The organism is Paenibacillus sp. 1_12 (assembly GCF_900114475.1).
Taxonomy (GTDB): domain Bacteria; phylum Bacillota; class Bacilli; order Paenibacillales; family NBRC-103111; genus Paenibacillus_S.
In genome coordinates, this window is the sequence record NZ_FOTE01000029.1 from 1 (window position 1) to 53,042 (window position 53,042).

Annotated in this window: 51 protein-coding genes, 1 rRNA gene and 1 pseudogene; 13 read left to right on the top strand and 40 right to left on the bottom strand. The window is 43.7% G+C overall.

Features of this window, described 5'->3' with window-relative positions; genetic code table 11:
* Positions 1-211: ribosomal RNA gene (locus BM210_RS31135) — 16S ribosomal RNA — on the bottom strand; the annotation flags it as partial.
* Between the two features lie 747 nt (positions 212-958).
* Between BM210_RS31135 and BM210_RS36360 the strand changes: the two genes are divergently transcribed.
* The 4 genes from BM210_RS36360 to BM210_RS31155 all read left to right on the top strand — a co-directional run bounded on the left by BM210_RS36360 (position 959) and on the right by BM210_RS31155 (position 3,700).
* The gene (locus BM210_RS36360) at positions 959-1,441 is read left to right on the top strand and encodes a phage lytic cycle repressor MrpR family protein (RefSeq protein ID WP_371263571.1); all 483 of its coding nucleotides are present in this window, start codon (positions 959-961) and stop codon (positions 1,439-1,441) included.
* A 104-nt stretch (positions 1,442-1,545) separates the two neighbouring features.
* Positions 1,546-2,136, top strand: coding sequence for a DUF1989 domain-containing protein (locus BM210_RS31145; RefSeq protein ID WP_091176566.1), 591 nt, complete (start codon positions 1,546-1,548; stop codon positions 2,134-2,136).
* 73 nt (positions 2,137-2,209) lie between these two features.
* Positions 2,210-2,836, top strand: coding sequence for a LysE family transporter (locus tag BM210_RS31150; protein WP_091176568.1), 627 nt, complete (start codon positions 2,210-2,212; stop codon positions 2,834-2,836).
* A gap of 90 nt (positions 2,837-2,926) precedes the next feature.
* Positions 2,927-3,700 (top strand): YqcI/YcgG family protein, encoded by a 774-nt coding sequence (locus BM210_RS31155; protein WP_091176570.1) that lies wholly within the window; start codon positions 2,927-2,929, stop codon positions 3,698-3,700.
* Positions 3,701-3,711: 11 nt separating this feature from the next.
* Here BM210_RS31155 and BM210_RS31160 read toward each other — a convergent pair whose 3' ends face one another.
* The 4 genes from BM210_RS31160 to BM210_RS31170 form a co-directional block, all read right to left on the bottom strand.
* Positions 3,712-5,028 carry an amino acid permease gene (locus BM210_RS31160; RefSeq protein ID WP_091176572.1) on the bottom strand — a complete coding sequence of 439 codons (1,317 nt, stop codon included), beginning with the start codon at positions 5,026-5,028 and terminating at the stop codon, positions 3,712-3,714.
* A gap of 89 nt (positions 5,029-5,117) precedes the next feature.
* The gene (locus BM210_RS31165) at positions 5,118-5,750 is read right to left on the bottom strand and encodes a spore coat protein (protein WP_091176573.1); all 633 of its coding nucleotides are present in this window, start codon (positions 5,748-5,750) and stop codon (positions 5,118-5,120) included.
* 176 nt (positions 5,751-5,926) lie between these two features.
* Complete coding sequence (locus BM210_RS35145) at positions 5,927-6,073, bottom strand: hypothetical protein (RefSeq protein ID WP_177238104.1); 147 nt, start codon at positions 6,071-6,073, stop codon at positions 5,927-5,929.
* Between the two features lie 97 nt (positions 6,074-6,170).
* Entirely contained in the window at positions 6,171-7,247 is a 1,077-nt protein-coding gene (locus tag BM210_RS31170) for a rod shape-determining protein (protein ID WP_091176574.1), read from the bottom strand.
* 387 nt (positions 7,248-7,634) lie between these two features.
* Here BM210_RS31170 and BM210_RS36365 point away from each other — a divergent pair, with 387 nt between their 5' ends.
* Together BM210_RS36365 and BM210_RS31180 are read left to right on the top strand one after the other, a co-directional pair.
* The gene (locus BM210_RS36365; protein WP_371263572.1) at positions 7,635-7,757 is read left to right on the top strand and encodes a hypothetical protein; all 123 of its coding nucleotides are present in this window, start codon (positions 7,635-7,637) and stop codon (positions 7,755-7,757) included.
* A 53-nt stretch (positions 7,758-7,810) separates the two neighbouring features.
* The gene (locus BM210_RS31180; protein ID WP_091176578.1) at positions 7,811-8,374 is read left to right on the top strand and encodes a hypothetical protein; all 564 of its coding nucleotides are present in this window, start codon (positions 7,811-7,813) and stop codon (positions 8,372-8,374) included.
* A 69-nt stretch (positions 8,375-8,443) separates the two neighbouring features.
* Here BM210_RS31180 and BM210_RS35925 read toward each other — a convergent pair whose 3' ends face one another.
* The 5 genes from BM210_RS35925 to BM210_RS31200 all read right to left on the bottom strand — a co-directional run bounded on the left by BM210_RS35925 (position 8,444) and on the right by BM210_RS31200 (position 11,256).
* Complete coding sequence (locus BM210_RS35925; RefSeq protein ID WP_256224165.1) at positions 8,444-8,779, bottom strand: metallophosphoesterase family protein; 336 nt, start codon at positions 8,777-8,779, stop codon at positions 8,444-8,446.
* Positions 8,764-9,678 (bottom strand): purple acid phosphatase family protein, encoded by a 915-nt coding sequence (locus tag BM210_RS31185; protein ID WP_256224166.1) that lies wholly within the window; start codon positions 9,676-9,678, stop codon positions 8,764-8,766. Before BM210_RS31185 ends, BM210_RS35925 begins: the two co-directional genes overlap by 16 nt.
* 88 nt (positions 9,679-9,766) lie before the next feature.
* Positions 9,767-10,210: a HEAT repeat domain-containing protein gene (locus BM210_RS31190; RefSeq protein WP_091176579.1), complete on the bottom strand. Its 444-nt coding sequence runs from the start codon at positions 10,208-10,210 to the stop codon at positions 9,767-9,769.
* Between the two features lie 18 nt (positions 10,211-10,228).
* Positions 10,229-10,411 carry a DUF3934 family protein gene (locus BM210_RS31195; RefSeq protein ID WP_091176581.1) on the bottom strand — a complete coding sequence of 61 codons (183 nt, stop codon included), beginning with the start codon at positions 10,409-10,411 and terminating at the stop codon, positions 10,229-10,231.
* A 113-nt stretch (positions 10,412-10,524) separates the two neighbouring features.
* Positions 10,525-11,256, bottom strand: a complete 732-nt coding sequence (locus BM210_RS31200) for a DL-endopeptidase inhibitor IseA family protein (protein ID WP_091176582.1) — start codon at positions 11,254-11,256, stop codon at positions 10,525-10,527.
* A 223-nt stretch (positions 11,257-11,479) separates the two neighbouring features.
* On the opposite strand from BM210_RS31200, the gene BM210_RS31205 reads away from it, so the two are divergent.
* The gene (locus BM210_RS31205; protein ID WP_091176584.1) at positions 11,480-12,028 is read left to right on the top strand and encodes a D-lyxose/D-mannose family sugar isomerase; all 549 of its coding nucleotides are present in this window, start codon (positions 11,480-11,482) and stop codon (positions 12,026-12,028) included.
* A 106-nt stretch (positions 12,029-12,134) separates the two neighbouring features.
* On the opposite strand, the gene BM210_RS31210 is transcribed toward BM210_RS31205, so the two are convergent.
* From BM210_RS31210 to BM210_RS31240, 7 genes are all read right to left on the bottom strand, one after another.
* Positions 12,135-14,288: a bifunctional diguanylate cyclase/phosphodiesterase gene (locus tag BM210_RS31210; protein WP_091176585.1), complete on the bottom strand. Its 2,154-nt coding sequence runs from the start codon at positions 14,286-14,288 to the stop codon at positions 12,135-12,137.
* 412 nt (positions 14,289-14,700) lie between these two features.
* Positions 14,701-15,891, bottom strand: coding sequence for a sugar ABC transporter permease (locus BM210_RS31215; RefSeq protein ID WP_091176587.1), 1,191 nt, complete (start codon positions 15,889-15,891; stop codon positions 14,701-14,703).
* The gene (locus BM210_RS31220; protein WP_091176588.1) at positions 15,884-17,413 is read right to left on the bottom strand and encodes a xylose ABC transporter ATP-binding protein; all 1,530 of its coding nucleotides are present in this window, start codon (positions 17,411-17,413) and stop codon (positions 15,884-15,886) included. The genes BM210_RS31215 and BM210_RS31220 overlap by 8 nt, the downstream gene beginning before the upstream one ends.
* 72 nt (positions 17,414-17,485) lie before the next feature.
* A complete protein-coding gene (xylF, locus tag BM210_RS31225; protein ID WP_091176589.1) occupies positions 17,486-18,580 on the bottom strand; it encodes a D-xylose ABC transporter substrate-binding protein in 1,095 nt (364 codons plus the stop codon).
* A gap of 105 nt (positions 18,581-18,685) precedes the next feature.
* Positions 18,686-20,287: a response regulator gene (locus BM210_RS31230; protein WP_091176591.1), complete on the bottom strand. Its 1,602-nt coding sequence runs from the start codon at positions 20,285-20,287 to the stop codon at positions 18,686-18,688.
* On the bottom strand, positions 20,284-21,741 hold the full coding sequence (locus BM210_RS31235) for a sensor histidine kinase (RefSeq protein ID WP_091176594.1): 1,458 nt from the start codon (positions 21,739-21,741) through the stop codon (positions 20,284-20,286). The genes BM210_RS31230 and BM210_RS31235 overlap by 4 nt, the downstream gene beginning before the upstream one ends.
* Complete coding sequence (locus BM210_RS31240; protein WP_177238105.1) at positions 21,722-22,714, bottom strand: sugar ABC transporter substrate-binding protein; 993 nt, start codon at positions 22,712-22,714, stop codon at positions 21,722-21,724. Before BM210_RS31240 ends, BM210_RS31235 begins: the two co-directional genes overlap by 20 nt.
* A 195-nt stretch (positions 22,715-22,909) precedes the next feature.
* On the opposite strand from BM210_RS31240, the gene BM210_RS31245 reads away from it, so the two are divergent.
* Positions 22,910-23,638, top strand: a complete 729-nt coding sequence (locus tag BM210_RS31245; RefSeq protein WP_091176597.1) for an aminoglycoside 3'-phosphotransferase — start codon at positions 22,910-22,912, stop codon at positions 23,636-23,638.
* Positions 23,639-23,677: 39 nt separating this feature from the next.
* Here BM210_RS31245 and BM210_RS31250 read toward each other — a convergent pair whose 3' ends face one another.
* The 8 genes from BM210_RS31250 to BM210_RS31285 all read right to left on the bottom strand — a co-directional run bounded on the left by BM210_RS31250 (position 23,678) and on the right by BM210_RS31285 (position 32,308).
* On the bottom strand, positions 23,678-24,283 hold the full coding sequence (locus BM210_RS31250; protein ID WP_091176599.1) for a DUF2087 domain-containing protein: 606 nt from the start codon (positions 24,281-24,283) through the stop codon (positions 23,678-23,680).
* Positions 24,284-24,483: 200 nt separating this feature from the next.
* Positions 24,484-24,831: a hypothetical protein gene (locus BM210_RS31255; RefSeq protein ID WP_091176600.1), complete on the bottom strand. Its 348-nt coding sequence runs from the start codon at positions 24,829-24,831 to the stop codon at positions 24,484-24,486.
* A gap of 88 nt (positions 24,832-24,919) precedes the next feature.
* Positions 24,920-25,084 carry a hypothetical protein gene (locus BM210_RS35465; protein ID WP_218184995.1) on the bottom strand — a complete coding sequence of 55 codons (165 nt, stop codon included), beginning with the start codon at positions 25,082-25,084 and terminating at the stop codon, positions 24,920-24,922.
* Between the two features lie 200 nt (positions 25,085-25,284).
* The gene (locus BM210_RS31265) at positions 25,285-25,581 is read right to left on the bottom strand and encodes a hypothetical protein (protein ID WP_091176604.1); all 297 of its coding nucleotides are present in this window, start codon (positions 25,579-25,581) and stop codon (positions 25,285-25,287) included.
* 230 nt (positions 25,582-25,811) lie between these two features.
* The gene (locus BM210_RS31270; RefSeq protein ID WP_091176606.1) at positions 25,812-27,287 is read right to left on the bottom strand and encodes an oligosaccharide flippase family protein; all 1,476 of its coding nucleotides are present in this window, start codon (positions 27,285-27,287) and stop codon (positions 25,812-25,814) included.
* 195 nt (positions 27,288-27,482) lie between these two features.
* Entirely contained in the window at positions 27,483-28,751 is a 1,269-nt protein-coding gene (locus BM210_RS31275) for a DEAD/DEAH box helicase (protein WP_091176608.1), read from the bottom strand.
* 214 nt (positions 28,752-28,965) lie between these two features.
* The gene (locus BM210_RS36120) at positions 28,966-30,591 is read right to left on the bottom strand and encodes an ankyrin repeat domain-containing protein (RefSeq protein ID WP_177238106.1); all 1,626 of its coding nucleotides are present in this window, start codon (positions 30,589-30,591) and stop codon (positions 28,966-28,968) included.
* 220 nt (positions 30,592-30,811) lie between these two features.
* Positions 30,812-32,308: a L,D-transpeptidase family protein gene (locus tag BM210_RS31285; protein ID WP_091176611.1), complete on the bottom strand. Its 1,497-nt coding sequence runs from the start codon at positions 32,306-32,308 to the stop codon at positions 30,812-30,814.
* Between the two features lie 372 nt (positions 32,309-32,680).
* Here BM210_RS31285 and BM210_RS31290 point away from each other — a divergent pair, with 372 nt between their 5' ends.
* Complete coding sequence (locus BM210_RS31290) at positions 32,681-33,697, top strand: NAD-dependent epimerase/dehydratase family protein (RefSeq protein WP_177238107.1); 1,017 nt, start codon at positions 32,681-32,683, stop codon at positions 33,695-33,697.
* Positions 33,698-33,952: 255 nt separating this feature from the next.
* On the opposite strand, the gene BM210_RS31300 is transcribed toward BM210_RS31290, so the two are convergent.
* The 7 genes and pseudogenes from BM210_RS31300 to BM210_RS31320 all read right to left on the bottom strand — a co-directional run bounded on the left by BM210_RS31300 (position 33,953) and on the right by BM210_RS31320 (position 38,496).
* Positions 33,953-34,138, bottom strand: coding sequence for a WG repeat-containing protein (locus BM210_RS31300; RefSeq protein ID WP_091176615.1), 186 nt, complete (start codon positions 34,136-34,138; stop codon positions 33,953-33,955).
* Positions 34,126-34,182 (bottom strand): annotated as a pseudogene (locus tag BM210_RS36370) (WG repeat-containing protein); the annotation flags it as partial. The pseudogene BM210_RS36370 and the gene BM210_RS31300, both read right to left, overlap by 13 nt.
* Before the next feature lie 96 nt (positions 34,183-34,278).
* The gene (locus BM210_RS36375) at positions 34,279-34,464 is read right to left on the bottom strand and encodes a WG repeat-containing protein (RefSeq protein WP_091176616.1); all 186 of its coding nucleotides are present in this window, start codon (positions 34,462-34,464) and stop codon (positions 34,279-34,281) included.
* A gap of 4 nt (positions 34,465-34,468) precedes the next feature.
* A complete protein-coding gene (locus BM210_RS35155; RefSeq protein ID WP_177238109.1) occupies positions 34,469-34,636 on the bottom strand; it encodes a hypothetical protein in 168 nt (55 codons plus the stop codon).
* 33 nt (positions 34,637-34,669) lie between these two features.
* Positions 34,670-35,329 (bottom strand): M48 family metallopeptidase, encoded by a 660-nt coding sequence (locus BM210_RS31310; RefSeq protein WP_091176634.1) that lies wholly within the window; start codon positions 35,327-35,329, stop codon positions 34,670-34,672.
* A gap of 149 nt (positions 35,330-35,478) precedes the next feature.
* Positions 35,479-36,453: a hypothetical protein gene (locus tag BM210_RS31315; protein WP_091176618.1), complete on the bottom strand. Its 975-nt coding sequence runs from the start codon at positions 36,451-36,453 to the stop codon at positions 35,479-35,481.
* A 30-nt stretch (positions 36,454-36,483) separates the two neighbouring features.
* A complete protein-coding gene (locus BM210_RS31320; RefSeq protein ID WP_177238110.1) occupies positions 36,484-38,496 on the bottom strand; it encodes an SEC-C metal-binding domain-containing protein in 2,013 nt (670 codons plus the stop codon).
* A 606-nt stretch (positions 38,497-39,102) separates the two neighbouring features.
* Between BM210_RS31320 and BM210_RS31325 the strand changes: the two genes are divergently transcribed.
* Entirely contained in the window at positions 39,103-40,770 is a 1,668-nt protein-coding gene (locus tag BM210_RS31325) for a histidine kinase N-terminal 7TM domain-containing diguanylate cyclase (RefSeq protein WP_256224168.1), read from the top strand.
* Between the two features lie 179 nt (positions 40,771-40,949).
* On the opposite strand, the gene BM210_RS31330 is transcribed toward BM210_RS31325, so the two are convergent.
* From BM210_RS31330 to BM210_RS31360, 7 genes are all read right to left on the bottom strand, one after another.
* Positions 40,950-42,689 carry a GTP-binding protein gene (locus BM210_RS31330; RefSeq protein WP_091176621.1) on the bottom strand — a complete coding sequence of 580 codons (1,740 nt, stop codon included), beginning with the start codon at positions 42,687-42,689 and terminating at the stop codon, positions 40,950-40,952.
* Position 42,690: 1 nt separating this feature from the next.
* The gene (cysD, locus tag BM210_RS31335; protein WP_091176638.1) at positions 42,691-43,602 is read right to left on the bottom strand and encodes a sulfate adenylyltransferase subunit CysD; all 912 of its coding nucleotides are present in this window, start codon (positions 43,600-43,602) and stop codon (positions 42,691-42,693) included.
* Positions 43,603-43,943: 341 nt separating this feature from the next.
* Positions 43,944-44,135: a topoisomerase DNA-binding C4 zinc finger domain-containing protein gene (locus tag BM210_RS36380; protein ID WP_091176623.1), complete on the bottom strand. Its 192-nt coding sequence runs from the start codon at positions 44,133-44,135 to the stop codon at positions 43,944-43,946.
* Between the two features lie 200 nt (positions 44,136-44,335).
* Positions 44,336-45,562, bottom strand: coding sequence for an RtcB family protein (locus BM210_RS31345; RefSeq protein ID WP_091176624.1), 1,227 nt, complete (start codon positions 45,560-45,562; stop codon positions 44,336-44,338).
* Between the two features lie 42 nt (positions 45,563-45,604).
* Positions 45,605-47,179 carry a limonene hydroxylase gene (locus tag BM210_RS31350; protein ID WP_256224174.1) on the bottom strand — a complete coding sequence of 525 codons (1,575 nt, stop codon included), beginning with the start codon at positions 47,177-47,179 and terminating at the stop codon, positions 45,605-45,607.
* The gene (locus tag BM210_RS31355) at positions 47,151-47,969 is read right to left on the bottom strand and encodes a nucleotidyltransferase domain-containing protein (protein WP_091176627.1); all 819 of its coding nucleotides are present in this window, start codon (positions 47,967-47,969) and stop codon (positions 47,151-47,153) included. The genes BM210_RS31350 and BM210_RS31355 overlap by 29 nt, the downstream gene beginning before the upstream one ends.
* A gap of 141 nt (positions 47,970-48,110) precedes the next feature.
* The gene (locus BM210_RS31360; RefSeq protein WP_091176629.1) at positions 48,111-49,226 is read right to left on the bottom strand and encodes a slipin family protein; all 1,116 of its coding nucleotides are present in this window, start codon (positions 49,224-49,226) and stop codon (positions 48,111-48,113) included.
* A gap of 633 nt (positions 49,227-49,859) precedes the next feature.
* Here BM210_RS31360 and BM210_RS31365 point away from each other — a divergent pair.
* From BM210_RS31365 to BM210_RS31375, 3 genes are all read left to right on the top strand, one after another.
* Positions 49,860-51,170, top strand: a complete 1,311-nt coding sequence (locus BM210_RS31365) for a helix-turn-helix transcriptional regulator (protein WP_091176630.1) — start codon at positions 49,860-49,862, stop codon at positions 51,168-51,170.
* Complete coding sequence (locus BM210_RS31370) at positions 51,157-51,981, top strand: WYL domain-containing protein (protein ID WP_091176632.1); 825 nt, start codon at positions 51,157-51,159, stop codon at positions 51,979-51,981. Before BM210_RS31365 ends, BM210_RS31370 begins: the two co-directional genes overlap by 14 nt.
* Before the next feature lie 100 nt (positions 51,982-52,081).
* Positions 52,082-52,558, top strand: a complete 477-nt coding sequence (locus tag BM210_RS31375) for a CDI toxin immunity protein (protein WP_091176633.1) — start codon at positions 52,082-52,084, stop codon at positions 52,556-52,558.
* Between the two features lie 251 nt (positions 52,559-52,809).
* On the opposite strand, the gene BM210_RS31380 is transcribed toward BM210_RS31375, so the two are convergent.
* Positions 52,810-53,042 (bottom strand): integrase core domain-containing protein (locus BM210_RS31380; protein WP_143101129.1); only part of this gene is annotated, 233 nt, incomplete at its 5' end.

Genomic DNA, 53,042 nt, shown 5'->3' on the forward strand with positions numbered 1-53,042 from the left:
GCTCCGTGTTTCTTGATCTCAACATGCGTCAAAATCACTTATCCGGTCTTAGCTACCGTTTCCGGTAGTTATCCCGATCCTGCAGGCAGGTTGCCTACGTGTTACTCACCCGTCCGCCGCTAACTGTTCCCGAAGGAACAATCCGCTCGACTTGCATGTATTAGGCACGCCGCCAGCGTTCGTCCTGAGCCAGGATCAAACTCTCCATTAAGGTAGAACTTGAATTGCACTCATTCGTCTTGCTGGCGAGAATTTGCATTCTCTTGTACTGCTATTTTACTCACTCGTTGATTCAGTTTTCAAAGGACAATTCTTTTTTCGATCATTTTCGACATTCCGTCAAAAGCGACCTGATCAATATACCACATTCATTCATTCAATTGCAAGTACTTTTTTTAATTTATTTCCGATGGTCAGATCATCCATCTTCTTGCTCTCTATGTATCACTTTCGCAACAGCAAGAATGTTAATTTACCACGTTTGATCTTCGATTGCAAGAGTTTTTTTCTCAGCTCTGCAGATTAATTAAATGATCAAATCGTCCATCTATTTACTTCCTGCAGGTTACTTTCGCAACAGCAAGAAGACTAATCTATCATGCTTACTACCTACATGGCAAGTCTTTTTTTAAATAAACGGATTCTGGCAACCCAAACCCATTTAATGATTAATAATAGCGGACTATTACAACCTCGCTTTTTCCATGCTGTATCTGCCTTTGTGCCACGACTAGCTGCTCAGATCCAAGTCATCGATATCCAGTCTTAGCTTCGCTGGTCGGGATTCGTACATACGGTGGGATTGAAAGAAAACAGTAGCTTTTGTCAGAAAGTATATGTGTGATCAGTCACGAATAGACAAAACCTCCTCTTTTACATCGTATAAATAACTATAGAAATCATGTAAAATATTCCAGTAAACCCATATATCACTTTACCGAAGGGATGATCTGCTATTATTACAGTTGATAAAATTCGATTCATTGAATCACAATGCATTAATCCACAAGACGCAATTATTATCCGGCTACTTATGGAGGGCTTTGGTATCCACGAATTAGTATACTTAAAGAAGGATTCCTTAGATATGGAAAACCAGATACTTACTTTAAAAGATTCATATGGAATCAAGAGACAGGTTACTGTAACGAAGAGGTGCCTTGATCTGTTCCAAAGTGCAGTCAATCAAACTAAATATATTGTTAATAATGGCTACAGTCCAAGTAGACAGCTTTCTATAAATTTGCGTGACAGCGATTATCTCATCAAGGTAAGCTTGCAGGATTTCATAGCAAACCAAAGTATGATAACGGAGATGGATTCTGTTGTCTTACGAACGATATACATGCGTCTGAGAAGATTAGCCGAGTTTTTCAAAACACCTGAATTAATTCATTTAACTTCAATAAAGCCTCAGCTGAAAGAAATTATATACGTTTGATCGAACGATGGGGGCTGAGAAGCCTCCTTTTTATTTGCATGAGAATCCATCCCGGCAGCCATACTGTGAAAGTAACTTTAGCTAATTGCTATAGGAGGGTAACAATGATTAAACATAAATGGATCATTCCTGCTACTGAGAGACTTGGTTTTAAACTTGCAAAAGGGGAAGTCGTCCGAATAACCGATGTGGATGGTGCGCAGGTGGCTGATCTCGTGGCCTATCGTGCGGACGATACAAGCGAGCGCCTCGATCCTGGAGTAACTATGGATGCTTTGCATAAGATGAAAGTAAAACCTACAGACCTCATTTACTCCAATAAATACAGACCGCTGCTCACCGTGATAGCGGATACGGTAGGTCAGCACGATTTTATTAATCCCGCCTGCCGCTCTGAAATGTACGAGCTGCTGTACAACAAACAAAATCACGCCAGCTGCTATGAGAACCTGAACATGGCACTTACTCCTTTTGGTATAACACCGCCTGATCAACACTACCCGTTCAATCTGTTCATGAACACGGTGATTCAACCATCCGGGGACATTCAAATAAAAAAACCGCTGTCCAAAGCCGGAGACTATATCGAACTTCGCGCAGAAATCGATCTGATTATCGCTATATCTGCTTGCCCGTGTGCAGAAAGCGATTGTAATGGATACGTATGTACATCTATAGAGGTGGAAATTGTGTAGACTCTTCTAACATAGGATGTCCTTGAATACAATGACCTGTACAAGTCTTTGTATGACCCAAGGAGGTATGGGAATGAACACATTTTTCACCTATATGTTTCTCGGCATATCCTTATCTGCACCCATTGGTCCCATTAACGCTGCTCAACTGGATAGGGGAGCCCGATTCGGCTTTACTCATGCATGGCTGATCGGGATGGGTGCGATGTGTGCCGATTTAGTATACATGCTGCTGATTTATTTTGGTCTGGCCCATTTCTTAAGCACACCTTTTATGAAAACCTTTTTGTGGCTTTTCGGTTGCTTTGTGTTAGTTTACACAGGCGTGGAGACACTTCAAAATATAAAAAAAATGCCGGGAACTGAAACCCGGGACGTACAATCCAAAATGACCTCTTTCCGCTCCGGTTTTATGATGGCGCTGATGAATCCACTTAACATTTTATTTTGGCTCGGCATTTATGGGTCCATTCTGGCGGAAAGTATGCATAAATACGGCATGTCTCAAATGCTTTGGCATAGCTTAGGCATTTTTGCCGGTATCCTGTTATGGGATGTTGTTATGGCCGCGCTGGCAAGCTCCTTTCATAAATTCGGCAATCGCACCACGCTGCAAACTATTTCAGCCTTGGCAGGTCTCTCGCTTATTGGCTTTGGAGTTTATTTTGGATATCAGGCATTTCTCCAGCTTACCCGTTAGCAAATCCGATTATTGAGCGACCCTAAGGGCATTCACCCATATAACCTCCAACGCATAGTATGCACCGTACTAGTGAAGGAGGATTTTTACATGGTTGACTTAACTACCAAGGTCTGGCTTGATGATCATCTGTCCGACCTTGCGGAATGGCAGCAGGATGCCTATCGCCAATTCGGGAGTATGATTGCAGATCCTGATCAGAGGTACCCTTGTATTCCGGGACGCCAAGGCTTTCTTACCAACAATCTGCGGTACGGATTCGCTGCAGACCCCAGATCCGAGCAGGCCGTTGTGGATGTTGCACAGCTTTTAAAACAATATGGCGCCTGCTCACGTGAAACCGGCAAATACGCTTCACTCGTTATATTTTTCAACACACCTGGAGAGCTTGTAGATGAGTCCTCTTTAGAAGACTTCGAACTGATTTTCTGGTCCGTTCTGAACCGGGTCAGCGCTAATGACCCAACCCCTTGGCCTGATCACATTTCCACAGACCCTTCCGATCCATCCTGGGAGTTCTGCTATGACGGGCATCCGTATTTCGCCTTTTGCGGGACTCCTGTCCATCAAATTCGCAAAAGCCGAAGAACCCCTTATTTTCTCATTGCCTTTCAGCCCCGATGGGTATTCGACGAAATTAACGATTCGACCCCTTTTGGACGTAACATGAAGAAGCTTATTCGTCAAAAATTAGTCGACTACGACGGCGTACCGGCACATCCCTCTCTGAAATGGTATGGACAAGAAAATAATCAGGAATGGAAGCAGTATTATTTGCGTGATGATGAATCCGTGCCTTCCAAATGTCCTTTTACTTATATGAAAAACAAATTTAAAGCTATGGGTGTACGTTTTCATAAATAGCGGGAACTTGATTATGCCGGATCTTTTATTGTTTTATTCCCTTTATATAGCCTCCATGCTGCAACCAGTCCGATAGCCAAGACAATTAGAAGACTAGACCAAAAGCCAGGCCTGCCTGTTTCTTCCAATAAAGGTCCAGTAACAGCTGAGGCAATAAGGAGGATGGCGATCCATGATTTTACCTGACCGCCTGCTTCCGGCTTGATCAGCTTGAGATAGGAAGCAAGGATAAATAACCATGTGTATAATATCACCAAACCAGCGGCTGTCGTGATATGCTCAAAAATTTGTTTAGGCATGAGCAGCGCGAGCAGGATGGATACACACAGTCCAAGTGTATTCACTCCAAGCGCGTATAACGGCAGCTTTCTTTTACCCCACGTATTCGCCATCCATTCAGGCGCATCGCCATCCTCGGCTAAAGCCATCAGCATTGTAGATATGGCATACAAGGAAGCAACGAGAATCGAAAACCCTGCTATAACCAGTACACCGCCCAGCACATACACTAGATAAGGCAATCCCATGACCTCTAGCGCTGCGATGAGCAAGCTTTTATCAGGAGTCACCCCCTCTTTGGTCACAAAAAGCAATGCCAATCCGATTGAAAACACATAGAGAACCGTAATCGCAAGCAGCATCACTCTCCCTGCCTTAGGCGCCTCCTTGGGATCACGCAAATCCACTGCCATAAAACCCATGACCTCAATGCCGCCAAAGGCATAAAATGCATAAAGAATCCCTTTCCAAGCACCCAGCCAGCCCGAATCGAACCACTCCGCTGCGCTGTGGCGAATAGGCTTTACACCGCCTGTGCCTTGTAGAAAAGCATATCCCGCCACCAGAATGAACATAACCACCGCGGCAATTTTAACAATAGCTAACAGATTCTCCACCTTATTAATTCCACTTGACCCGAGTATGACGACCAAAAGAGCAAGTACCGCGTAACCGGCGGCGAGCATCCAAAGAGGAAACCCAGGAAGCCAGAATTGCGTAAAAATCCCGAGTGCTGTCAACGTGCTTCCCATAATCAACATCTCCGAGCACCAATAGACCCATCCCACACTAAAACCTGCCGAAGGGCCATACGCTTGTTTGGCATAAGTGCGAAAAGAGCCTTTTTGCGGGTGCAGAACGGTCATTTGAGCTAAAGCCTCATAAACAAAAAGAGTCGCAAAAGCAGCCAATATAAAAATAAGCAAAATCCAAAAACCGCTTTTTTGAATCGCAATACTGGAACCAAGAAAGAAACCCGTTCCAATGGTACATCCAACACCAAATAGAGTTAACTGCCACCAGGCCAGCTTCCCTTGTGATGTTTCCATGAACCATCCCTCCACATCCTTAATCTCGGAGTCAAGATAAAGAAAACCCGGCACAGGTTGTATAGACCCGTACCGGATTATTGTCCATATTAATGAATGGTCGTGACTGCATTTGCGGGCATTTGCGGTTTTCCGGTTGCGGGCACAAATGCGTTCAGCATTTGTTGGGCGTCGGATGCTGCCAATTGCGGCACTTGATAGTAGGCATGTTTGTTTTGATACATAAAAATTTCATAAGCCATTTCAATGAAATTTTCCACTTGGGAAGCCAATACCCGCCGTACGACCGGATTCGTCACTTCAGCGGCACACATCGTCAAGGTGGAAGCGTGAGTTTTGATCAGACCGAGCATATGCCCGCTAATCCCTGCATCCTTCACATCAGCCAAGGATTGATTCGGTTTCTTAGGCTGGGTTGGTTTGATACCAAAGATTGGCTGCGTCACATTTTTAATCATATACGTGGATGTTTCCTGGCTTGGCTTTTGTCCTGTTGTGAAACATTCTGCCGTCAGGTTGTATTGGGAAAGCGTGAAATTATATTGACGATCCAATATGTCCAGAAGCTCTTGATCCTGAACAAATTGTCTGAAAATCATAAATTGATCCAATACATTGATCGTGCATCCTAACACTTCATGCATATCAAAAAGCTCATGGCCCCCATGATTCATTTGCTGCGAGCCTTGGGTGGTACTGCTGGTTTGGGTTTGCTGCTGCATCTCGAAGTCTCCTTTTATGTTTGGATTGAGTTAACTTCGATAATATGCGTAATTTCAGATTAACTTATACGAGAGCCAAAATGCCTAAGTTAGGGCTCGGATCTGTTTGCACGAAAAAAATCCTTTCTTAGACAATTGCTAAGAAAGGATTCTGGGTTTTGTTAAAGTAAAGCTACCTAATCTTCATGGTTTAAGGCATCTTGATGTCTACGATCATTTGTATCCTGCTGTAATTGCTGTGCTTGATGGCTGTTCGCCGCTGACTTACGTAAATCCTTATTTACATTTTGCAAATTTTTATCTCTGCTTTTTGACTTTGTCATTGTTAGCTTGCTCCTCTGCTCAATAGGTGTACTTTATTAATAGGAATTGTCCCTTAATACTGTAACCATTTAAGCTGGAAAAAATGCCGGATTTGGATCATTTACCTGAAGCTTGCTCCAGAACTGCATCCATTTCAGCATTATTTGTGGACTTCGTGTTTCCAGAAAAGTGATTGCCTGTCGAAAGCAGCTTAAAGTTCAGCATCTCTCCTGCTCCATGAGCGATACATTCCATCGGCTTTTCAGCCAAATAAACAGGAATACCCGTTTCTTTCTGCAGCCTTTGATCCAGTCCATGCAATAAGGCTCCTCCTCCGCACAACAGCATGCCCCGCTCCACCAAATCCCCTGCCAGTTCAGGAGGACATTGCTCCATAGTCAATCGAATCGTATCCACAATCGACATAGAGAATTGATCTACGATCTCATAAATCTCCCTGGACGTAATAGAAATCGTTTTGGGCAGCCCTTCCATCATATCATTACCTCTGATATCCATCCGTACGTCGCCTTCCGGTATTATCGCAGAAGCCAAATTTTTCTTAATCTCTTCTGCCGTTCGCTCGCCAATAACCAAATTGTACTTTCTTTTAACGTATTCAATGATGTCCTGATCGAGCGACAGGCCTCCAATCCGCACATATTCACTGACAACAATCCCACCCAGCGAGATTAAAGCCACTTGACTCGTCCCACCACCAATGTCAACAACCATACTTCCGATAGGGTCTGCTACGGGAAGTCCCGCTCCAATAGCCGCAGCCAGCGGCTCTTCGATCGTTACCGATCTTCGCCCGCCTTTATGTACGATCATCTCCTCGACTGCCCGTTTCTGCACGGCTGTAATTCCGCATCGCACAGAAATGTACACTTGAGAACCGCGAATCCATTTATACTTCATTTTTATTTTACTTATAAAATGTTTGAGCATCGCTGAAGTCATATCGAAGTTAGCAATAACTCCGTCTTTTAAAGGGTATATGACCTCCAAATTGGCAGGCGTTCTCCCAATCATCGCATAAGCCTCATCGCCAAATGCTTCGATTTGTCCTGAATCTTTATGAATTGCGACCACAGATGGTTCACGCAAAACAATGCCAACACCTTGTTGATAAATTAAAGTATTACAAGTACCCAGATCAACGCCGAACAGTTGTTCAAACCTTTTAAACATAGACACGCTCCCTCTCGCTGTTCCAACAGACTCGGCCGTAAGCAGCAGTGTACACTATTAAACACGTTATTTGTCATACTGTTCGCGTCACACTTTCCTTCTCTGGGGGTAGAATCAATGATCTCCAGATCATGGAAATTCTTGTTTATCGCAATGAAGGAAAAGCCTTGTAGGGTAGAACTATGTATTGAATCCTTTGCACAAGTGTAGTTTTTTCGTATAATCAGGGTATGGGAAAGGGGTTGGTTCAGGCTGAACAAGAAAATGAATATATTTTCGATAATAAGTTTTGTATGTGCTCTAGCCGTTATCATCTTAGCAAGCTATTCCTTATTCCATATTGAAAATTACCAATATATACGCTATTCGCAGCTTGGATTAGGATTCATGTTATTATTTTCGAGCCTTTCAGCATTCAAACGAAAAAATAAGAACATCGGCATCATCAATCTTTGTGTTTCTTTAATTGTTTTTTATGCTTTCTTTCAAATCCTATTCACTCAAAGTTAAGAGCAATCTGAAGCCTTTATCAGTACGATCATGCCAGAAGAGGAGCATCACGAATGAAAAACATGCTAAAAAAAGCTTTATTACCAGCCTTAGCTTTAAGTCTTATGTTCGTCATACCCGCTATAGCTACTGAATCCTCCAGCACTACAACTACTAATACTACTACGGGAAATACGCAAGCTTCCATCGCAGCAGCTTCTTCGCCGTCCATATCCTTTCAAATTCCAATGCACGATTATTGCAGTGTCGATAACCCGTTTGATTTTGGATTCCAAATATCGAATGCAAACAGTGGGACAGCTAATATAACTTTATTCTTATATCAGAAGGACGGCAGCATACTGCAAGATGAGGGAATTTCCTCGGCAGGCTTGGAATCGACCATTATCCCAGGACGATCCTTAACCCTGGCTGGAAATGCCACGGCGTTCTATCATATGAATTTTGGCAATCATAATAAATGCGACCAACGTATTTACTCGGGAAAAATTGTTGTCAACGAAGGACAAGCATCATTGCTTGCCAAGGGATGGGTATATCGAAGAATTGGGTCTGAAACCAAGCTATCCGAGCTTATCACTATCAATCAAAACAAATCATTTGATCTAATTAAATAAGACTGCTATCACGCCCATCTGTGATAGCTTGGAGTGTAAACAGCAGATTGCAGGACACCATGGAGAACATTAGTGATGTAACATAAACTCGTCCTTTTTCTCCCCATCAACAGCATATGCCTGATAGGTTAAGGTGTCCTCTGCAATTTGGATTCCGGCAAACATCTGCTTCGCATTTTGAAAGTGGACCTTGTGATAAAATTGATCCTCCTTTTTCTCATTGAATTTGGGTCCTGAAGCATTCGTAACGACATACACAGTCCCCTCGCGATGATTGATGATGTCACTGCCATCGCCGACTATTTTGCCATTTCGTAATGGATAAGAACGTGAATATTCATGATTATGGCCCTGCAAAACAAGATCCACATCGTATTCATCAAACAGAGCTACCCAGTCGCCCACTTTGTCATAGGTATTCCCCCGTACGCGCCTCTGTGCATAGCTATAATTTTCCATGGCTTGTCCGTCCCTGCGAGATCCTGCTTTAACCACTTGGTTTGCTCTTTAATATGCGACTCCGTATTCAATACAACAATATGTGCAGTTCCGTAATCGAACGAGTAGTTTGTTCCTGCAAGAGAGCTTTTTGAACCATTCGTTGGTAAATTAAAATGAGCTGTATATCGATCAGCAGCACCTTTTATTTCATCATGATTTCCGGTAACAGGCATCAAAGGCACTCGTGCCAACCACCTTGCTGCTTTGCCGAAAAAATGATCCCAAGCGCCTTCATCCGCAGGGTCTTCCGTTAAATCCCCATTGTGCACGATAAATCGAGCATCGGGAAATGTCTCAAACGCTTTATTCAACGTATGGCCCCAAAGTGCAAAATCCTCTTCTGTGATTCCCTGTGAATCTGTAACATTAATGAAACTGAATGCGTTCGTCTTGGCAGCTTCTGTTGTGAACTGTGCCGTCGAGCTCCATTCGTTGTTCTTGCCGCTTCCCACACGATAGGAGTATACAGTTCCTGGCTCAAGTCCAGTGACTTCAGCCTTATGCACACCTTGCTGCTGATTGTTCCCCGTAGAAATCGATGACAGAGACCCGGCGATCGTCCTAACCTCATTTCCTTCAACATTCATATGAGAGCCTTTCATCAGCTGCAGAATGGAAGCCGAATTCGGGTTTTCCGTATACCATGTAAATGCACGGGTGGTTTGAGCATCATCTTTAAAGGTGCTTACCAAGGACTTCGGCTGTACAGCCGTATTTATGTTCGTCCATTCTATGACTATCACCAAAACGAAGACCAATAGACATGACAATCCGATCCAAACGATATCTTTTCGTAATCTCATCTCTGCTGACCTCCCAATCACTGATAGTGAATCGAACAAACCCAACACCACATAGAGCATTCGGTGTTGGGTTGTTCGCCACGACATATTATTTTTTTGTTATAGATGACCAAGTTTGTTCAAGCCATGTATCAAAATCCGCACCCTTTTCGCCTTCGTACGTATCATATACATCACTTCTCATTTTGTTCAGTTTCTCTTTGAATTGCTCGTACGTATGGCCTTCCGGCAAGCTCTTTTTTATTCTCACAAAAATTTTCGCAGCTCCTTTGATCAAGTCGCCTTTTTTCTGTGATGGAAGTTGAACCTCTTCACCGAATGCTTGAAGCTTACGGAAAGCAGCCTCTTGAACTTTGTAAACCGTATCACTGTTCATAATACGTGTGAGCACACTGATAATTTGCGAGTTATTCCACTGGCCTAACTCTTCAACAGCATCCAAACGTTCTTTCCAATTAGCTGTTCGATTGGCAGACTTGACTAGTTCCTCATAATTGGGAGGCAGTTCACTTTGTACTTCTACGTTATTCAAACCATCATTCTCCTTTTTCTACTTTTCGGATTGGTTACCTTTATGACTGCTAGCGTTCTTAGTGCCACCCGCCATTTTATCAGCTTTGCTCGTATACGGTTTCGGAGCATTCTTGGCTCTGTTGGCGCTAGCCTGCCAGCGATTCCAGCCTTTACTGTCCGTTCCTCTACCCGTTCCGCCTTTACCCTTAGCTTTACTCAAAAAATCACTCCGCTATAAGTCGTATACTTGATTATTTAACCTAGTATGTTGAAATATACAGTATCGAAACCCAGATGTACAGAAAAAGCCTTGTATGAGCACGCCAATCTCAATTAACGGATGGTATCCACCGGCTCGTCAATGCGCCAGCCCTTGCCTTCAACAAACCGCAGCTTCATTTCTTTAACCTCGAACTTGTCATTGAGCGGCACAGAAAAGCTGAAGGTTTGTATACCTTGACCCTCCTTAATTAACTTGGCCGTAGCATTGCCCCAACCCATCATACTTCCGCCGTCAGCATTCGGTTGAGCCAGCTTTCCTTCAATTTCCACTAGGCCTCCGTTCTCGATTTGCTTGTTCCAATAGGCCCCAGCTTGTTCAGGTGTATACAGCAGCTCTATGTATTCGATAAATTTAGTTTTGGTATTCAAATCTGAAGCCATCCAGCGGTAATCACTTCCCTTAAATGCAAAGGATCCATCTTGATGATCTCCGATGCCTCCATTCGAAATAACCCAGAAGTGCTTTTGAGCATCTCCTGCTAAATCTGCCGCACCTTGCTCGCCAATGTTCGCTTGTTTCCGCTGAAGGTGGCGATATTTCTCATCTTCAACGATTACAGTTTGGTTGTTTTTGTCCCAAGTGACTTTGGCTCCCAACGCTTCAGCCAGTGCGCGGGCGGGGATCATCGTACTCCCATCAATGATCTGTGCAGGTACCTCGGAATGAATTTCAGCACCATTGACCATTAATTTCACGACTAGAGGAGCTGCAAATGTAATGCTCGAAAACAGAACGGAACCCATTATGGCGCCGCTTACAAAAGATTTCCAATTCAAATTCATTATGCATAACATCCCTTCTCTTCATTTATCTTCTTCATGATTAACGTCATTATTATCCATTATGTTGCAGTTCTGTAATGGAATAAGATAATAATTTACACTTCATCAAAACTAATTTAGAATCGTTTTAGGTGGGAACGTAAGCAAGCTTTCCTGTATCAGATCCGTTTATATTCAAAGCCAAGAACAACAATTCAGTATATAAGGGGAGGTACGATTTAACATGATCACGAATGAGGAATGGTCAGCGGCTCGGGACAAGACAATAGAAATGTTTGTTGAGGCCGGTATTGCGTTATCGGAAAGGGAGCAAGCTTCCATAGAGGTAGCCGACTTTGGGCTGGGTCATCTGATAACCGAAGGCTTGGAATTAATTACATACATTAATAACGACAGATATTGCGCCAAAGAGCTTGTTCTATTCCCACGGCAAACGTGCCCTGAGCATCTGCATCCACCCATTGGCGCCGATCCAGGGAAAATGGAAACGTTTCGCTGCAGGTCAGGTGTTGTGTACCTGTACGTGGATGGACCGCCAGCAGCAGACATTCAAGCGATTGTTCCCGCAAGCAGCGAAGCCTACTACACAGTTTTTCACGAGATCGTTCTTCACCCAGGTGAACAATACACCATCTCACCAGGTACGCGTCACTGGTTCCAAGCTGGCAGCGAGGGCGCGATCGTTTCCGAGTTTTCCAGCACGAGTCGGGACGAATATGATCTGTTTACCGATCCGCGCATCAAGAGGCTGCCGGAGATTGCAGAAGGCTAAGGACCAGATGAATTGATATATTGTCGCCGTGATTTAACAACAAAAAAGACTGCTCACACAAGCAATAGAACTTGTGAACAGTCTTTTTATTACCATGTGGATACAATTAGCTGTTTGTTGTTGCTGCACCTTGCAAATACGCTCCGAAGTCTTGAACCGATAAAGGTTTACTGAATAAAAAACCTTGCCCTTGATTGCAGCCGTCCTCTTTCAGAATGTCTAATTGTTCTTGACTTTCAACCCCTTCGGCAATCACGTTGATATTTAACGTTTGAGCAATGGTCAATATCGCCTTCACTATCGCCTGACTTTCTTTATTAAGATGAATATCCCGGATAAACGAGGCATCAATTTTCAAGGTATTCACGGGAAGATGCTTAATATAACTGAATGAACTGTACCCCGTTCCAAAATCATCTATGGAAGTGTGGAGGCCTAGTTCCTTAATCCCTTGAAGAATGGTTACTGCATGATCGATATCAGCAAAAATACTTTCGGTAACCTCAAGCTCCAGCCATTGCGGATCCAACTCTGTTAGGGTTAATACTTCTTTGATCTTGTCCAAAAGATCAGGCTGATAAAATTGTCTGGCCGACAAATTAACCGATATCTGTACATGGGGGTATCCTTGATCCTGCCACTTTTTATTTTGCTCGCATCCATGCCGAAGAACCCATTCTCCCAGTGGGATGATCAGCCCCGTATCTTCAGCTACCGGTATGAATTTATCTGGAGATATCCTTCCTAATTCGGGGTGATTCCATCGAACAAGTGCTTCCATACCGATCAATTGGCCCGTCAACAGATCAAGCTTAGGCTGATAATCAATGTGAAATTGCTCCTGTTCTATTGCCTTTTTCAACTCGTTCTCTAGCAGGATGCGTGCTAAAGAACGCTCCTCCATATCCGAATGAAAAAAAGAAACACCATTCCTCCCCATATCCTTGGCTGCGTACAGAGCCATATCCGCCCGTTTTAAGAGCTCGTCCGGGTCCCTCCCATTCGAGGGAAATAAGGTGATTCCCATACTGCAGGATATCCTATGAAACTGCCCGGCAAGCTCAATCGGCATTTCAAGGCTTGCTTGAATGTTTAGAGAGACGGACTCAGCCTCCTCGGGACTCGCTTGGTTCAGTAATAAGACGATAAATTCATCACCCCCCAGACGAGCGACCAAAGCATTCGGACCCACGCAATGGCTGATCCTTTTGGCTGTTTCTATGAGAATGAGATCCCCAGCCTCATGTCCAAGCGAATCATTAATGTTCTTGAAACGATCTAAATCCAAACACAGGATGGCTAGTTGAGTTCGATAACGTTTTGCTTGAAGAACTTCCTTGCGTAACCGATCCATAAACAATCTTCGATTCGGCAAATCAGTCAATGTATCGTGGTATGCTAAATGGTAGATCCTTTGTTCTGACTTTTTTCGTTCGGTGATATCACGCATAACAAGAACCAGACTTGTCACATCTCCGTCTGGACCAAGTATAGGATTGAGAGATGTTTCTACATAAAAGTACAGATCACTTTTCGTACGGACTCGGAATTCCAGTTGAGAAGATAATTTTTGGGTATGTATGATCTGTTGAATACCGTCAGATACAGTCTTATGATCCTCTTCATGTACCCATTGCAGCAAATGACTGGATTCAAAGCTCGTCAGATCGTATCCTAATAAAATCAAATGAGATGGGGATGCATACACAAAGTTCCCTGCTGTATCGATGATTGAAATCAGATCTGATGAATTTTCGGTAATTAAACGATATTTTTCCTCGCTTTTTCTTATCTCTTCCTCCATTAGTTTACGAAGGGTAATATCATTTCGAATCGAAACATAATGATACGGCCTTCCGTGTTCATTTAAAAATGGAACGATCGTCGTATCGACCCAATAAAATGTGCCGTCTTTGGCTTCATTCCTGATTTCTCCACGCCAAATGCGTCCAGATCCAATTGTTGCCCACATGTTCTTGAAATAATCGTGAGGATGATATTTGGAATTTAATATCCGATGATCCTGACCCAGTAATTCATCCTCCCTGTATTTAGAAATTTGACAGAATTGATCATTTACATAGAGGATTATGCCACGCGGGTCCGTTATAGCTACTATAGAAGACTGGTCTAATGCATGTCTTACATCGGCCAGCTCTTTCAAGGCATCTTTCAGTTTTTCATCATTTTCCAATAACAGGTCTTCCTCAGAAGGATAGATTGATGAATGAATGGGTCTGTTGGCGCTCTGTTCTTTCATTAATCATCACCTCCATCATGTAATTGATGCTATATAAGATGAACCAAACATTCGGACAGCAGGGAGACGCTGCGAAAGCAGACCCTTCTTCCAATCGCTGTTGCAGCCAGATTCTTTGTATGCTTAGCCATATAGGGGTAAGAATCCGTCTGCAAAGGCGAACACTTCGTTTCTCCAGAAGGGTCCGCTTTCTACGCTCGGGCTGTGTGTTTCTTTGGTTCATCTTATATAGACAATCTATCGAATTTATTTGAGTACATACATGCAAAATAAACCCACCCTGCTAAACATAGGGTCGGTTTGCATTGCTTATCTGTATTGTAATTAATCTATTCAATTTTGTCTATGTCAATGGAAGATGCCAATGAAAAAAGGCTGCATGAGTCATTCTCTTCTGTTAAAATGTTGCCGTTTACGCCTTCTTCTTTTTCTGACGGCTGTAAATATCGAACCATACGGCAACGATCAGTATGCTGCCTTTTGCAATAAGCTGCCAATACGAGTCCACGTTCATGATGCTCATTCCGTTATCGAGACTCGCCATCACCAAAGCCCCGATAATCGCACCGATAATCGTTCCAGCACCGCCAAGCAAGCTGGTTCCCCCGATTACGCAGGCTGCAATCGCGTCCAGCTCATACATATTACCTGCATTGGACGTAGCAGCGTTCAAACGTGCGGTTAAAATCAGTCCGGCTACCGCGGCCAGTGTGTTGCATAGAACAAAAACGACAAGTATTCTTCGTTTCGTATTGATACCCGATAAGCGGGAAGCCTCAGCATTTCCTCCTACCGCATATGTTTGGCGTCCAAACACGGTGTTTTTGGCCATGAAAGTGAAAATGACAGCCAAGACAATAACAATCAGGAAGGGCACCGGAATGCCTTGATATTGATTCATAACCAGCACGAAGCCGAGAATGATTACCGAATAGATGACAGCCTTCGCCATCATGAATGTCATCGGCTCGAGCTCAAACCCATATTTTTTGCGTGAATTTCGTTTGCGGAGCAATCCGATCACCAGGAATATGATTGCAATCAAAGCCAGAATAAGACCAATCGGCCCGATTAAATAGGATTGTCCTATATATTTGAATCCCGGGGAAAGCGGTGCAATCGTTTTACTACCGGAAATGCCCAGCCACAGCCCACGAAATACCATCATACCGCCAAGCGTCACGATAAATGCCGGAACGGCCCGATAAGCCACCCACCAGCCTTGAATAAATCCAATCAGCGCACCCAACAAAACAGTTGCAATAATAACAGGAACCGTATCCCAGTCATACCACACGTTCAGAATAGCGGCCACCCCGCCCGTCAAGCCGACAATGGAACCGATAGACAAATCGATCTGACCGGCAACGATGACCAGAACCATACCGATCGCCAATACCGAAGTCACCGACATTTGTAAAAACAAGTTGGATAAATTTCTAGGTGTCAGAAAAGTATCATTGAGCAAGGAGAACAACAGCCAAATCGCCACCAAAGCGCCGATCATCGCGTACGCTCTAATGTCCATTTTCATCCACAACTGAATTTTTCTATTATTTTTGACCCTGTCTACCGGTACCTGAACACCGCCGAAATTAGCCATTTTTGATTCCCCCTGTTGCAGCTGCCATGATAACCTCCTGTGTTGCTGTTTGATAATTGAATAACCCAGTCATCTTACCCTCCGAAATAACCATAATCCGGTGACTGACTCCCAAAACTTCAGGCAGTTCAGATGAAATCATAATGATGGCCACCCCTTGCGATAATAACTGATTCATAATGTTATAAATTTCGAATTTCGCCCCTACATCGATCCCACGCGTCGGCTCATCCAATATGAGAATCTTGGGCTTGGTCATTAACCATTTGCCAATAACCACCTTCTGTTGGTTGCCGCCGCTTAATGTGCCAACAATGGTTTCTACTGAATTCGCTTTTATTTTTAGCTGCTGGATATAGTCCTGTCCGATGGCTATTTCCTGATTTTCCTGAATCACTCCACGAACGGCAATGCTATTTAAACTGGACAAGCTGACATTATTTTTAATATCCATATCCAGCACTAGCCCATATTTTTTTCGGTCCTCGGATACAAGCGCCATTCCGTGCTCGATGGCCTGCTGCGTGCCCTTAATGTTTACAGGTTTACCGTCAATTTCAACGCTGCCTTGAGATGCTCCCTCATAAGCGCCAAAAAGACTAAGCACCAGCTCGCTGCGGCCAGCTCCTACCAAGCCCGAAATACCGAGAATTTCCCCCTGCTTTAATTCAAAAGAAATGTTGTCAATCACTTTCCGTCCCGGCTGGCTTGGGTCCCATACGGTATAATCCTTCACCGCCAGCATCGTAGTGCCCGGTTGTGCCGGAACACGAGGGAAGCGCTCTTTTAATTCCCGTCCAACCATGAGTGATATGACTTTATCCTCCGTCAATTCCGATGCCGGGTGGGAAGCAATGGTCAGTCCGTCACGCAAAATGGTAATGGTATCTGCAATCTCGAACACTTCATTTAATTTATGTGAGATATAAATGCAGGTAACACCGAGGTTTTTAAACTCTTTCAAAATGGCAAGTAAAATAGCAACTTCCTTCTCGGTCAGCGCCGCCGTTGGTTCATCCAAAATAAGAATTTTCGCTTTCTTGGACAACGCTTTGGCTATTTCGATCAACTGCTGCTGCCCGATACCAAGCGTACCCGTAATCCTATCCGGCTTGATGCCGCTTAATCCTACCTGCCTAAGCCAGCTCTCCGTTTCCAGATAAACATAATCCCAGTCCATAATACCGAAGCGTGAAGGTTCATTCCCCAAAAACAAATTTTCGCCTACAGTCATATTCTTTACCAGCGCAAGCTCCTGATAAATAATAGCGATGCCTGCTTTCTCCGCGTCTTTAATATGTCCGAATCTTTGCACCACGCCATCGACCAAGATTTCACCGTCGTAGGTTCCCGATGGGTACAGCCCGCTTAATACTTTCATTAACGTTGATTTGCCTGCCCCATTCTCTCCGCACAAAGCGTGAACCTCGCCCTTTTTCACCTTAAACGTGACCTGATTCAGTGCTTTAACCCCCGGAAATTCCTTTGTAATAAGTTTCATTTCAAGGGCCATCGCTTCCATGTGATCACTCCCTCCTTCGTGGATTCCTTCTCAGAAAAAGGGCGGGATTCTCCCGCCCTCTTGTCTCATTACTTATTTCTTAACGTTCTTGTACACATCTTCTTTCTTATGGAAGCCGTCTGCGATGACAGTTGAATCCACGTTATCTTTGTTCACCGCTATCGGATCCAATAGAATGGAAGGTACGTCGATCTTGGCGTTATTCACTTTTTTCGGAGCATCTACCTTTTCGCCTTTTGCCATTTTGACAGCGATAGTAGCCGCTTCATCCGCCAGCTTCTTCAGCGGTTTATACACGGTCATTAATTGCGTGCCTTCAACGATACGCTGCATGGCAGCAAGCTCCGCGTCTTGACCGGAAACCGGAATCTTACCGGCCAGCTTTTGCGCTGTCAGCGCTTGAATTACTCCACCTGCGGTGCCGTCATTGGCAGCAACGACAGCATCAATTTCATTTTTGTTCGTCGTCAGCGCATTTTCCATATTGGCTAACGCGTTGGCTGGGTTCCAATCCTTCGTCCATTGTTCATATACAATCTTGATATCGCCTTTATCCACCAGCGGCTTTAATATGTTCAGCTGCCCTTTTTTGAACAGATGCGCGTTATTGTCCGTTTCAGAGCCCTCGATCAGCACATACTTGCCTTTCGGCGCTTTTTCCACGATCGCTTTCGCCTGCATCTCACCGACACGTTCATTATCAAAGGAAATATAGAGGTCCACGTCCGAATTTTTGATCAATCGGTCATAGGATAAAACCTTGATGTTGGCCGCATGCGCTTTTTGTACAATCGCTGCTGCTGCTTCTGCGTTATGAGGCACGACAACCAGAATATCAACACCTTGGCTGATCAAGTTCTCTGCTTGTGAGATTTGCTTAGCGTCATCACTGTTCGCTGCCTGCACGTTGACCTCTGCTCCAAGCTCTTTGGCTTTGGCTACGAACATATCGCGGTCACGCTGCCACCGCTCTTCCTGCAAAGTGTCGAGCGACATCCCAATAACAATCTTTTTGTCTTTCTTGTCTGCGGCTGGAGCTGTAGCGGCAGGCTTCGAAGCTCCTCCTGCTGCTGCCGGTTTGGTTTCCCCAGTCGTACATGCCGTTAACGCTACGGTAAAAGTCAATGCTAACCCTACGATTCCGCTCTTTTTCAGCCATTTGTTCATCAATTCGAACCTCTCCCTTTAAATTCTTTTTGAACATACTCTCATTCTTGCTTACAACTTGAATTTATCATGGGGAGAGCGCTTTCAGTTGAGTCATTATCTGCACTATCTTGTTATCTCCTTCACTTTTTTAAACGGGGTTGCGGAGCGGTGCCGCGTTAACAAATCTTTCCGATATTCGGTTGGCGATTGGCCTACGGTTCTTTTAAATACCCGGCTGAAGTAATTGGGATCGTGGTAACCTACCTCATAGGCAATCTCCTTCAAGCTCTTCCCTTCATCGGACATGAACTCCTTAGCCTTCTCGATTCGGCACTCCGTCAGAAAATCCACATAGTTCGTTCCGAAGGTTTCCTTAAACAACCGACTGACATAAAATGGACTAATCTGGACATGCTCAGCAATCAAATCAAGCGATATTTCCCGCTGTGCGTTGTGGATAATAAATGCTTTCACCTTGAGCATCAAGTCAGGCTCCACCTGCGCCTGCATCTCCTTGACGGATCGCACGATTCCCTCCACAATACGAAGCAGCTCCGACCTGAGCTGGGCATAACCCGAGATTTGAAAGGCATAATAAGGCTTTTCCGTCCTGGCACCAAGCTCCTCGATAAATCGGGATAAGATTAAGAGCAGGTCTTGAACCCGCTGCTGCGCTTCAACCAATCGGAAACCCTCTGCCTCAAAGCCGTTCACCCACTGCTGCAGCAGCATATTCACCTCTTGCCACTGTCCCCGACGCGCTTGCTCAAGCACCTTCTTTTCGGTTTCGGATGTTCGCAGTACCGACTGATTCTCCTCCTGCAGCAGGTCAGAGTAATGCCGGTAATGGGTCGGAATGGACAAATCCGTAGAAGCCAAGAGGGCCTCATGATACGATTGCCGAATGTCATGAGTGTCATCAGAGCAGCTGCCAATGCCGATAAATACGCGTACGCCACGAAAGCAGCTAACGTAATTAAGTAATTTGCGAATGAGCGATGTGCTTTGCGCGCGATACGACTGCTGCAAATCGGCCAAAACGATAATCGGCATTTGGTTAAAGCTGAGCTTTCCTACCCATCCGTGTGATGTGGTTCGGAAATACTCGGTCAGCGACTTATATACGGCAGGCAAGCTTGCTGCATCTCCTTCCGTCTGAATCGTACAGACCATGACAAAGGCAGGACCCTGCTCTCTCCATTCCAGTAATTCCAGCATTTCCTGAAGATGCGACTCATGAACGCTTTCATATAACAGCTGTGTCACATAATCCGCCTCCAATACGGGCAGAAGTTTATCCAGCTTTTCCACCACACGAAGCTGCCGCTGCCGATTCTCCCGCTCACCTTCCAGTTCCTTCAACACCTGGCCTACCGTCTCCAAAATAACGGACGATTTGCTTGGCTTCAGCATATAATCACTCACCTGCAAGCGAAGCGCTTGTTGAGCATAATCAAAGGAATCAAACGCTGTAACCATGATGATCTTCACATCTCGATTCATGCTTCGAATAGCCTGAGCCGCTTCCAAACCGTCCATACCTGGCATCTTGATATCTAACAATATCAGATCCGGGCTATACTGCTCCGCCAGCTCTACGGCCATTCTTCCGTGGTGCGCCAAACCGATGATTTCGATACCGCTCAGTCCTTTGCTTAAAATACGAGCCAACGCTTCACGTTCGAGTTCCTCATCGTCCGCAATCAATATTTTTAATAAAGTCATCCTATATTTCCTCCTTGTTGCGGCAATATCAACCGAATGACAGTGCCGTTGTCCGTATCACTGCGAATTTGAACAATATCGTCCGCACCAAAGTACAATTGAAGACGCCGAATCACATTGGGAATGCCGATTCCGGTGGTCGTCCCAACCGTAACAGATTCCTCCGGTTCATGATCCCGAGGATGAAAAAAAGCATGGATCTGCTCCTCCTTCATACCGCCACCATCGTCGGCAATTTCAATGATGACTTGTTCTTCTTGTCTAGTGACCTCAATTCGGATAGTGCCTCCTTGCTCAAGTGGTTCAATGGCATGGATGATCGCATTTTCAACAAAAGGCTGGAGGGTCATGCAGGGAATAGGTACGGTAAAACAAGACTCATCGAGCTTCAGCTCATACCCCACTCTGGATCCGAATCGGGCTTTCTGTATGATCAGGTACTCTTGAATGACATGCAGTTCCTCCCTTAACGTCACCATACCTTTCAAGCTTCGCAGGTTGTAACGCAGAAGACCGGATACGCTTGCAATGAGCTCGCTCGTTTCCTCTGCACCTTCCAAATAAGCTTTTTTTGCCAGCATGTTCAGCGTATTGAATAAAAAATGGGGATTGATTTGATTTTGCAAGCTACGAAGCTCGCTTTCCTTCAACAATAATTTATGGTCCCGCAAATCCTTTTCCAGCTGTGCTTTTATACTCATTTCCTCAATCAAATTTTTGATACTGATCCTCATCCGATTCATCGTCAAAGTAAGTAAGGACAATTCGTCCCTACCTTTGATTTCAATAGGCTTGTCAAAATTGCCCGCAGATATTTCCCGGGCTGCGGCCGCTAATGTTCGAACTGGACGGGTAATGCTGCCTACAAACTGATACGAAAACAGAAATAGCAGCGCCGAGGCCAGACCTAAGCTCCAAAACCCAAGCTTTCGTAAATCCGCGCTCTGCCGAATCATACGCACATAAAAATCGTTATAGGTAGTCAGCTCCTGATTAAGCAAAGAAAGCATTTCCTCATGAACAAATTTGTTGATTTGGATCGCTTCCTCCAGCCTTGTGAGTGCCGAGTTCTTCTCCTGACGCTCCGTATCTTTGGCTGAGAGCTTCATCGTCTCGACCAAGCTTGCAATCATATTTTTGAAATTAAGCAAGGTCGTCTTGTTACCTGGATTGATGAGTGCGGGCAGCTCGGCGTAATTTCTTTCAAGTTTTTCAACAGCATACGCAAATCGGGCTTCTGTTTCCGTTCGCGGGTTAGTTGTATACCCATTTAGCTGTTTGACCGCTTCCGTGCTTAAGTTCGTCAGCTCGTTCATCGCCATATATCGCTGAAGAATCGAATTATAGGTTTCAATCGTCAGCTGGTGCTGATTGTTGAGAAACAGCCACAGTCCGGCCATAAATACTAAAATAATGACCGTAAGCATGATCATTTTACTTTGCAATGTTTTCATGCAGGAACTCCTCACTCGTATACAGCCGATTGGTCACATAATGGTATGGCTCCAGCGGCAGGGTTTTCCCACGCAGCCATTCCAACGCAAGCATCACGCTGGTTTGTCCAACATCGCCGTCATCGTGCAGCATAATGCCGTCAATCTTGTTCGATGCGATCAAATGCATAATTTCCGGTGAATCATCAAAAGCAGCGACAAAATAATCCTGGATCCTATCGCGACTAGTAATCGCTTGTACGGAACCGATCACGGACTCCGAGCTTAATCCCATTATCGCCCGGAAATGCTCGCCATCATTTAACAAGTCGTTAGTTCGTCGATAAGACCCGTCACGGGAGTCTCCTTCAAATTGCGCCTGTACTACACGAATGGCAGGATATTGGGTTAGCGCCTGTACAATTCCCTTCAAGCGTTCGATTTGGTAGTTGTTCCCCTTGCTGTCGTACAGAATGCTGACGGCTCCCTCATAATGAACCGCCTTCGCGACCGTTTCGGCCATCTGATTTCCTTCGATAAAATGGTCTGCACCGACATACACTTTTCTCAAGCTCGCAGGTGAGTCCGTAAACACAGTAACAACCCCAATTCCCAGCGCGGAAGCCTTGTTCACGATTTGAACAAACCGTGGGCTGTCCATCCCCTGTACGATCATGACGTCGACCCTGGCTGCAATCCCGACCTCCATCTGCTTCATAATTTCATCCTCATTTGGCCTTACAGCATTACGAAATTGGATCGACGCCCCTTGCTTCTGCGCTTCTTTCACTGCTCTTTCCTGAACACGGCCCCCGTAGGGTGCATTCTGCTCAGTGGCGATAAACATTAACCTGTATTTGGCATCAGGGACGGCTTCACTTTGAAATTCATAGGTCTGGTTGGCCCTATAAAATTGATAGGCATAATACATCGTAAAAACCAACGTTATAATGATACAAGTGATGCTTAAGGAAAAACCGAGCCATTTTCGCACATAGCAGCCTCCTATTAATTCCATGTATTACTAAATATAGTGTATGTAAGGTAGATTGGGAAGAATGAAAAATGTATGGAATAAAAGGAGGGGTATGTTACACTTCTATATAAGAAGATGAACTAAACTTGATGTCTGCAAGGAGGCGCTGCGTGTTTCTTTGGTCATTTCATCCAAAACTTAGGAGGTTAGTCAATGAAAAGAACGCAAGTTTCCTTTGATATTGAAACGGTACCTATGCCCATTCAACCCTACTTAAAACATGCAACTATGTATAACAGCAGTTGTTCCGAGCTTGCAGCGACTTTTCTAGTAGAAGGGGCGGATCGTGCGTTTCTCAAGATAAGTAAAAGAGGCAGCCTTGAGCGAGAATACAGAATGACACAATTTCTAAGCAGCCACAATCTTGCACCAAACGTGATAGCCTATGAATCCGATTTGGAGCATGATTACTTATTCTCCGAAGCCGTAACGGGTGAAGACGGAGTATCAGGTCTACATATTGAAAATCCCTATATATTAGCTTCTGTATTTGGTGAATATTTGAGCATGCTGCATTCGCTTTCTACAGAGGGCTGCCCCTATAAGAACCGGACTGCCGAACTATTAAATGAAGCCAGCAATAAAGGGATCAACCCTCTCGTGAATGGGTCCACTTATTCAGCATTCGACGATGTCATTATTCATGGGGATTACTGCTTACCTAATATCATCATGGACCATTTTTCGTTCAAAGGGTTTATTGATTTAGGAGAGGGTGGAATAGGTGATAGGCATTACGATATATATTGGGGAATATGGACGCTTAACTTTAACTTAAAAACGGACACTTATACAAATTTATTTATGGATGCTTATGGGAAAAATGCTATTGATAAAGACAGATTGAGCTATTTTACACAGCTGATTGAGCAGTCAAATTAAGTTCAGAGGCTGTCCTTTTGTGCGATCAGTCCTTCATTGTCACGACAAAGTCTCCCACCTCGCCCACATTTCTTGCGGGTTCAATTCGTAAACCTCGTTTTCCCTATACATGAATTGATGCATAATAAATTCCCTTCTTATCGTTGCAAAATCCTCATGGAACCTTTTAATAAAATCATTGATTTCCTTTTCGCTATACTTCCGCCCTTTTTCCAGCTGTGAGACGAGATGTTCCAACACGATTAGTTTTTTCTTAAGCTGAGCGGGCAGACTTTTCAATTTCCCCTCCGATGTAAAGAAGTTTTTAATGACGGATTCCTTCAAACGCTTATGCTCATCTTGCATATGATCAGTACCTCCTTGGAATTGAGCTTTTCGGTAAATTAAATCTTCTGTAGCCGTGGCATTATTCTTGATAAAGTAATGATTTAAGGAAAAAAAGATCGTATTTTTATCTCTCCGCTCGTTAATCAGACTAGCTTCTCGCAGCTTCATAGCATGGTGAGTGATGGTTGCAGGTGTAACGCATAGCTTATTTGCCAAAACTTGACCGTTAAGCTCTCCGTCAGCGAGCAATATTAAAATCCTTATTCGTGTAGGGTCTGCAAGCGCCTTATGATAATTGACCACCTTATCCAGCTGCATAAGATTTTTCATCCTTTCACATTTAATTTAGCATTCATCTAATTAGATAATTATTAAATTAGATATTACTCCTACAGGAATTATTTGTCAAATATGTTTTATAAAACGCGAAAAGCCCAGTACACATCTACCGGGCCCTAAAAAAGATTCGCGTTGGTAAGCTTGGACATCACTCTGTGAAGTGGGATTATACGTGCAATTTATTTTTTATCGACTTGAAGCAGCGATATCGTTTTAACCGAAAACGTATCCTTAATCTTGTCTTCGGTAATAACATTCAGTTTGAGCAGGCTCGCTATCTTGGAGGAATCCGCTTTGGAGAGCAAGCGCCATACTTCGGGATCAGGAAGCGCTTCGTATAGCTTGTTATCATCGTATTCCTTACGCTCCTGATGTACAATCTTTACCGAATAACCTCCAACCTCCAGCTTGGACACGCCTTGTTCCGTGCAATGGTTTAATATTTCGCTGCGCAGCTCTGTCAGTTCTAGCTCTATTTCTTTCTGCTTTTGCTTCAGTTGATAGTATTGCTTTATTTTCTTGTCCATTGTATTCACGCTCCTCTTTACATATTTATGCTGAGGAAACTGATTTAGGACAAGTTCAAACGGGATGACTTATGCTGTATCGCTTGCTTCATTTTCTGCCTTTTGTTTCTTTGATTTTTTTGGATTGCTTCTTCACTAATTCCATTTCTTTATTCAATCTATCCATATCCTTGAACATTTTTTGAATACCTTTATTCTCTAATAGAAATTTGTAACCATACTTCAACAAATTCATATTCATGAAAACATCCATCCTCTCATCGATCCTTTTAATCAATATACGTGAGGACAAATCATCCTGCTTCCGCGTATGCAGGGAAAACAAAATTTGGATCGGTATGCTATGTAAATGTGAAAACACCAAAAAGCCAAGCATCGCTGCAGCTTGACTTTGTAAGTGTCTATTATCATGCGAGTAAAAAGCGAATCGGCTTCTTTCATTCAGCTTGATTCTTATGCTTCCGATTTACCTTCATATTCCTTAGTCGCTGAATCCAGCATGGATTTCCAATTCGCAAAATCCGTTTCTCTTACAACATGCCGATCAAAAAGTTCGTCATGAATATTATTAATATCTTCATGTGTCTTTACTTGAAAGTTGCCTTTCTCTAAAAACTCTTCAAAACTCTTGAAGCTGGAATGCTTGCTCATGAACGATTCATTAAACAACTTCTCTAATGATACATGGTTCGGGTCTTCTTGAATCGTTTTCTGGCCTTGTAAATCCTTCAGCAGATCTTCAAATGACATTGCCTTTTGCTTTCTCAGAATACCACCCCTAAATCTGTTTTATCGATTCCAGCTACCGTGTAGATAGCAGAATCGTTCCAATACATCGTAATACATAAGGATAACACAAGTGAGTATAAAAAATGAAGCGAGAATTTACCAGCTCCATCCATAGATGGCTCATACACTTTAATAATCAGCTCATTTTTTTGGAAATATTACTATTTTACCATTGAAGGGTCAAAATAATGTCAATTGTTGAAATTGTTCGAAGGTGCTACCGTCTTCCCCTCTCTCATCTCTATATACACAGTCAGGATGATCAAGCAAACAATACCTATAAGCACAAAACTCGTCATGAATCCCCCTGTAAATCTACCCACTTCCATAAAAAGACCCATGAATAGACTCGGTATCAGAGGCTCCCCGTAAGCCTTCCACCAATTAAGAGTGAAATTTTCCAAATAAAAAAACCAGATCATGCAGATTGCAGAGATCGCCCATCCGCCCGTATAAATCCATACCGCCAATACAGGATTGCTCGCGGCGATTAGAGGGACAAGGGTTATCACAAAAATACCCGCCACGATCATCACCCAGAAATTCGCTTTGGTTTTGCCGATCCCCGCTAGTATATTACCACCCAAACGACCAACGGATGAGAAGAACACCCCAAGCGCCAACAGCCGGATATACGTCGCCGAGTCCCCGGTCGTATAGCTTTCACCAAATAAATAACCGTTAATTTGATTAGGATATAAACAAATCACAACTGTTAGCGGATACAAGATCAGGTTGTTATATCGAATACACAAGGTACCTCGTCGTTTGCTTTCCAGAGGGTCCTGATAGCTCGCCGCGACAAAAGGAAAGGTCACAATCATAAATGCCCACGTAACGATCCCGATAAATCCCGTTATGCGGAAAGCGTTGCTGATATGCCCGACGGCAATGACCGAGCTGGAGCCAATAATCATGGTCACAAAAGGCTGTTGGAACGCTTTCGCGATATTTCCAGCCCACAAGGGAACTCCATACTGCATCATCTTCCAGATTTCAGAAATAGACACATGACCCCACCACTTCGGATGATGCACCTTTTCAACCTTCCAACAAATGAACAGGGCGGCCAGGATTGAACCGGATCCCATCCCTATGGATACTCCCCACAGGAAGCCATCACCGACAGGCCATAACACGCCTAATACGGTACCCGCTGTGGATAGAACCGTTGTAATCACCATAAACAAAGCCTGCGTGCCAAAATTGCGATTACCGGAGAAGGCGGCTACCCCGATATTAATGATCGAATTGAACACTAACATAATCGAGCTGATGACTAGAGCGCCTTTCAAAGACGGCAGTGCATAGGTTTCAGCTAATAATGGAGCCAAACTAGCAAGCAGGATACTGACGATCACTCCAAAAAAGGCGCTGCTGAGCATAGCCAATCGAAACCTATTTTCAATCGCATCCTTCGAGTTCGTTGAAAACGTGTAGACCAATGAAGAATTGAATCCCAAATTCAGAAAAAGGTTGACCATCCCGAAAATCTGCAGCATTAGGTTCACTTCGCCAAATTTTATGGGATCATTCAAAACACGCGCCACAACAATGCTCCCTACCGTCTGCAGCAATTGGTTAATAAAGAGACCAAGTACGATAATAGCAACACTTCGTATAAGGAACCGCTGATTGTCATTCAATTGCATTTTAGTTATGAGCATGTAACATCACCTTAGGCAAGTTGGAATATTGGAAAAGAGCACGTGAATACAACAATTATTGTGATTATATGCGATATCGTCTTTCACAACAAATACTATCTTGCGAAATCCATCGTTTCGAGAAGAATTAAAATTAAACAAAAAAATACCCCCAGCATCGCTGTGGATCACGATTTCCTGGAGGTATTTATCGGTTTATCTGCTTGGCTTGCTTCCTTTTGTAAACCACTCGGATCTGGGCTTGAGCTTCGGATTAGGCTTGGATTTAGCTGGTTTGGAGACAGCTGCTTTCGATGGTTGTGCCGCCTTTGAAGGAGGAGCTGTATTCAGCATCGGATAAGGATGATCCTTCACTTCGGGAATGGTCTTTCCGATCAATTTCTCAATGTCCTTGAGATACGGAATTTCTTCATTCTCGCAAAAAGAAATGGCAATCCCGCTCAGTCCTGCTCTACCGGTACGGCCGATTCGATGAACGTAGGTTTCCGGAATATTAGGCAGATTGAAATTGATTACATGAGAAAGCTCGTCAATATCAATGCCTCTTGCTGCAATATCTGTCGCTACCAGCACTCGCGTGACGCCGCTCTTGAAATTGCTAAGTGCATTCTGACGGGCATTTTGCGATTTGTCTCCATGAATGGCCTGAGCGGTAATATTCACTTTAGTCAGTGCACGAACAACCCGATCAGCACCATGTTTGGTACGGGTAAATACCAGCGCCGAAGCAATCGATTTATCCTGCAGCAGTTGGCTGAGTAGCGCTTGCTTGTTTTCCTTATCTACCCAATATACGGATTGCTGTATCCTGTCCGCTGTAGAAGACACAGGAGTAATTTCGACTTTTACCGGATCCTTCAGCAGCTCTTTGACCATTTTGGATATTTCCGGAGGCATCGTAGCCGAGAAAAAAAGCGTTTGTCTTTTAACAGGCATTTGCTTGATGATTTTCTTCACATCATGAATAAAGCCCATATCCAGCATTCTGTCGGCTTCATCCAATACTAATATTTGAACATGCTGCAAATGGATATGCTTTTGATTGATGAGATCAAGGAGTCTGCCCGGAGTTGCAATAACGATATCCGCACCAAGATGCAGTGCCCGCTCCTGTGCTTTTTGTGAAACGCCGCCTACGATAGCCACGTTGCGCAGCTGCGTGTATTGGCTGTATGCACTAATGTTTTCCGAAATCTGCAAAGCGAGTTCTCTTGTCGGTGTCAAAATCAGTGAGCGTACACGGCGCTGCGTATGAGGGCTGCCCTGCTGTTCACTTAAAAGCTGGATAATCGGTACGGCAAAAGCGGCAGTCTTCCCTGTCCCGGTCTGAGCGCAGCCAAGTAAATCTTTGCCGGCCAGCACTGCTGGAATCGCCTGTTCCTGTATAGGGGTAGGCTTCGTATAATTCTCTTTGCTTAGAGCTTTTAAAATCACGGGTGTAATATTCAAATCATTAAATGTCATGTTGTCTCCTTATTTGTAAACCATTCATAATGGTATTCACATAGCTTTTAACATATCTAGTACTGTCTCCACAAACCGTCCAATTATGTCGTAACACGTAAGGATAACACAAATGAACACATAAAAGAAGCGAGATTTTTAAAAACCCGCTTCTTTATAGCCTATTGAATGCATATTATTCTCTTTAATTAGAGCTACAAGCAACAGTTATAGTCTAATCACGCTGTTCGATAAGCATTTTATTGAGAAGCCTTTTTGAGGATGGGCCATAAATCCCGTCTGCGGTAAGATTGTTTTTTTTCTGAAACGACTTGAGTGCTTCCATGGTTTCTTTACCGTAATTACCATCTGCCCCGCTCGGGATCGATTCTCCAAGCTCAATGAGAATTTCTTGCAGCACTTGAACTTCAATCCCTTTAGTTCCCGACTTCAACACTCCATCCGGCAATTCGTCTTTTATTTTGCCTGGCAGTACAACAGGCTCCTTTTGAACTGGCTGTTTCTGATTTACGGGTGCTTTGGGAACCGTTTGTTCCTGGGCTACGGGAACAGTTTGTTTATCTACAGCCATGGGAGGACTGCTCGCTTGAGGTTTATCGCGCTTCTCTCGGTATTTATTTAGAAGTTGAATTGCTGATTTATCACCTTTTTGGGTAGCTTCATCCAAAGCTGTCCTTCCGTCGACGACTATATTGGGATCTGCGCCTGCCTCTAGTATGGCCTCCATCATTTCCAGTCGTCCATTTTTCGCGAGATCTGGCAGCGTTTGATTCATCGTGGAGTTTACCGGAAAACCCGCCTTCAGCATCAACTTCGTGCAAAAAATATTATTATAAAATACTTGAAGCTCCAAAAAGTTTTGCGTCGCTTCCACTTCTGCCTGCTTCATTAATTTCTGAGCATCTTCTTTAGTCTTGACCTGATCCAGTGCACTTTTACCGCCTAAACTCCTTAAATACTGGGACATCTCAGATTGACCTGTAATTAATGCATGGTCTATGGGGTACAAGCCATGTTTATCTGCCTTATTCACATTCTCCCCTTTACTCAAAAGAAGATCGATGGCCGCTCTCGCATTATTAGCCGCTGCATATATGAATGGCGGTGCATCATCCCAATCTCCTTTTTTTACGTCAGCACCAGCGGCAATTAACAGGTTCATGTTGGGGATATCATTGGCAGTGGCAGCCATAGACAATGCCGGAATTGAACGTGGCCCATTCAAATTAGGATCAGCTCCAGCATCTATTAAACTCTTTACAATCGTACTCCGATTTACTGGAGGCAGCTCCAAGGCATAATGAAGAGCCGTTTTTCCAGCTGAATCCAAAGTATTAATCTCTGGTTTGTCTATTAAAGCCTGCTTGACTTTATCTGGGTTTCCACTTTTGATCGTTTCAATTAATGAGGTTGCATTTTTAGAAGTCCCTGTGGTCTTGTTACTCTCTTTTTTTAGACACGCATTTAAATAATCAGAATCCAGCTGCGTATTTCTCACGGATAAATTCAGTTTTCCTTTGGCTTGTCCATTAAGAGCGTATACTTTTCCCTCGGACTTATCATAAACAATCATAGGACCGATATTACTTGCACAGGCCAAGTAGTCACCATAATCCGTACGGATCACTTTCATATCTTTCCAGTCCCAATTCAGGCCCACAGCCTTCTTAAGAGCTTGCTCTGCTTGCGCTCTTGCGATCGGATCGCTGTCTGTCACTTCTTGTGCTGGCGCTGTAGCCTTAGCAGCTATTGGAGTATTCTTATCGGCCGAGCATGCGCTTAATGTCGCTCCAGTGATTAATAAAGCTATGAACATACCCATTCTGTTTCTAATTCTCATCAAGTCCCCCGCTGATTTCCTATATGTCCTTTTCTGCCCGATAAACCGATACATGTATGAAATCGATTGGATGGCGCTATATAAATCTAGTATAATTGGAAAGCTTATGCAACTATAAAAATGTACAAATGAATCGTCTCTGCGATTACGATTGTCGTTATTTAATAACATACAAATAGCCCGATGCTACCAACTATCAGTAGAATCGGGCTGTACCCATCTAACCTAACCAATGAAACACCTTGTTTTTTGCTGATTCATTCGGAAGTTTGGTCACCAGGGGAATCAGTACTTGCGGGTTCCATTGTGCAGAAGCTGATGTTACCCTTGGCTGAATGCTCTCACGGATGAATACAACCGTTCCCTTGGGGATAAAAGGAAATAACTCATCCATATCCGCATTAGCCATTCGGATGCAGCCCAATGACATATTGCTTCCGATGGAAGCAGGATCGTTGGTTCCATGCAAGGCGATCGCTCCCATTCCGAGGGCAGAGCTGCCATACACATTCGGATGTTTACCTTGTGGCTCCTTCACCCTGTCTAATATGGTAAAGGTGCCTTCCGGTGTCAAATCATCTGCTCCCAACCCTACCTTCTTCTCCATAAGCAGCGTTGAACCTGATAACAATTGGAGCGAATGATCGCTTTTGCCTACCACTACTTGATAACGTTCAAAATCCGCCTTTTGCGAGCTTGATTTCTCCATAATATTAGGATAAAACATATCGCTAAATTGCTTAGCCAACGGATCAAACACCCATCCGCCGTCACCGTCGTACTTTTTGACGATTTGATTGGAGCCCGACTGTATTTCATTAGGGATGAAGCTTAAGTAATTTTGCGGGTAATCAGCGACCAGCTTGTCCAGCTTTTCTGGCGGGGTGCCGTTATCGGAAATATAGGCCTCAAGTGCAGTCCGCACGAGATTCGCTCCTGCTTCCGCAATCGTTAGCTTCCCGAATTCCGCATTGAGAAAACGTATTTTTACAGTTTGATCCTGAGCCGAATTGTATTGCGCCACGACAAATGCTTTCGTTTTTTGAGTCTCATCCGTCAAAGGAACTGTTTTCTTATCGGGATTTTGAACCGTGCTAGCGATTCCGTACAGCCAAATATTTTGTCCCGGATTCGTTTTAGCCAATTCCAACGCTTTGTTGTACATATCGTTTTCAATTTCTTTGCGAGGCTTGTCCCGAGGAAAATAAATGATATAGGGCATGTCCACGATTTCATAAGTAATCTCTTTCCCTACACCCCACAGCTTAAATGCGGAAACGGTTCTGGAAATCGAGTCTTTTTGCCATAAGAGTCCCAAGAGGAATACGCCCAACAGTACTATTACCAACAGGACTAGTTTCCACAAACGCGGTAAGGCAGCGCCGCTCTTGTTAAGAGTCGGATAATCAGCAATCGATAGCGATTCATTTCCTTTTACATGGCCTTCCAATCCACGAATTGCGCTTGCTGAAGAAAAGTAATAAGGTGACGGGTATATTTTCCTGCATTCCTTGTAATGGAAAAGCGCCTTTTCCTTGATGCCTTTTTCTTCAAATTTTTGACCAAGCTTATAATGGGCTTCAGGTGAATGGGGATCCAAATATCGGATAACCTTTTCAAAGTACATGGGATCACTGCGATTGATGTACAGATTTTTATGAAGATGCACCATTTCCTCATCCAAGTGATTTTTAAAACGACTCTTGATTTGAACCAAGCGATAGCCTCCTTTCTATGATTCCAAAATTAAAAAACACAAAAATTGGATTTCCACACAACATACCATTATGATACAAAATGTATCATTAAAGACATGTTTAGTCCTGACAAACTTTTACCATTTCATCTGAAGCCTACGTTTAAACTTATCTATGCATGAAGCTATCAGACTATGTAAAAATATTACGATACATTTTGTATCGAGTCAATATATTTTAACTTGATAGAGAATCACCGTACATGATCTTGTTAATCTGTAGATCACTTTAGAGTAACTAACTGAAATAATGATAGCTCTTAAAAATTATGTTCATCTTCTATATACTAAGACTATGAATGGGAAAACAACTCTACGAAGAAGGTGATAGGATTGAACGTTCTACTATTAGGCGGAACCGGCGTGATTAGCAGACAAATTGCAGCTCAGCTGCTGCTTGCTGGTCATGAAGTAGTTATATTTAACCGTGGTAGTCGAAAACTGCCATTTTCCAGTGATGTGGAATGGATAATCGGTGATAAATCAGATGTGCATCGCTTTGAAGCATCCATGAGCAATCGTACGTTTGATGTCGTTATCGATATGATCAGCTTTAATGAAGCTGATGCCCGCTCAACGGTGAACACCTTTACCAATCGTGCTGGTCAACTCATTATGTGCTCCAGCGTAGCTGCGTACAAAAGGCCTTACCAAACAACTCCTATTAAAGAGGATGCAGAGGCTCTTTTCGATAACCCGGAATTTGCCTATGCTTATCAAAAGGCTGAAATGGAACGGTATTTGCAGCGTGTTACCGGTGAGCAGCAGCTTCCCATCACGATTATCAGGCCATCGTTGACCTATGGAATCGGGGGTAGTAATCTTGGTGTGCTGAGACAAAATTACAACATTGTACAGCGAATTCGCCAAGGCAAGCCGCTTCTCATGTTCGGTGACGGCACCACCCCGTGGAGCTTTACCTTCGCCCCAGATTTGGCAAAAGCCTTTGTGGGAGCCGTTGGCAATACAAAGACCTACAACAAGGCTTATCATGCTACCCATGAAGATGTGCACATCTGGAACGATTTATATACCGAGTTTGGCAATATTATCGGGATCGAGCCGCAAATCGTCCACATCCCTTCAGAGCTTTTGGCAAAAGCGAACCCAGGCTTGTTTGCCCACCTAGTATTCGAGAAAAGCTATTCCGGACTGTTTGACAATACCAAAATCAAATCGGATATTCCCGATTTCCAAACCAGCATATCGTTAAACCAAGGTCTTCGCATGATGCTCGATTGGTACGAAAGCGAAGCCCATACCGTAGATCCGGATAAGGACAAGCTGGAGGATCGACTGACAGATATTTATTTCGAGTGGAGCAGGCAGATGGAGGCATTCCAGGTTTAACAATATTATAAAAACAGGGTTATCCCACAAACCGTTTCTACAACGACTTGCGGGATAACCCTAATGAGTTAACCTATGTGGTTGAAATCCGTCCAATACATAAGCATTTCTCAGCCCGCATCACCGCTGACGATTCCGCTGCTAGCCGCCAGCTGTAACAGAGAGCACCCTGCGTCAACTGCTTCCTCAGCTGAGTAGTGGTATAATGCAGCGCTGCTTTAGATTGATTTTGCAAGAACGAGTCATTCCAAGCAATCATGGCTTATTTATAAATCCCCATTTCCCTTTAACCTTCACAGCAGCCAGACCTTCACTAAAATCGAACGCTCTTTCGAATTTAACCGCCACGATTTCTTTGCCCGTATTATCAATAAAGCCCCATTTGTCTTCTTTCTTAACCAAAGCAAGTCCTTCAGCAAAATTATCCGAAAATAATCGTATTGAGGCGCAACAACCTCATTTCCTTCTTCATTCATTAGACCCCATTTACGGTCTTTACCACAGGAAGCAGACCCTCATTAGACGCGGCATCGTAGCGACTATTAAAACCTTTTCTATATTTCGAAGAACTCGTCATTTAATTATTCCAAGGGTACAATGACTTCTCCCGTTGTATCCATATAACTATATGAGCTACTGCTGTATTTTCCAACCCTCGTTACGCCTTCTTTGAAATCATAAACATAATAATATTGCGGCTTTATGACTACTTGGCCTGTTTCTACGTTCAAATAACCGCAGTTATTGCCATTGCAAACGCCAAGCACCCCTTCATTGGACTGCTACTAAACCCTCTTTAAAACCTTGAATATCGACACTGTCAAATCTTGCGTCAATAGCAAGGGTTGGATTCGTCTGAGCCTGAGTATGGTATGGAAACGATGTGAGTAACATCGCAGATGCTAAAGCCACTAGGAAGGTTTTCTTAAGCTTAAACATGTGGCAACCTCCCAATTTGTCCCAAAACCGAATTCAAAGTGTCATAGCATGTCCATGTCTTGCTAAAAACTCTTCCTTTTCTTTATAGTCCGGCATTATACTTCCCACACGTCTCCAAAACGATCGATCATGATTCATGTGTATCAGATGGCATAGTTCATGCACGATTACATAATCTATAACTTCAATAGGTGCCATGGCGAGACGATAATTAAAGGTTAACTTTTTATCCGAACTACAGCTTCCCCACTTCGCTCTGGATTCTACGATTTCAATGCTTTTGGGCTTTACTCTCAGTTGTATTTGATAAATTCGTATTCGTTCTCGGACAATCTTCTCACAGCTTGAGAAATAGAACTTCTTAAGCCTTCTTTTAAGTTCCTCTTCATTTAAATCACTAATATCTATTAATTCATGAAGAAAATACTCCTTGCCTAAATGAAGGAACTTTCCTTGATCTTGATATTCTCTTTTCTTAGGGGTTTGGGCTTTGCGAGCATCTGCAATTTTAGATGTTTTCTCCAGTATCCATTTGGCATGGTGTTCCACAGCGCTAATAATTGTCTCTTTACTTGTTTCTTTGGGAACTTTAACCGTTATGATACCAAAAGCATCGATATGAATCGATATCTTCTTTCTTTTTCCGTATTGAACATTGAATTCCATATTCATATTTTCAATTTCAATCTTCATAACTACCTTCGTTTCTATAAGTTTATTTCTAACTTGAGAAAGACCAGGTTCTATATAAAATGAACTAAACATCATGACAGCAAGGCGGAGCTGCGAATGCAGACCCTTCTCCGCTCGGGCTGTGTGTTTCTTTTGTTCGTCTTATATAGTTACTTGTCTAACATGTTTTCCAGATTACGATTATAATTATCGCCTAGCCCATCACTTTTCAGTTCATATGCATCAGGATCGGTGTAATCATCTACGATTCTAGCTTTTAGTCCACGAACAATTCCATAAGCTTGTGCCTGTTGTTCTTTCAAGACACAAATGCTGGGTACTCCGACATCATCACGTACCACATACGCCGCAATGTTCTTATCTCTTAAAATCTGTTCGTACTCATATTCCTTATTATCGATGACATACCCCATATCATGGAATATATCATCCACCTTCAGTTCTCTCTTTTGGGTGATCCACTGCCAGTACAACACTAATTCGAGCGCAGAAAACACATTTGTCTCGACTTGATTTGAATATGTAGTATGACAACCCAGTGATTTCACTTCATAACCATTTTTGCTTTTAGTTACCCTATAGCCGAATAAACGCAAATAATCAGCTGCTTGCCTACTGCAAGATTCTACAATCACTTCTGGGGAACCTGCCACAACTTTAAGTTGATAGGTTTCAGGCATCAAGCTCCCATTTCGAATATGATGTAGTTGTTTAGCATATAACACACGCATTCTTTTAAGCGATGCTTCGCTAAAGCCACTGTCTTGGACAAAGCTGTTAAAATGCTCCCCATACTTTTTCAATTCCTCTTCAGTTTCGGATAGAGAAAAACGAATCCAGAAACGAGAGAGAAGCCCTTTATTATGAGGATGTTCATTTTTCTGTTCTGGAAAAAAAGGTATAGATCCCCTTCTTCCTGTTGGTCGTATACGGACCTCAGCATAAAAATCATTTTCACTCACAGAGTCTTCCTTGACGTACCGTTTAATTAAACGCTCTAGTGCGTCATACTCATCATAACCATCGCTAGTTTCTTCGATACGATACCATGGCCACTCTTTCTCCATAAAGCTGCCCGATTGTCTGTGTATTGCTCCCTGAATAAGATACTCTTTATTTGCCAAGCTATCCCTCCGTTTATGCTAGGCCTCCAACTAATTTAAAGAATGCTGACTCATCAATTTCATTAACTCTTCCTTTGCCTCATCATCGCCCCGTTCCGCTGCCTTTCGAAACCATTTCATGGCTTCAAATACATTTCTTACAGCGTCTTCACCCTCTGCGTACATGACCCCGAGATTAAATTGAGCTTCCACACATCCTTGTCTAGCCGATTTGATGTACCAGCGTAAGGCCGCTTCCGTATCTTTCTCCACGCCTTCCCCCGTCTCGAGTTTGCAAGCGAGATTGAATTGAAATTGTTTATATCCACGTTCCGCTAATTTTTCAGTCCATTTGAAGGCATTCTTATCGTCTTTCATAGCGGAGAAAATGGAAATGAGTTGATACATGGATCCAACATGCCCAAGTTCCCCTGCTTGTAATAGCCATTGTAATGCTTCTTGAGGCTTCTTTGTCCCCGCTTCACCCGTTTGCAGCATCGTACCGAGCAGGAATTGAGCATCACGATTATTCTTTTGTGCAGCTATTCGGCACCAGCGTATTGCTTTTTCATCATCTTTGTTCGTCCCACTTCCACTGGAATACATATGGGCCAACACAAAGGCCGCATCAACTCCACCGTTTTCTGCAGCTTGCTTATAGAAATGGAATGCTTCCTCTGTCTGTTTTCCACCATCATTGTAGGTAAAACTCACACGTAACTTAGGCACTCCCTCAACTTGTTCAAACCAGCAGTCACACGTATACAATTGCGGAATGGTTATAGATGGCTTTGATTCAGACGATTCATTCACCGCATTGGAAATATGAAGCTGATGACCCTGTTTTATGGCACGCCTTACTGCACCTTCTACGTCCATCTCAAAGGTTTGTGTCTCAGGTGAATTTAGTATCTCACTTACATCATGGATAGATTTCAACCGTGGTTCTTCTCCCACCTTGGCCCACGATAAATAAGACAATAAATTGCGCTCAAATACAAGTTCTTTGATCTGGGAAAACTCGTCCTTAGATACAAAGCCACCATGCGCAGCTCTATTTCTCAATGGGAGCAGGTCTGTCAACGCACTCCCTAAATCAGGGATATACTGGTTCATATTTGGGATTGTATGCGTGTGGCAATACTCACATAAGTCCCGCCACATCATCCGTCTCGAATTGGGCCAATGCTCCAATTGCAAAATAATACTGCGCAGCTCCTCTTCGATTACTCCAAAATAATTCATTGCAATTCCTTGATAAGACAATAACTCCCCGGATTTAAGTGATTCCATCGAAACTTCTAAAATCATTGCCGTAGCCAGCGTTTTCTGTGATTGATCGGAAAGGCCATACCACTCATTTCGAATCATTTTATAACGGTTCTCTAATTCGTCTTTGCTATGAAAATCGATCCATATTCGATTATCGATCTCATAGGTTTCACCTTCAAATAGCTCCCACCCGTCAAACGAATCGCCGGTATCGACATGAATGATCGCCTTGGTGATTTTCTTTTTATCAGATAATCCTTGATCTAGCACTCGAAATGCCAATTCAGAGCATACATACATCGCACCGTGATCAGGTATGGCTCCTTTAGCCAAATAGGCGTAATCTACGAGGATACCTTCAACGACCGTAAGTAACATTATATATTCGTTTCTCGATATAGCTCGGTTCTGCGACTCATCCAGCGAATCGAACTTTGAAGCACTCCGCTCAGGAGTATACTTCCATTTCCCTTGATCCAATTGATTATATAGATCCCCACAGAGCGATATGATGACATCGTCACGGACGTTGTTATTCTTAAATTCTGTTGTCAATTGTTCTAGACGGCCCAATAAATACGAACGATATCCATCTGTCAATACGTATCGTGTCTGGGTAAGCCCCGTTTCGGGAAGTGGTTTCCCTAAAATAGGCTCTATGATTGACCTACGCATTTGATCAAGCGAATCCAAACGTCTAAGCTGTTGTACTTGTTCATTTTTATGCAAACAACATTTTTTATATTTTTTCCCGGAGCCGCAAGGGCACAAGTCGTTTCTCCCAGTCAACATTCTTCCACTCCACCTCATAAATAAACAATTTCCAAATAGACACGTTTAAAATGGGGACGCCTATCACTCCGCGTTCCCATTTTGTCCATAGCTCCCTATTCACTCACTCAAAACCCATACACCTTGAATTGTCACTATTGTACCATATGTTGGAATCCAGTTGATCGACTCGTTTCAATTTTCGCTTCTGGTAGCCGAGTAGATATTTAACCTGCAAAAAAAGAAATTGCCCAGAAGTATATCAACCAACTCGTGAAGTGTCGGTTATCAGATCTCATAACGTAGACCTCTATAATAATATTTGTAGTTTCCAAGTACTGTTTAATGTTATTCTAAAACTATGAACAAAAGAAACACAAAGCCCGAGCGGATAAATGGGACCCTTCTGGAGAAACGAAGTGTTCGCCTTTGCAAACGGATTCTTACCCCTATGGGGACTAAAAATCGAAAGCATCTGGCTGCAACAGCGATTGGAAGAGGATCTGCTTTCGCAGCGCCTCATTGCTGTCAGGATGCTTAGTTCATCTTATATAGCGTATATCCTTCAAAAGACTTAGGTTCGAACACATCATTTATGACATTTACAACTAAGAAGGTGTAGCCATTTTGGGCTTATCTATTGGAATTGATCTTGTCTTATTTTTCCTTTTATTTGCTCTATTTATTTACGTCTTTATATCTGTTCAAATTACCAACCTACATAAAGTATACTTCATGTTCCACTTTGCTATGATGCTTTGGCCATTTTGCTTATTTGTTATAAAAGCAACGGACAACCCCCAGTTACAATTGTTATACATAAAGGCAGCTTTTGTTGATTTGTCCTTGTTGGCCATTGGATGGCTTGTTTTCACTATTTTCCTTACGAATCGATCCATGTTTCTACAAAGAAAAAAATACTTTAGCCTTTTTGTCCCTGCTTTCTTAGCCATAATCGCTGTGGTAGCGAATCCGAATGGATTATTTGTGAGTCCCGTGAACCACGGCTTCATCGTGCGCACCTATGGACCCGTATTTTGGATTGTCTGCATGATCCTGATTAGCTATGTTTTCATTTCCCTATATATCTTGTATACAGCGCTGGTGTCCGACATTCCATTTCGTGTTAAAAAACAGGTTAAGCTCGTACTCCAGGGAATATTTGTGTTTAGCGTGTTCGCTCTATTGGACGTATTGCTCAATGTGGTATTAGCCGAATGGCTGCCGGTCATACCAGGGTTAACTTCTCTGGGCATTCTACTTTCCGACATTTTTTTTGTGATTGCTATTTATCGGGATAAAGTTTTTGATATAGTGATTATCGCCCATCAAGATGTCATCGATACGATTGGAATCGGGATGCTGGTGCTGGACGAGAACGAAAACGTATTGGAAATAAACCGGGCGCTGATTCCCCATTTGGATAAGCTTCCTGGTGAACGCTTTGATATGGAAGCCCTGCTCTCTCAAGCACACTTTGACTGTAACATGGAAGGGTTTCTGCACAAATACCAACAGCATCCTTTGGATCGTGCTGAACTTGAGTTATCCGTACTTGGAAGCAACCTAACCTATATCTCCATTCAGGTTGTGCCTATCATCATTACAGGTGTGAGGGTGGGAAGGATTATCACTTTTCAGGATATAAGCGAACTCCGCCGTCTCGTGAATGAGTCGAATCTCCAGAACGAAAACCTACAGGAACAGAATCAATCATTAATTGTGATCCAAGATGAACTGTTTCAAGCAAACCGGAAACTTGAACTTATGGCCTTAACGGATAGTTTAACGGGTTGTTATAATCGTCATTACCTGACACAACATTTAGAGCACGAAGTTATGATGCATGAAAGATGTCGAATACCGTTTTCGCTCTTTTTAATAGATATCGATTTTTTCAAGTCAATTAATGACAAGTATGGACATATGGTAGGCGATGAAGTCATTTGCGGAACTGTGGAAGCCATTAAACAGACGCTGCGGCAAACGGATATATTGGCTCGTTTTGGTGGAGAAGAATTTATGATCTATTTACCGCATACCCATCAATCCGATGCAGTACACTTGGCCGAACAAGTGAAATTAGCCGTTGCCTTTAATAAAGTGATAGTCGAAAATGTAGGGTCTTCTATACCAACAACTATCAGTATAGGCGTGTTATCCATCGAAAATTTTAATAACGAAAATCAGAGTGATCCCAAAGCTTATTTAAATGAATTGTTTGTATCTGTGGATGAGGCCCTATATCAAGCGAAGAAGGAAGGTCGCAACAGGGTCATTAGTAGACTACGATAGAAAAAAGGTAGTCTTAACAGGTGCCCCATTCCGTGGACAAAAAAGGTCCCTACATCACTATTCACGGTGATGTAGGGATACTATTTTTCAAAGACTATTTCGTAGCGTCGATTTGTTTAAGCATGTGTACACTTTCACTTCTTGCTCGGCTGCGCTACCAAACAAGGGTTATGTTCGCATTAGAAATTAAGGAATTGTCCACGACTACTCTCATTGATTAGATATTTAATAATTCGTTTCACTACATAATTTGCAGCTTCTTCGATTGAAAACCTGCTTGTATCGATTTCGATTTCCGGGTTCCCAGGTGTATCATTTGTGCTCGAGCTGCCTGCAAGCGGTCCATTTACATACACTTCAATATATTCTTTGCCAATGATGTCTCGCGCGGTTTCTTGGTCGTTTTCAATCGGGGAATCATTCGATACCAATGCAATAAGTCCAGCATCGTTCATCAATTTTGCAACTTCTGCTAATCGCTGCAACGATTCTCCCTGGCCATTCTTGAGTAACATGGTATGGTGGCCTGTCGATACCAAACGTTTTTCGACTTCCTTCGCAAGGGTTGAGTTATCCGGAACCGTACCGGTGAACCAGAGGGTTAAAGGATTCTGACCTTTTAGCTGGGCACGAACATCTCTGGTGATTTCCGTATCTAGCCGTACAAAACTGTCGGAGCTTTGAAGGGTTTGGTCAATCACTCCACAAGCGGACGTCATATTGGTTACACGATCGATTAGAATAAATCCGCCAATGCTTTTATTTTTTTCGAAGGAATCAAATACGATGTTGTCCGATAAAGAAAATTCACATTTGGCCAATTCATTTTTGACAATGTGATCGGCTGGAACCGTATTTCCCGTATTGATATCGATTTTATGAATAATTGCCGTCACGGTACCAGGCAGGACTTTCGTTCCTACTTTGACTAAATAATTTTTACCAGGCGTCAGTACGGAGTCGTCCATCCAAAGAATCGTAGCTGAGAAACTATCCGCCTCTTGGATTTGATTGTCTTTGGTAAATACACAGCCCCGCGAAACGTCAACTTCCCGATCCAATTGAATGGTTACTGGCTGTCCAGCATGCGCAGAATTCCGATCTTGGTCTGTCACTAAAATACGTTTGACCTTCGCTTTTTCACGACTAGGCAGCGTCGTCAGCTCTTCGCCAACCGCGATGGTTCCCGCCTCAATCTGACCTTGGAAGCCGCGGAACGTATGGTCCGGTCGACATACACGCTGAATCGGCATCATAAACTTCTTCGTGTCATCGGTTTGGTGAACATCCACATTTTCCAAATACGGCAGCAAAGCAAGGCCCTCGTACCATGGGGTATTTGGTGATTTTTTCGTAATGTTATCCCCTTCTGTCGCAGAAACAGGGATCACCTGAATACTTTCAAAGTGAAACTCAGCGGTCAATTGCGAGAACTCTTGTTTGATCGCTTCAAATATCTTAGGATCAAAATTTACTAAATCCATTTTGTTCACAGCCAAAACAAGATGTTTAATGCCCATGAGTGCACATATCCGAGTATGGCGCTTGGTTTGGGTAATAACCCCTTTCGTTGCGTCCGCAAGAATGATAGCCAGATCCGCAAAGGATGCGCCAACGGCCATGTTACGTGTATATTCTACGTGTCCCGGCGTGTCCGCTACGATGAAGGAACGATGATCCGTCGTAAAATACCGATAGGCCACATCAATCGTTATCCCTTGTTCACGCTCGGCCAGCAATCCATCAAGAAGCAAAGAATAGTCTATTTTACCGCCGCGGCTGCCCAGTCTGCTATCCAGCTCTAACGCTCTTTCCTGGTCAGCGAATAAAAGCTTAGCCTCATAAAGCATATGACCAATTAAGGTGGATTTTCCGTCGTCTACACTTCCGCAAGTAATAAATTTAAGCAGACTTTTCATTTTAGAAATAACCCTCCCGTTTACGTCTTTCCATACTTCCAGCCTCTTCTTGGTCAATAACCCTAGTTGTCCGTTCGGATGAAACCGCACCAAGCGTTTCTTCGATAATGGCATCTATCGTATCCGACTCCGACTCGGCTCCGCCAGTAAGAGGATAGCAGCCTAATGTACGAAACCGCATCTTCTTCATTTCAATTTTCTCATGAGGTTGGAGTTTCAAGCGATCATCATCCACCATGACCATATGTCCATCGCGATTGACGACGGGCCTTTCTTTTGCAAAATAGAGAGGCACAATATCAATGTTTTCTCTACGAATGTATTGCCAGATGTCTTTTTCCGTCCAGTTGGATATTGGGAAGACGCGGATGCTTTCTCCCTTATTAATTCTTGTGTTGAATAGTTTCCACATTTCCGGCCGTTGGTTTTTCGGATCCCAGGCATGATTCTTATTCCGGAATGAGAAAATCCGCTCTTTCGCACGCGACTTCTCCTCGTCACGTCTTCCACCGCCAAACGCAGCCGTAAATCCATATTTGTCCAATCCCTGCTTCAAGGCTTGGGTTTTCATGATATCGGTATACGCGGAACCATGATCGAAAGGGTTGATTCCTTGTTCAATCCCTTCCTGATTGGAATGAACAATCATGTTGATTCCGAATTCTTTTGCTTTACGGTCGCGGAATTCAATCATTTCTTTGAACTTCCAAGTTGTATCAATATGCATGAAAGAAAATGGCGGCTTCTCCGGATAAAAAGCTTTCAGCGCCAAATGCAGCATCACGGAACTATCCTTACCGATCGAATACAGCATCACGGGATTTTCACATTCCGCCGCTACTTCTCGAATAATATAAATCGCTTCAGCCTCGAGTTGATCCAGATGCGTCATTTCATCTATAGAATCAAGCATCATTTTTTCCATGGAATAGGTGCCTCCTTTTAATTCTTACTAAATCTATCGTCTTTCTTTATATACTATCAGATTTTAGCTTTTATGCAAAGTGGAAGAAAGTAATTTTCCCCATATTTCTATCATTTCCCTCGAATATTGTCGTACTTTTTCCGAGAGCGGCACTTTCTTTAGCACAATAAACACTGTATGCAAATAATATTCACTTTGTCACGCCTACATGAAAAGGGTTCAGAAAAACGTAGGAAGTCGAACCCCTGGCTTAGATGAAAGTAAGAAACCCTAGAAGCTGCAGCTTCTAGGGTTTTGTTAGTTTTATATAGGCACTACTCCAAGGCCTTTCATTCTTCAACTGATCTCGTCTGTCTGCAATAAGGATATGTGGAACAACCCAAAAATGGTTTTCCCTCTTTCCCTTTCCTTGAAACCATAGGGGCACCACATGTACAGATTGTTTCTTTGGCAGTTGAGACTTGCGCTCGGGATATTTGCACTTCAGTTCGAACTGTATGTATTTCAGGTTGTACCTTCATTTTCTTGTTTGTTGGCTGCCATTTTCCCCATGCTCTCTATTTCTAGATTTTTTTTCATGCCATCACGCCCCTTGGGAAAAGGTCCACCCTGCTAAGGAGCTAAGGGGAGTTACGTCATCCCTTACAGACCAGGCGTGATGAGGCTACTCTTTGGATAAACAACATATCCCAACTCAAATTGAAGAACTATTGGAAATACATCAATCCTTATAAGGATCAAACTCATCTGCCCCAGCCATGCAAACACCAATCGGTTTCAGCAAATGCATGACCTCGATCGTTTCGGCATGTGCATCCAGCACCTCTTGAAGCTTCCGATAAACAAAAGGACTCTCGTCCGTGCCTGCGCCACGCAGTTCCACACCGAAATCCCGAACAGCCTCCATCATTTGTTCTGTGCTGATCTGACCGCCGCTGCGGGTACGGGTTTTCCAGTTCATTTTCCCTGCCGCTTGAGTCCGGCTCATGATTCGTCCCGCTCCATGAACAGTGCTGTAGTAAGCATCCCGGTTCTCTATGCTGTCCTTCCCTTTTACGATAACGGATACGTCCCCCATACTACCGCCGATAAAACCAACCTGACCGGGTGCGGACGGAGTCGCCCCTTTACGGACGATAACGACTTCTTTTCCGTTGTGCGTCTCTTTCCAAGCATAGTTATGATGATTGTGCACTTCAAGGTCCGATTGCGTCCCCAGAATCGATAATACTTTCCTAATCACATAATCCCTTCCGGCATAGGCGTATCGCCCGGTTAGCTTCATCGCCCGATAATACATATCGCCAAGCTCACTGCTCAGATCAAGCAGTACAGGTGGATGATTCATCTTCTCACCGGGAGCGTTTGCGAGAAACTCTCTATCCGCAGCTAAGTTGATAAAACCGCTTGCCGTTTTATGTCCGAAACCGCGGCTCCCAAAATGATTCGCTATCCACAAACGGCCGGTTCCCTCTTCTTCAAATAAGTCTACGAAGTGGTTGCCACTGCCGACTGTGCCGAGCTGACTCTGCGCCAATGCTTTGAGCTTGTCGTGCTCCTGCTTGCCTACCACCTTGTAAACGGCCCAATCGGGATCATCAAAGAGGTCGTGGTCGACTTTTTCATTATTAACTCGACCTACCCCAAAGGAAATTTTGCGGGCAATCTCATCCATAATCTTCGACAATCCTGGCTTTATGTCTTCAGCAAACAAATTGGTTCGTACCGCTTTATTCCCGCATGCAATATCGTAACCAACGCCGGAAGGGGAAATTTGCCCGTCGTATACAACAACCCCACCGATCGGCTGACTGTATCCTTTATGATGGTCAGCCATAAGCAGGGTTTGAACCACATTTCCGGTTTCTGCGCACGTTTTCGCTTGAGCAAGCGCCCCGCTATCGGGACTACCCCAGACACGAACGCCGTCGATATTTTGATAAGCCATAAGTCCATTCAACTCCTACATAAATGAATGTATTTCTTGAATTTATATTCCTTTTGCTTCCCGGAGCTTGTGAATTCGTTCTTCTACAGAGTCGTCAGGCTCTGTCTGTGATAAATGAATAATCGCTTCAATAAGCCGATGACCCCAGGAAGTAACGTTCCAGCCCTCTAACGCCTTGATCGCCATGTTCCGATTTCTGATCACAGGACTGTTCAGACCGGTCAGGATCAATTCCACACCAATTCCCTCATACCGATCCAAACTCTGCAAAATGGTATCCAATTTCCTGTGCGCAGCATATTCTTTGCCAAGCCCCATCTCATCCCCTGGACCAGTGGCGATTTGCTGTAGAGGAAGATGTTCGGTGGCGAATTGAACCAATTTTCGAATTCGGTTTGGATCATTCGATTTCATTAGCTGAAAGAAATGAAAATCCTGTAGCGGGTTTTCTGCAAGCTGATCATAGAGAGTATCCCAAATATCAATACCAAGCTTTTCGGCACAAGATACGCCATAGTAGCGATCCACCGAATCACCGGTACTAACAGCATCCATAACAATGCTCGCCCACTTGGAGTCGGCCATAATCGATTGACAAGCATCTCTATTATCGATTCTTAACTGCTCGGTCCATCCCACCGACATTCGACCGGCCCACTTCTCCTCGTGCTGAGCCAAGAAGTCGTAAATGCTAAATATGACTGACAAATGCTTTGAGATTGAACCCATCTCCCGGGCTAGCCTCACGTAATCGGATATTACCTGTGGGCCATGCTCGTAATCATCGATGTCCTCAGCCGGACCGCCATTCAATAACGCTTCAATGATATCGGTTGCCCCATCAAACAATGCGCTATCTACGTGATCAGTCGAAAGAGCCTCCCGCAAACCACCATTTCTCGCACAAATACAAGCTAAATATTCGTTCATGACGCTGTTTTGGCAACCTTGACGCAGCAGCCAATCTTTTATCTCCTGACTAGACGGTTCAAGTCTCTCGACGATATGAATTTTCCCCCAACCATGTACACGTTTAGCTAATTCAAATAGAACCTGGTTGCTATCTTCCATTCCATTTTGAATCGCAACCGCAGTATATAGCGTAAATTCATCATGTCTCCCCAACGTCAGAAGAAGTTCTTTCACTTGCTCGTTCTGAAAAAGGCCCAGCAGCGCAATTCCGAATTTGACGACATTGCGGTGTGCCGCATTTTCCGTCAACCATTTCGCCTCATGGAATAATGCACCTGGCTGTATACCGGGTTGTTTGCGCACCTCATTTAAGATTACGTCAATCATGCCGCCTATATCCGTCTTCACAAGCTTAGCATACAGAGCCTTTCTTGTTGAATTCTTCGGCTTTCTGGATTGCTTCGCCAGCAGGTGGGCTAGCTCGAGTGCCTCTTCCGTCATCTTACCAGGCCCTGCATGGTGTCCGAATGCTCCATCCAAACCGCCCGCTACCCACATCATTTTACTGCCGGACCAGAATTCTTCGTCATCCGGCAAGGACCCATCCACGGATTCGCCTTGTTCCTTAATGTATGAATAAATGGAGGATTTGCCTTCCCAAAGAGGCCCTACAGCTTTATTGAAGAAAATAACCATTGTTTTCATCACCTTTTTCCCATACTTCCTTTAGTACGGATCGGAACAAATCATCAAGCCTCTGATCCTGATCCCCACCAGACGTTTGCATACCCGATGCCATCCGATCGTAATACCCGATTCTTTCTTCCAAAAACTCGTTTATCGGATTGATCCTCGGTTCGTAATCCATTTCATCTCCTGCTCTTTTACGGAAAAGCAAACCGTCGATAACCACCTTAAGCTCGCTCTCCCTTGGCACAACAGCATCGACAAGCCGATCAAATTCTATGGGCGGCATGGTATTGTGCTTCTCGATCCACTCACATGCCAAAATCGGACGGAGAACATAGAAGTATTTTTTGATTTTCACCCGCTCACCCTGTAGATATTCCCGGTAGTTCCCCTTCGCCATATGCAAATAGTGATACATACATGACTTTGGTGAAAACGTGAGTGGAGAAATACGGCGAATTTGCTCTGCTATCGCATAGTTCTCCCTATATACAATCGGGGATTGAAGCCACTCGAGCAGCGGCGGATTCGACTTTCGGAACAAGTTCAAGGCTTTTCGCAGATCCCAGCCGTTGATGTCCAGCATGTCGTTGATCGGACGCTGGATGACATCCCGCTTCTCAAAAATCGATAAGTACCAATCTTCCGGTCTAACATAGAGAAATCTGACGTCGTAGTCGCTATCCTTAGACGGGAACCCCCATGCACGGCTGCCCGATTCGCAAGCGTACAAGATCCGAACGTTTTCTTCGTGCTCGATGCGCTCAAGATCATTCAAAATCTGTTTATGGTAACTGCTGCTCATATGAATCCCTCCTTAGTGGGCGAATATATTTAGCTTTGGACATCAACGTCCAGAGCCCGGGTTTATGCATCAAATTGCTAATCCTGCATAGGCAGAATGATTTACATTCGGTTAGGTTGATAAAAACTAATTTAGTGTTTGTTATTTGCTTTCTGCTTTTCTTTCGCCAAGCAAAGAGTTCAACCGCTCCAACAGATCCCCGCCACCCGTTAAAGAGATGGATCCGATTTTCTCGCATATTTTCTCGAGGAATTCCAGCTCTTTCAGACGGAACAACGTCTGATTCTCGTCCATCAGCTTTGCGGTGTTAAGCAGACTTCGGGTCGAGGCCGTTTCTTCACGACGAGTGATTAGATTCGCCTGTGCTCTCTTCTCCGCAAGCAGGACGGTGTTCAAGATATCTCTCATTTCCCCCGGCAAAACGACATCCTTTACCCCCGCACTCAGGAATTGCACTCCTAACTCTTCCCCCTTCTCACGCAAACGGGAGAGTACGAACGTCGCCACGTCCTCTTTTCGTTTCAATAGATCATCCAATTTAAGAGCTCCGACATATTCTCGAAGCGTAAGCTGAAGCTGGATATGAATTTGCTCGTCATACGATTTCATTTCCAAAGCTCGTGATGGCTTTACGATCTTGTATTGACAAAAAAAGTTCAAGCGCAGCGTAACTTTGTCTTCTGTCATGATTTCTTGGCCGATGAGATCCATTTGTTGTTGTCTTAAATCAATCGTCTTTACCATAGTCGAGACTGGACCTCTCCAGAAGTAGTACTTGCCAGGAGAAAGCTCTCGTTGTAAAACTTGATCATAAAACAAAAATCCGGATTCGTAGCTCGCGATTTCGTAGGACAGCACATTGGCTGTAAGCTTCGGTATAATTGAACGGTTTACCTCGACAGGCAATTCAGGTCGTCTGATATCTGTATGCAAAAAGGTATGTTTTTTAAGTATGTTCCAAAAGGCGTAGACACCAGGCTTAAGTAATTGAACGAATTGTCCGTCCTCGTAGTGCAGAACGTACTCGTGATCTTGCACTCGTACGATATCGAGCTCTCGCACGAGATCTTCATCATGAAGGAACAACTTTAAATCTTTTCCATCCACATTAAACGGTTTAGCGATATTCAATACCACAACAGTGGATTTTGACCACAATAAAAAGTGATAGGTCCCCAGCATCAGTTTTTTCACATAACTTCCTTTATGAAATAGCAAACCACGCTCGTCAGCTTGAATCGTTACTTTTTTTAACATAGTAGTTAACCCCCTTAATAGTTCGACCAATGGACTTAGAATCCCACTCCAGTTCCGGCGGAATCTCGTTTTAGCTAAGCGATCTATCAGTAGTTTTCAAGGATATTTGAATAAGAGGGCGACCCTGTTTCAGCCGCTCATCTTTATCTTCTATTCAAGAGAACTTCCTGGAATTTCGCTCAATCGGTATCCACGGATTGCAAAGCCTTACTGCAGTGCGCTAAAACTAGCCGCTTGGGATTCTATCCTTTGGTCTTTTGTTCAAGTTTTCGCTCGATTGGAAGTCGAGTATTCTACCAGAATCGCTCCCTAGGCGATTGGGGAATCGAACCCCAAATAGTGGTTTCTTACCGATCCGATCGTACAGGATACCGTAACATACCATGCACAGCACTGCGGGATAAATCGATATCCCCGCCTCGTTACGACCGTCCGAACAAGAACCAATGTATGATGAAACACCATTTGGCGTTTACCACCTTGCTAAATGCGTCTTACAGGTTCTATAATCGCTCATTTCAACCTGAACGAACATGGCGAAAGTATTACGACTGATCATAAAGTTTTCCATTTCATCCAATTCCCTCCCCTGTTACAATGGAAGAAGATGTTTCATTTGAACGGGGGATACCTTTGGCTAAGGAAAGCTTTGATAAAGAAATTCAATTCCTGCGTATGTTGGTGCTGACAAGCGGGGCGTTCAGCAGACAACAGTTCGCAGAGCGGTTGGGCATTTCCGTCCACACCTTTGATAAAACGCTCCGGCGGCTCAAAGAAGTCGTCAGCTCCATGCACCAGCATTTGCCGCAGGAACAGAGAAAGGAATTTTCCGAGACCATTCGCTTCAGTTACTACGATTCCACCGATCCACTGCTCTTGTTTCTGTTTCGCGCCAAATCTGTAAAGGAATCCGAAAGCCAACGAATCTCGCTGCTTTTAGCCGCGATGAATGAGCAGGCTTTGACTGCGATGGAGCTCTTGGACATATGCTGCAGCAGTCTTCCTTCTGATCTTCCTCTGCCTGACGAAAAAACAATTCGGTCGGATCTCAAGTACTTGGAGGAGGTCGGAGTCATCAAGAGGGAGACCGGGCCTCGCCCCTTCCGATATCGCATTCAGGACAACTTGATTCGCTGCTTATCGGACGAAGAGCTTCTCGATTTGTACGATTTTGTGGATGTGATGGCGAACACCCAAGTCCCTTCCGTTCAAGGCTATCTGCTGCGTGATGGACTGAAGAAGCATCTTTTGCGCAATCAAGTCGAGCAATATGCTGTAGAGCCATTTTTATATAAATATCATTACTACTCGCGGATCCTAGATGAGGCACATCTGTTCACGCTCCTCCATGCCATCCGTCACCGCCGCAAAGTCCTTTTTCTGTACTTCTCGCCGAAGTCGGAAAAAAGCTACGCCTCCAAAAACACCAATCCCCTGTTTGAACGGGATACGGAGGGCAAAGCTGAAAAGACGCTGCCGCTTAAGATTGTCTATGATCATCAATATGGAAGATGGTATCTGCTTTCCCACGGCCGAGAGGGGATTCGAAAATACCGCATGGAAGGTATCACGCAAATTGAAGAGGACGAATCCGTTGACGAGATTTGGTATGAGGAAAAGAAAAGCGAGCTTGTCGAGAAAATACGCTACAGTTGGTTGATTGATACCGGCCGCTCAGTGACGGTGCGTGCCCGATTTTATAACCCGGAAGCTTCTGAACCTAACTTCGTCAAAGAGCGGGTCATGCTGCAGGGACAGTGGGGACAGATTGTGTATGAAGATGAACAATCATTTATTTACGAGATAACTGTAAACGGAACTACCGAGATCAAGCCGTGGCTGCGGAGTTTCGGTTCCAGTTGCGAGATTCTGGAGCCCGTTCAGTTTCGCCGGGAAATGATTGCCGAATGGAAGGAGATCCAGTCTTACTATGAATCTGTTTGAGAAAATATTTAATCATCAGATCATCTCCCGGTTGGAGGATTCCGGTACCTTCATGGTCACTTCACACGAACGGGCATGGCTGAAGACCATGCTGGAGCATCCCGCGGCGGCAGATGCTTTCACTGCGGACACTTTGGACATGCTGCGTTCTGCCCTTGGGCAGGATCAGGTTATGGATATATCCCGCCACATGATTGAAAAAGCCCGTACGATGGAAAAGCAGGTTTATCACCCGCTCCTGCGGCCTTTGCGTCGGCACATTATGAACAAAACTGGCATCCTTATAACCTACGAGATTAAGGGTGGGCGGGTTAATAAAGATCATTCAGGGTTTCCGTATAAGCTGGAATACTCCATGGTCAAAAGAGAATGGTATTTGCTCTGGTATCACACCCGGCATCACGCCTTCATGAGTACCAGGCTGGAAAAGATACATTTTGTCACGTCAGAACTTATCGAGCCATCAGCGGCAGAAAGCATTCTGAAGAAGATTGGAAAAACACTTGATTCGCGTAAAAGTGAAGTGGTTATTGAAATTGTCCGTGTCTATAACGCAGAGTTATCCCGCATCCTATACGCCTTCTCCAGCTTCGAAAAAAATGTTGAGTATGATACGGAGCACGATACATATCGAGTCAGAGTTTCTCTGCTTGGGGATGAAATGGAGTATTTACTTTCCAAGATCCGTTTTCTAGGGAAGCGGGTTCGGGTGATCGAAGGCGATTATTTGAAAAAGCGGATGCTCGAATCATCGACGAAGGCTTTGGAGCGCTACGGGGTCATTTCGGCCGATGAAGAGCTACCTTCGTAATTGGTTCGGTATGCGCATAAAAATCAAGAGTGCCAAGAGGTGCGTTGTCAGAATCGTGCAATTGAATTGAACATAGAACATTGTAGAGGATGATGATTACATGGACGATAAGACCGCTCGAAAGTTTAGAATTGAGCAGCTTAAGAAGAATATAAAAAGAAATACATCGTATGGAGAATTATTCAACGAATGTATCGCAGTACTAGATGTTACCGCACGTATTTATAGTCTTGAAAAATCACAAGAACTCACAGAGAAGATGGTTAACGAATTTACATTTACTAAGTGGGGCAGAGTTGATTGGAAAACTGTTCCCCATAAATTTTCTATTAAAGATGCTTTGGAGTTAAAAATGTATAAGATTGATTTTAACCAAAATTACTTTATTATCTGGGATGAAAATAACCTGCCGGTAATAGAAACGACAATTGGAGACGTTATTAAGAATTTTAAAGACATTGCCACTGTAGGGTTTGACACCTGGGTTGTTAATTTTGATGAAGGTATAATTATAGAAAACTATCACGAAGGAGAGATAACAGTAGGTAAGAAGATAATAGGTAAGCTCAATCAATGAAAAATGCAACATCACAAACTTAGATTTCCGCTACGAGTCAGATATCCCCTATATCTTGAGAAGTTTAGAACATAAGAGTTACCCAGCAAGGTAATATCTTCGCCCTGATGTTGGTGCACTTTAACCCTTCTGAACTCTTAAAAAGAGAAGTTATAGCGGTTCAACACCCTAATGCTGGACACTATACCTCTTAATCAGCGGGTCTCATAGAATTGCTTGAAATTGCTATGTTTTGCTTAGTCTTTTGTGTCTTATACCTGAATAGATTTAGGTTTTACCTCGTTTTTCTTTAAAGCATCGATATATTCATAGGGCGACAAGTCGTAAATGCTCCCGTGAATCCGCTGCTGATTGTAGTCTTGAATGAATTGCGTGACGATCTCATAGGTCTGTGGATATGTTTCGAATTCATGCCTCCCATAGCATTCGGCCTCCAAAATAGCGTGGAAAGATTCAATATGTGCATTTTTATTTGGCGTTCGGG

Excerpts from the sequence above, each read along its gene's own strand:
- BM210_RS31160 (WP_091176572.1), bottom strand. The coding sequence starts at position 5,028 with ATGGAAACATCACAAGGGAAGCTGGCCTGGTGGCAGTTAACTCTATTT.
- BM210_RS31370 (WP_091176632.1), top strand. The coding sequence starts at position 51,157 with ATGAATCTGTTTGAGAAAATATTTAATCATCAGATCATCTCCCGGTTG.
- BM210_RS31345 (WP_091176624.1), bottom strand. The coding sequence starts at position 45,562 with ATGGCTTATCAAAATATCGACGGCGTTCGTGTCTGGGGTAGTCCCGAT.
- BM210_RS31265 (WP_091176604.1), bottom strand. The coding sequence starts at position 25,581 with ATGTCATTTGAAGATCTGCTGAAGGATTTACAAGGCCAGAAAACGATT.
- BM210_RS31255 (WP_091176600.1), bottom strand. The coding sequence starts at position 24,831 with ATGGACAAGAAAATAAAGCAATACTATCAACTGAAGCAAAAGCAGAAA.
- BM210_RS31210 (WP_091176585.1), bottom strand. The coding sequence starts at position 14,288 with ATGAAAGAACAGAGCGCCAACAGACCCATTCATTCATCAATCTATCCT.
- BM210_RS31235 (WP_091176594.1), bottom strand. The coding sequence starts at position 21,741 with ATGAAAACATTGCAAAGTAAAATGATCATGCTTACGGTCATTATTTTA.
- BM210_RS31220 (WP_091176588.1), bottom strand. The coding sequence starts at position 17,413 with ATGGAAGCGATGGCCCTTGAAATGAAACTTATTACAAAGGAATTTCCG.
- BM210_RS31275 (WP_091176608.1), bottom strand. The coding sequence starts at position 28,751 with ATGACATTTAATGATTTGAATATTACACCCGTGATTTTAAAAGCTCTA.
- BM210_RS31360 (WP_091176629.1), bottom strand. The coding sequence starts at position 49,226 with ATGTTAAAAAAAGTAACGATTCAAGCTGACGAGCGTGGTTTGCTATTT.
- BM210_RS31165 (WP_091176573.1), bottom strand. The coding sequence starts at position 5,750 with ATGCAGCAGCAAACCCAAACCAGCAGTACCACCCAAGGCTCGCAGCAA.
- BM210_RS36380 (WP_091176623.1), bottom strand. The coding sequence starts at position 44,135 with ATGAAGGTACAACCTGAAATACATACAGTTCGAACTGAAGTGCAAATA.
- BM210_RS31185 (WP_256224166.1), bottom strand. The coding sequence starts at position 9,678 with ATGAGATTACGAAAAGATATCGTTTGGATCGGATTGTCATGTCTATTG.
- BM210_RS31155 (WP_091176570.1), top strand. The coding sequence starts at position 2,927 with ATGGTTGACTTAACTACCAAGGTCTGGCTTGATGATCATCTGTCCGAC.
- BM210_RS31150 (WP_091176568.1), top strand. The coding sequence starts at position 2,210 with ATGAACACATTTTTCACCTATATGTTTCTCGGCATATCCTTATCTGCA.
- BM210_RS31320 (WP_177238110.1), bottom strand. The coding sequence starts at position 38,496 with ATGTTGACTGGGAGAAACGACTTGTGCCCTTGCGGCTCCGGGAAAAAA.
- cysD (WP_091176638.1), bottom strand. The coding sequence starts at position 43,602 with ATGCTTGATTCTATAGATGAAATGACGCATCTGGATCAACTCGAGGCT.
- BM210_RS31270 (WP_091176606.1), bottom strand. The coding sequence starts at position 27,287 with ATGCTCATAACTAAAATGCAATTGAATGACAATCAGCGGTTCCTTATA.
- BM210_RS35465 (WP_218184995.1), bottom strand. The coding sequence starts at position 25,084 with ATGGATGTTTTCATGAATATGAATTTGTTGAAGTATGGTTACAAATTT.
- BM210_RS36365 (WP_371263572.1), top strand. The coding sequence starts at position 7,635 with ATGTTATTATTTTCGAGCCTTTCAGCATTCAAACGAAAAAATAAGAAC.
- BM210_RS31355 (WP_091176627.1), bottom strand. The coding sequence starts at position 47,969 with ATGAGCAGCAGTTACCATAAACAGATTTTGAATGATCTTGAGCGCATC.
- BM210_RS31310 (WP_091176634.1), bottom strand. The coding sequence starts at position 35,329 with ATGAAGATTGAAATTGAAAATATGAATATGGAATTCAATGTTCAATAC.
- BM210_RS35155 (WP_177238109.1), bottom strand. The coding sequence starts at position 34,636 with ATGTTTAAGCTTAAGAAAACCTTCCTAGTGGCTTTAGCATCTGCGATG.
- BM210_RS31170 (WP_091176574.1), bottom strand. The coding sequence starts at position 7,247 with ATGTTTAAAAGGTTTGAACAACTGTTCGGCGTTGATCTGGGTACTTGT.
- BM210_RS31375 (WP_091176633.1), top strand. The coding sequence starts at position 52,082 with ATGGACGATAAGACCGCTCGAAAGTTTAGAATTGAGCAGCTTAAGAAG.
- BM210_RS31215 (WP_091176587.1), bottom strand. The coding sequence starts at position 15,891 with ATGGCTAATTTCGGCGGTGTTCAGGTACCGGTAGACAGGGTCAAAAAT.
- BM210_RS31205 (WP_091176584.1), top strand. The coding sequence starts at position 11,480 with ATGATCACGAATGAGGAATGGTCAGCGGCTCGGGACAAGACAATAGAA.
- xylF (WP_091176589.1), bottom strand. The coding sequence starts at position 18,580 with ATGAACAAATGGCTGAAAAAGAGCGGAATCGTAGGGTTAGCATTGACT.
- BM210_RS31330 (WP_091176621.1), bottom strand. The coding sequence starts at position 42,689 with ATGAAAAGTCTGCTTAAATTTATTACTTGCGGAAGTGTAGACGACGGA.
- BM210_RS31245 (WP_091176597.1), top strand. The coding sequence starts at position 22,910 with ATGAAAAGAACGCAAGTTTCCTTTGATATTGAAACGGTACCTATGCCC.
- BM210_RS35145 (WP_177238104.1), bottom strand. The coding sequence starts at position 6,073 with ATGACAAAGTCAAAAAGCAGAGATAAAAATTTGCAAAATGTAAATAAG.
- BM210_RS31200 (WP_091176582.1), bottom strand. The coding sequence starts at position 11,256 with ATGAATTTGAATTGGAAATCTTTTGTAAGCGGCGCCATAATGGGTTCC.
- BM210_RS36120 (WP_177238106.1), bottom strand. The coding sequence starts at position 30,591 with ATGAGAATTAGAAACAGAATGGGTATGTTCATAGCTTTATTAATCACT.
- BM210_RS31350 (WP_256224174.1), bottom strand. The coding sequence starts at position 47,179 with ATGAAAACAATGGTTATTTTCTTCAATAAAGCTGTAGGGCCTCTTTGG.
- BM210_RS31145 (WP_091176566.1), top strand. The coding sequence starts at position 1,546 with ATGATTAAACATAAATGGATCATTCCTGCTACTGAGAGACTTGGTTTT.
- BM210_RS31250 (WP_091176599.1), bottom strand. The coding sequence starts at position 24,283 with ATGCAGCTGGATAAGGTGGTCAATTATCATAAGGCGCTTGCAGACCCT.
- BM210_RS31180 (WP_091176578.1), top strand. The coding sequence starts at position 7,811 with ATGAAAAACATGCTAAAAAAAGCTTTATTACCAGCCTTAGCTTTAAGT.
- BM210_RS31230 (WP_091176591.1), bottom strand. The coding sequence starts at position 20,287 with ATGACTTTATTAAAAATATTGATTGCGGACGATGAGGAACTCGAACGT.